The organism is Actinoplanes subglobosus (genome assembly GCF_042650585.1).
GTDB lineage: Bacteria > Actinomycetota > Actinomycetes > Mycobacteriales > Micromonosporaceae > Actinoplanes > Actinoplanes subglobosus.
The window spans coordinates 8,220-55,471 of sequence record NZ_JBHSBL010000004.1; the positions used below are offsets into that span (position 1 = coordinate 8,220).

Here is a 47,252-nt window from a genome sequence, read left to right on the forward strand (position 1 = left end):
GGCCGCCGCGTCGACGGCGTGGGCCGGTCCCCCGAGGTTTCCCCGGTCGTACGGCATGACGACCCAGCCGCCGGTGGCCGTGGTCCTGATCACCGCGCTGCGGACGCTGGGCCAGTCCGGTGCGAGCGCCGCCAGCTCACGGCGCACCAGGCCACCGAGGCGCTGTGGGAAGTCCGCGGCCGGCTCGGCCGGAAGGGACACCTCGGCGCCGAAGTGCCCGGCGACGACGGTCCACATCCCGCTGTCGCCGCTTTCCCGGAACACCCGTGCCGTCTTCTCCGGCCGGTATCGCCGGGCCGGGACGCCCGCGACCTCCGTGCAGAACGTCTCCCACGCCTGCCCGTCGTCCGCCCCGGAAGGGCCGGGCCGGCCGTACAACTCCAGGATCGCCTCGCCGAGAGCCGCGTCCGACAGGTCCTCGCCGGCATGCACGCCGGTGGTCCGGAACCCCCGCGTCACGAACATCCGCCCACGGAAGACGTGAACCTGACCCCACATGGTGACCCCCGTCCATCGAAGGACGAACCCTATGCGGCACCTGTCAGCGAAGTCCCTCCAGGGCTGTGATCGTCGCGCGGATCCGATCGCGGAGCCGATCGTCTGCCCAGGACTCGTCGCCGAGGATTCCGGCCGGGAATCGCTCGTCACGGTCGGCGAGTGCGACCAGGTCCGGGATCGCGGAGACCGCGCCGATCCCGGCCAGAACGGTGAGAGCCTTCGTGGCCGTCGATCCCCCGGCCGGCACCGCCGCGACCAGCGGACCGGCCAGCTCGTCCGCGGGCACCCCGAGCCGGTGCAGGGCCAGAGCCGCTCCACGCCGCGTATCAGGATCGGATTGAAGTAGTTTGCGCAGCTCAGGAATGAGGTCCTGGCCGGCGCCGAGTTCCGCCAGGAGTTCGGCCGCGTCACCCGCCGGGCCGGAACCGCGCCCGACGACCTCCCGCAGCGTGGGCAGGACCGCCGCGGCGTCGCCGGTGGCCCGCCAGATCACGCGGGCCGCCGCCACCCGCACCCGCCGGTCCTGCTGATCCTCTGGTGTCCCACCGAGCATCCGGGCAAGCCCCGGCACCAGTACGGCGGCGTCCGCGCCGGCGTCAGCGATCAGCCCCAGCCAGTACACGAGCCGGTGGGAATCGATCCCAGCCGCGGAAGGAACGGCGGGCAGGACGGCTGCGGCTGCGGTGAGGAGAGGGCCGGTGTCGCCGGTCAGGCGGAGGATCGCGTGACCGGACGGGACGTCGCCGGACCCGGCCCGGCCGGTGAGCGCCGGGATCGCCGGCAGCGCGGCCGGGCCGATCGCGGCGAGGGCGAGGGCGGCCGCGTCCGGATGGCTGTTCAGGAGGGCGACGATCTCGGGGAACGCGGGTGCGGCGGCCGGTCCCCACGACTCCAGGACGCCGAGCAGGCCGTCGAAGTCCTGCCGGGACGACGCGGGGAGGAACGGTGCCGCCGCGGAACCCGGGCCCGGCGCGGTGATCGCGCGCCGGATGACCGCGAGCGCGGCCGGATCGAAGGGCACCTCGATACCGCTGAGCACCTCGTGGGCCGTTCCGGCATCCCAGGCCGCGGCCAGCGCTTCCGGATATCCGGGATGGCCCAGGTGCACGAGCACCCGCAACGCGCAGCGGCTGCCGGTCCCGGCCATGCCGAGCAGGCTGCCCGCCACCGACATGCCGGCGGGAGACGCTCCCGCGGCCGGACCGCCGGCAGCGGGGGCGGTCTCCCCCGAAGGCCGACGGTCACCGGGCGAGACCGGATCGGCGGTGAGAAGAGGGGCGACGAGCGGGCCGGCGGCCAGGGCGGCGACCGCGGCGTCGGCGCGGACCTCCGGGTCCGGGTCGGTCAGCAGCGCCGCTACCAGGGGTAGCAGGGCGGGCACCGACGAGCGGGACCTCAGGAGACGGGCGTGGATCGAGTGCAGGAGACGGCTTCGGGTGGACGGGTCGGCGGACCGGGCGAGCGGGGCGCCGAGGATCGCGGCCGCCGCCGGCTCGGTCGCGGCGAAGACGACCTCCCAGGCCGAACGGTGGCCGGCCCACAATGTGTCCACCAGGGCGAGCGCCTCACCGACCGGTTCCAGGACGTCCGGTGGGAGCGGGACGCCGGAACCGGCGAGGACCGTCGCGGCGGTGGCCCGCAACTCCGGGGACGGGTCGTGCAGGGCCGCTTCCAGCAGCGGGACGGTCGCGGCCGGTTCGAGGCGGGACAGACCGGCGAGGACGGATGCCCGTACCGGAGGATGGTCTTCGGAAGCCCAGCGCTCCCGCAAGCTGTCGTAGGCGTGCGGGCCGCTGTGGGCCGCCGCGAAGGCGGCGTGCAGCCGGATCCGTGGATCGGCGTCGGCCAGCAGGGGCAGCAGCGGACCGCTGTGCACCGCGACGGCGGCCCGGACCAGCGGCTGCCCCGGGCCGCGGGTCAGGCGCGGATCGCACAGCTCGCCGAGGATCCGCAGCAGGTCGGGCCGCCGGTGGATGCCTTCGGTGACGGCGAGTTCGACCAGGAACGGGACCACCTCGGCGGTCGCCGGGTAGACGGTGCCCTGGTGCCAGAGGCTCGAACCGAACTCGAACATCGCCTCGTCCACCACATCGGGATCGGGGGACGCGAGACCGCGCAGGATGTCCGGGGCCTCGGTGCACGGCCCGTAGGCGCCGTCGAGCGCGGCCCAGTCGATGTCGTCGATGCCGTTTAACACCCGATCACGGTACGCGGTGCGAGCATGGTGGCATGACGAAGCTGACCGGCCAGGAGATCACCGAACAGACGCCGGCGGGGTGGGTCTACCTGCGGAACGCGTTGCGGACCCGGCTGCGGACCGGGGATTTCGCGACCGGGCTGGCGCTGGTGAACGCGATCGGTGGCGCCGCCGAGGCGGTCGACCACCACCCCGACCTGGACCTGCGCTACGGCTGGGTGGACGTCCGGCTGTACAGCCACGACGTGGGCCGCGTGACCGGGCGGGACCTGCGGCTCGCGGCGACGATCAGCGAACTCGCGGCGGCCGCGGGTGTCACCGCGGGCGCGGAGGGGCTGACCGTTCTGGAGCTGGCGCTGGACAGTCCGGGCTTCCCGGAACAGCTCGGTTTCTGGGAGGCGGTGCTGGGCTACCCGCGCGATGACGACGGTGACCTGCGGGACCCGTACCAGAAGGTGCCGTTGATCTGGTTTCAACGCTCCGGCGACGAGGAGCCGCGGCAACGCTGGCACCCGGACCTGTGGGTCACGCCGGCCGAGGTGGCGCCGCGGATCGAGGCGGCGCTGGCCGCCGGTGGGACGCTGGTCAGTGACGCCGGCGCCCCGAGTTACCGGGTGCTGGCCGACCCGGAGGGCAACCGGGTCTGCCTGTGCACGTGGGAGGGACGGGAATGACGAACGGGGCGGCGTGGACCGAGACCACGCCGCCCCGCCCTCATCCGATCAGGCCGCGACAGGAGCCTGAGCGGTGACCGGAGCCGCCACCCCACCGGACAGGTGCCGTAGGTAGGCCGGCAGGGTGAGGAACTCCGGGCAGGTCCGTTCCGACAGCAGGACGGTCAGCAGGGTCCGCGCCTGGCCGAAGCAGCGGGCGGCCTCCTCGTCCAGCGCGCCGGTCTCGCTGAGGACGTCGAGTTCCTCGCGCAGCATCCGGGAGACCAGGCCCGCCGAGACCGGCACGCCGTAGTCGGTCGGGGTGCCCGAGGAGATCCACTGCCAGAGCTGGGCCCGGCAGATCTCGGCGGTCGCCGCGTCCTCCATCAGGCCGCCGAGCGCCACCGCGCCCCGGCCGCCCAGCCAGGCGGCGATGTAGCGCAGGGCGACGCTGACGTTGGTGCGCAGCGCGACCTCGGTGACGGTGACGTCGGTGGCCTTGATGTCGAGCAGGTCGGCCGCGGTGACCCGCACGTCGTCCCGCTTGCGGACGATCTGGTGCGGTTCGTCGCCGAGCCACTGGTCGAACACCTCACGGCAGGTCTCGACCAGGCCAGGGTGGGCGACCCAGGAGCCGTCGAAGCCGTCGCCGACCTCGCGCCGCTTGTCCTGGCGGACCTGGTTGAGGGCCCGCTTCGCGGCGACCGGGTCCCGGCTGGGCACGACCGCGGCCATCCCGCCGATCGCGTGGGCGCCGCGCTTGTGGCACGTCTTGACCAGCAGTTCGGTGTAGGACCGCATGAACGGCGCGGTCATGGTGACCTGCGACCGCTCGGGCAGGACCACGTCCGGACGGTTCTTGATCATGCTGAACAGGTAGTCCCAGCGGCCCGCGTTCAGGCCGGCCGAGTGCTCGCGCAGCTCGTACAGGATCTCCTCCATCTCGAACGCGGCGTTGATCGTCTCGATCAGGACGGTGGCCCGGATCGTGCCGCGCGGGATGCCGAGGTATTCCTGGGCGAAGACGAACACGTCGTTCCAGAGGCGGGCCTCCAGGTGCGACTCCATCTTCGGCAGGTAGAAGTAGGGGCCGCTGCCCCGGTCGATCTGCTTCTGCCCGCTGTGGAACAGGTACATACCGAAGTCGAACAGCGACGCCGACACGGCCCGGCCGCCGATGCGCAGGTGGCACTCCGGCAGGTGCCAGCCACGCGGCCGCACCATGATCGTCGGGACGTTGGCGCCGATCTCGTAACGCTTGCCGTCCGGCGCGGTGAAGTCCAGCGTGCCGTCCAGCGCGTCACGCAGGTTGAGCTGGCCGAGGATGACGTTGTCCCAGGTGGGCGACGTCGCGTCCTCGAAGTCGGCCATCCAGACCTTGGCGCCCGAGTTGAGGGCGTTGATGGTCATCTTCCGCTCCGGCGGGCCGGTGATCTCGACCCGCCGGTCGGTGAGGTCCGCAGCGGCCGGGGCGACCTGCCAGGACAGGTCGTCCCGGATGTGCTGCGTCGAGGAGAGGAAGTCCAGGTCGGTGGTGCGGGTGGCCCGGCGGCGCCGGCGGCGCTCCAGCAGCTGAACCCGGCGGGCGCCGAACTCGCGGTCAAGCGCCACGATGAACTCGACAGCCTCAGCGGTCAGGATCTCGGAGTAACGGCCTGCGGTCGTACCGGTGATGGTGATCTCTTCGGCGCCCATGTCTTCTACCTACCTGTCGCTGTCGCTTCTCAGAACTGCTCGGCCTCGGTGGAACCCGACAGCGCCGTGGTGGAGCTGTCCGGGTTGAGAGCGGTGGAGACGGCGTCGAAGTAACCGGTGCCGACCTCGGCCTGGTGCTTGGTCGCGGTGTAGCCGTCGGCCTCGGCCGCGAACTCGGCCTCCTGGAGCTTCACGTAGGCGCTCATGCCGGTCGTGGAGTAGCCCTTGGCCAGTTCGAACATCGAGTGGTTGAGGGCGTGGAAACCGGCCAGCGTGACGAACTGGAACTTGTAACCCATCGCGCCGAGCTCCTTCTGGAAGCGGGCGATGGTGTCGTCGTCCAGGTGCTTCTTCCAGTTGAACGACGGCGAGCAGTTGTACGACAGCAGCTTGCCCGGGTGCTTGGCGTGCACGGCCTCGGCGAACTTGCGGGCGAACTCGAGGTCCGGCTTGCCGGTCTCGACCCACAGCATGTCGGCGTAGTCGGCGTAGGCGATACCGCGGGCGATCGCGGCGTCGTCGCCCGGGGTGACCCGGAAGAAGCCCTCGGAGGTCCGCTCGCCGGTCACGAACGGCTGGTCACGGGGGTCGACGTCGGTCGTCAGCAGGTCGGCCGCGAGGGCGTCGGTCCGGGCGATGACCAGGGTCGGCACGCCGGCGACGTCGGCCGCGAGACGGGCCGCGTTCAGGGTGCGGACGTGCTGCTGGGTCGGGATGAGCACCTTGCCGCCCAGGTGGCCGCACTTCTTCTCGCTGGCGAGCTGGTCCTCCCAGTGCACACCGGCGGCACCGGCGGCGATCATGCCCTTCATCAGCTCGAACGCGTTCAGCGGGCCACCGAAGCCGGCCTCGGCGTCGGCGACGATCGGGGCGAACCAGTCGCGCTCGTACCTGCCGTTCGAGGTGTCGATCTGGTCGGCGCGCAGCAGCGCGTTGTTGATCCGGCGGACGACCGCGGGAACCGAGTTCGCCGGGTAGAGCGACTGGTCCGGGTAGGTGTGACCGGAGAGGTTCGCGTCCGCCGCGACCTGCCATCCGGACAGGTAGATCGCCTTGAGGCCGGCGCGCACCATCTGGGTCGCCTGGCCACCGGTCAGCGCGCCGAGGGCGTTGATGTAGTCCTCGGTGTGCAGCAGCTCCCACAGCTTCGCGGCACCGCGCTCGGCCAGGGTGTGCCGCTCCTGCAGGGTGCCCCGCAGCTTCACGACGTCCTGTGCGGTGTAGTCACGCTTGATGCCGGCCCAGCGGGGGTTGTTGGCCCACTCCCGGGTGAGGTCCTCAGCGGTACCGCCCCGGTTCTCGAACTCAGTCATCAGAAAAATCCCTTTCCTGCCCTGTCGCGTTCTTCCTCGTGGAAGAACTTCACTCTCAGGGATCACACCAGCCCCCATGAAGACTGTTTCCGAGGAAAGAAGTGAAAAAATTCTGTTAGTGTCAAACCCGTGACCGCTTCACTTTCACCTTCTTCTCAGGCGAGCGCTGAGCCATCGGTGGACCTCGTAACGCTCGGGCAGCGTCTCCGGCACCTCCGGCGGACCCGTGGCATGACCCTCGACCAGCTCAGCGACGCGGTCGGGCGGGCGCCGTCCCAGCTCTCGCTCATCGAGAACGGCAAACGGGAGCCGAAACTGTCGGTGCTCCAGGCGATCGCGGGGGCGCTGGGCGTACCCATGCAGGATCTTCTCCGCCCGGAGGCGCCGAGCCGCCGCGCCGGCCTGGAGATCGAGCTCGCGCACTTCCAGCAGAATCCCGCCTATCAGGCGCTCGGCCTGCCGGTCGTCAAGGCGGGCCGGCGGCTGCCGGCCGACGCCCTCGAATCGCTGATCGGCATGCACCGCGAGCTCAACCGGGTGCTCACCGAACAGACCGCGACCCCCGAGGTGGCGCGGCGCGCCAACGCGCAACTGCGCGCCGACATGCGGCGCCGCGACAACTACTTCGCCGAGATCGAGGCGGCGGCGGCCAAAGTCCTTCAATCGGTACGGCACACGACCGGCCCGCTGTCACAACGAGGCATCCTCGACATCGCCGCGCAGATCGGGTTCACCCTGAACTACGTCAACGACCTGCCCGCGTCGACACGGTCGGTGACCGATCTGAAGAACCGCAGAATTTATCTCCCGCAGGTGGCCAGCGGTAAAGGCCACGACCCGCGGGCCGTCGTGCTGCAGACACTCGGCCACTTCGTCCTCGGGCACAACGACCCCTCCGACTACGGCGACTTCCTGCGGCAGCGCGTCGAGGTCAACTACTTCGCGGCGGCACTGCTGATGCCGGAGAAGTTCGCCGTCGACTTCCTCGCCGAGGCCAAAGCCGACCGGGCACTCGCCATCGACGACTTCCGGGACGCGTTCGGGGTGTCCTACGAGACGGCGGCGCACCGGTTCACCAACCTGGCCACACACCACTTCGGGATTCCGGTGCACTTCGCACGGGTCCACGAGACCGGGATCGTCTACAAGGCGTATGAGAACGACAACGTGCGCTTCCCGTCCGACGTGACCGGGGCCATCGAGGGACAGCCCGTCTGCCGCAAGTGGGCGTCGCGCACGGTCTTCGAGGCCGAGGACCCGTACTCGTCGTTCTACCAGTTCACCGACACCGGCGCGGGGACGTACTGGTGCACCGTGCACGTCGAGTCGACCCGCTCCGGGGAGTTCTCGGTCACCGTCGGTACGCCGTACGAGCACGCCCGCTGGTTCCGCGGAGGGGACGTGCCCGGGCGCACCGTGTCGACCTGCCCCGACCCGGACTGCTGCCGCCGGCCACCGGTCGCACTCGTCGACCGGTGGGCCGGCAACGCGTGGCCCAGCGCCCGGGTCCACTCCCACCTGCTGGCCGCCCTGCCGCCGGGCACCTTCCCGGGCGTCGACAACCGGGACGTCTACGACTTCCTGGAGCGCCGCGCCTGAACCCGAGCCGGCTTCACCGCCGTCCCGGCCTGCCGACATCGGGCCGGGTCTCACCGCCGTGGCCGCCTTGAGACGGCGGTGAGAACCAGCCGGGCTCTTTCAGAAGACTTGAGCGACTTGAGGCGGCTTGAGTTACTTGAGGCGGCTTGAGTTACTTGAGGCTGCTTGAGTGACTTGAGGCTGCTTGAGTGACTTGAGGCTACTTGAGGCTAGTTCAGGCCACTTCAGGCGACTTCAGGCCACCTCAGGCGACGAAGGCGGCGAGCCGGCGGCGGGCCTCGGTCTCGAACGGCTGGGTGGCCGCCGACATCCTGGTGAACAGGTCGTCGCAGGTGGAACGAGCCTCGGCGATCACCTCCGGCGGGTAGCCGTACCGGATCTGGTGCTCGGCGAACTCGTCCTCGTCGAGCACCGCCACCGAGCCGTCCCACTGCCGGATCACGTCGAGATCCAGGTCGACGGCGTGCACCACACCGTCGACGACCCGGGGCCGGTCGGTGATGTCGATGTAGACGGCGATCGACGACGCCACCGACGGGGCGTTCACCGAGGCGATCCAGCAGCCGGAGGCCGGCACCAGCATCACGAAGTCGTGCAGTTGCGGGAAGATCTCCCCGTCTCCGCGGCGCATGCTGATCCCGGCCCTCCCGGCCAGCCACAGTCCGTGCCCGTCCTCGCCGAGCGGTTCCAGGTCGCACTCCCAGTGCCGGAGCCCGCCCCACTTGGTGAACCGGACCTCACCGGTCATGCCGGCACCGCGGCGACGGCCTCGATCTCGATCAGCAGATCCGGGCGGAACAGGCCCGCGACCTGGACGAGCGAACTGGCCGGCGGCCGTGCCGTGTCCACGAACTCGTCACGAATCGACCGGATCGCGGGCAACTCGTCCGTGCCCGTCACGAAGTAGGTCAGCTTGATCACGTCACCCCAGCCGGCGCCGCCCGCGGCCAGCGCCGCCTCCACGTTGCGGAACGTCAACCGGGTCTGCTCGGCCCAGCCCTCCGGAACCTTGCCGTGCGCGTCGATCGGCACCTGCCCGGAGATGTACACGAGCCGGCTGCCCGGCGCGACGACGACGGTGTGGCTGTATCCGTTCGGGGCGGGCGGCCCCGGAAAATCGATGATCGCCATCCGTCCACCCTAGATATTCCGCACCGCACCGCCATCACATTTCCACACCGCCACACCACCGCACCGCCACACCGCCACACCACCGCACCGCCACACCGCCACACCACCGCACCGCCACACCGCCACACCGCCACACCGCCACACCACAAGAGCCCTAAATAACCCCAAATCCCACGATCACCGACCCCTCCTCCGGCGATCTTGACCGTTCAACCACCGCTTCCGGTGGCCAATCGATCAAGATCGGTGCAGGGCGAAGCGAAGCGGCGCGGCGCGAAGCGAAGCGGCGAGGCGCGGCGCGAGGCTTCGCGAGACGGCGCGGCGCGAGGCGAGGCGAGGCGCGGCGCGAGGCGAGGCGCGGCGCGGCGCGAGGCGCGGCGCGAGGCGAGGCGCGGCGCGAGGCGCGGCGCGAGGCGAGGCGAGGCGCGGCGCGAGGCGAGGCGAGGCGCGGCGCGAGGCGAGGCGCGAGGCGAGGCGAGGCGCGGCGCGAGGCGAGGCGAGGCGCGGCGCGGCGCGAGGCGGCGCGCGGCGCGAGGCGGCGCGCGGCGCGAGGCGGCGCGCGGCGCGAGGCGGCGCGCGGCGCGAGGCGGCGCGCGGCGCGAGGCGGCGCGCGGCGCGAGGCGCGGCGCGAGGCGAGGCGCGGCGCGAGGCGCGGCGGGTTCAGGGGGTGGGGGGTGGGGTGCCTCGGAGGTTGTGGATCGCCGTCAGCAGGTCGGACTGGGAGATCGGGGTGACGGCGGCCCCGCGCGCGTCCTGCATCGCCTTGGTCAGCTGGACCCGCCGCAGCGCCTCCTTGATGTCGGCACCGGTCATCCCGGTGCTGGCCACCCCCAGCGCCGCCAGGTCGAGGTCGTCGGCGAACATCCGGAAACCGGGCGTCTCGTGGGCGCCGATCAGCCCGCGGATCATCTTGCGGAGGATCTCCGCGCGGGACGTCTCGTCCGGCTTGGGGACACTGATCTTGACGTCGAAGCGACCGGACCGGATCAGCGACTCGTCGACCCGGTGCGGGAAGTTGGTGGTGGCGACGACGATGACGTTCGGGTTCTCCTCGATCAGGTCGTTCATCTCCTGCTTGAAGATGCCGGCGACCGCGTTGAGGGCCTGGCTCGCGGCGTCCCCGCCCGCCCCGGCGTAGCTGACGATCGAGTCGAACTCGTCGAACAGCATCAGGGTCGGCGTCCGGTACCGCCGGGCGTCGCGGAAGATCTGCTTGATGTTGCGTTCCGAGCCGCCCAGGTACTTGTCGAGGATCTCGGGTGTGCGGATCTCCCGGAATTCGGCGCCGATCTCGTTGGCGAGCGCACGCGACAGCATGGTCTTGCCGGTGCCGGGTGGCCCGTACATCAGCAGGCCCTGAGGGCGACGGGCCCCCCACCGTGCCATCGCCTCGGGATGCCGGAAGGAGACGGCGATCTGGCGCAGCTCGGCGACGACGTCGGCGAGGCCGCCGACCATGTCGAGGGTGACCGACTGGGTGGCGGCGGGGGTGGCGGGCAGGCGGCCGATCACGAAACGGCGGCCGGCCAGCGACTGCGGCCCGGCGATGCCGGCGACGGCCTGGAGGGTGAGGATGACGAAGGCGCGCAGATGGGCGACACCGACGGCGTCGCGCGGGACCCGCGTCTCGAGCCGGGCGACACCGCCGTCGTGGGTCACCGTCGCCTCGATGCCGGCGGCGGCGTCCGCGAGCAGTCCGGGTTCGCGGTCGTCCGGCTTCTCCAGACCCAGGGTTCGGTACGCCGCGGCCGCGGCCGATCCCACGCCGTCGACGAGTCGTGTCACCACCTGGTCGCCGGCGGCGATCCGGCGGGCCAGGAGCGGGCCGAGCGGATCGATGTCGAGCATGATGCCGCGCATCTTCTCCTTCGTCGCGGCCGGCGGGTCGAGGGTGACGATGCGGGCGGTGAAGACGTGCTCGGTGCCACCGGTGCCGTCGACGCTCAGGTCGACCCGCTGGACCGGCGACGGCCAGACGGCCCGCTGCAGCAGGTCGACCCGGTTGACGCGGGCGGCGGCCAGCAGGGTGCCGGCGTCGACCATGTCGACGGTCGCCCCGGCGTGCTCGAAGGTCTCGGTGTGCGGCCGGGTGGGGCTCGCGTCGGTCATTGTTGTCGTCTCCCGCCGGGCTCGGGTGCAGGACGTACCTCCCCAGCGTGACACGCGATCGCATGCAAGGCAGTTTGGCCGGGTGGCGGGCGGGAAATCGGCCTGGCATGAGCGACTTCCTGAACCGGGCGAAGAGTTTCGCCGACCAGCACGACGAGCAGGTGGACCAGGCGCTGGAGAAGGCCGGCGATCAGGTCGACGAGCGGACCGGCAACAAGTACTCGGAGCACATCGACCGGGGTGTGGACGAGGCACAGCGCCGCACCGGGGAGGGCGACACCGTTCCGGGCTGAGATAATCACTGGTCCGCCGCGGGTGGACCGGCAACGATTCCACGATGGATCAGACCACCACCGAGATCGTCGACTTCTACACCGGATATGACGAGGCCGGGCGCCTGGACCGGAGGGCGTCGTTCCAGCTGGAGCGGATCCGCACGCTGGAGTTGTTGACGGAGCATCTGCCGCCGGCACCGGCCTCGATCCTGGACGTCGGTGGCGGGCCGGGGGCGTATGCCCGCCCACTGCTCGCCGCCGGCCACCGGGTGCGGCTCGTCGACCTGGTGCCGGCGCACGTGGAGCAGGCCCTGGCCGGGGTGCCGCCGGTCGACGCGGTCGTCGGTGACGCCCGGTCCCTGCCGGTCCCGGACCGGGGCTATGACGCGACACTGCTGCTGGGGCCGCTCTATCACCTGCTGGACCGTGCGGACCGGCTGCTGGCGCTGCGGGAGGCGGTGCGGGTGACCCGGCCCGGCGGGGTGGTGATGGCCGCGGCGATCTCCCGGTTCGCGGGGCCGCTGGACTTCGCGGCGACCGGCCGGTTCACCTCCGACCGGCTGTACGAGGAGGCCGCGCAGATCCTCCGGGACGGGCGCAACCATCCGGGGCTGGGGTTCACGCACGCGTACTTCCATCGGGTGTCCGAACTGGCGGACGAGTTCCGGGAGGCCGGCCTGACCGGGGTGGCGGTGCATGGTGTGGAGGGTCCGGCCTGGCCGGCGGCGGAGGCCGCGGCCGGCACCCCGTCGGAGCGGGCGGTCCTGGAGGGGGCGCTGGCTCTGGCGCGTCTCTACAGCTCCGAGGCGGACGTGGTCTCGTCGAGTGCCCACCTGATGGCTGTGGCGATCACCCCTGACGGACGATGACCACGCCGTGACCGCGGTGGCAGGATGTCGGCATGCTGGTCGTGTTCGCGCACAGCACCTCCGGGCCCACGGTCGCCACGCTGCACCGCGGTGACGGGGTGGTGCTCCAGTTGCCCGGCTACGACCGGAAGTACCGGGTGCCCCACGATCTGGCACACTTCGCCACCGAGCGGACGTTCGAGATGTCGGGCGGGGTGTTCGGCTCGATCGCGGCCGGCGCCGTCTTCGCCGGCATGCGGGTGCTGAGCGGGCGGCCACGCCATGACGCGGCCGCCCGCAGCCGGCTGGTCCTGGACGGCTGCAAGCAGAGCCTGGGCCTGGCCGAGCTGATCGCCGGGATGGTGCACCACGCGGTGGAGACGGGTGTTCCGGAGCAGGCGCCCGCCCTCGTGCGCAAGGCGTGGGGCGCGCTGGAGACCGGCGAGCCGCCGTGGCCGGACGAGCGGGCCGCCGAGGCGGCGCGGGTGTTGTCGGAGCTGGCCGGCGACTTCGAGGCGGCCGGCTCGGTCCGGGTGACCTGGCCGGATCATCTGGTCGCGGCCGTTCCCCCGGCCCGCGGCATCCGGCGGGGGCGGCGCGGCCGGACCTGACGGCCGGTCACCCACCGTGAACTTGCGGAATCAAAATCGTGGATCTACGGTGTTCCTCGCAGCCGCGCGTTTCCAGACGGGGGAAAAATGCTGGCGGTCTTCCCGGGCACCGGTGTGCCCTTCTCCTGGCGTTCCAGCCACTCCCTTTGCACTCCGGCCCTGTTGTAGTGGCCGCGTAGAAAACATTTTCTCGGCTGCCATCGAATGGCACGGAAAAACGCATTCGTTCGTCCCGTCGAATGGACAGGAGAACGGTGACGCCCGCCATCGGCGGCAACGATTCGCGCTTCACCGGGGTGCGGCGCGGCTGGCGAGGTGGACATTGTGCGCGTGACGATCAGGACGCTGGCCTGTCTGGCCGCCGGGGCCCTGGTGGGTGCCGGTCTTCCGGCCGCGGCCGCGGATGGGCACTACGCGGATAGGCACTACGCCGATGGGCACTACGCCGATGGGCACTACTGGGTCGAGCAGCTCCGGCTCGACCAGGCGTGGCGGCTCAGCACCGGCGCCGGGGTGACCGTCGGTGTCCTGGACACCGGGGTGAACGCCGGGCACCCGAACCTGGCCGGGGCCGTGCTGCCCGGACGGGCCTTCCCCGATCTCGGGCAGGGCGTCCAGGACGCCTGGGGCCACGGCACCACCGTCGCGATGCTGATCGCCGGCCGGGGCGTGGACGGCGCGACGAAGGGGGTGGCGCCCGGCGCGGCCATCCTGCCGGTCACCACCAGCGGCACCAGCGACGCCGTCAGCGAGGCCCTGCACTGGCTGGTCGATCAGGGAGCCGGTGTGATCAATCTGTCGGTCGGACGGGCCCGGCCCTCGGCGCGGTCCGCCGCGGTGCTCGACGAGGCTCTCGCCTACGCCGCCCGGCACGATGTGGTGGTCGTCGCGGCGGCCGGCAACAGCGGCACGGACACCGGCGTCACCACTCCGGCCGACCGGCCCGGTGTGGTCGCGGTGAGCGCCGTGGACCGGACCGGGCGGTTCCGGCCCGACGTGAGCGTCTCCGGCCCCGAGGTGGCCCTGGCCGCACCGGGCGTCGCGATCGTCACCGCCGGCGAGGCGGGAGTGGCGGGGAACGACCTGTCCCCGGACGGCACCAGTTACTCGGCCGCCCTGGTCAGCGGGGTGATCGCGCTGGCCCGGGCCGCACATCCGGACGAGTCGGCCGCCGAGACGGTCCAGCGGGTGCTGACCACGGCACGGCCGGCCGGGGCGGAGGGCCGGGATCCCGAGTACGGCTACGGCGTCGTCGACCCGCCGGCGGCCCTGGCCGCGCCACCGGCCGTGAAGGCGGACGCCCCGGCGAGGAGGACCGCGTGGTGGCCGCACGCGCTGGGCGTACCGGCCGCGGTCCTGGTCCTCGCCGGGGCGGTCGTGGTGCTGCGACGCCGGAACCGGCCGCGCTCCGGGACGGCCCGGTGAGGGCGGTCCCGGAGCGCGGTGACGGTCAGGCGAACTCGAGCGTCTTGGTGCAGCTTCCACCGGAGCCGGTGCGGCACAGGCGGTAGAAGTGGTTGTACTTGCCGTACGCCTTGCCGGTGTACGTGCGGGTGCCGGTGCACACCTGGGCGCCGTGCCACTGCCAGGCCGCCGTACCGAGCCGGAACTGCCACCGGGCGCAGTGGCCGTCCTCCGCCGGGTCCTTGGCGTACATGTTGTAGACCATCTCACCCGGGTTGCTGCCCGAGTAGTGCACGACCTCGCCCCAGGCACCGGTCGTGGTGTAGGTCGCGGCCTGCGCCGGCAGAGCCGCCGCGGCGACCATCATCGCGGCACCGGTCGACACGACCAGGGCGCGCTTCATCCAATTCGTTGCACGTGCCATTGAATCCCCCGTTGATTCGTTGAATGCGAATTCGCCGACCCACCGGCACAATGCAGCGCCGGGGCTCGAATCGCGTCGCAACGATGTCACGGGACATCAATGGATGTCAAGATCGGTGGATTCATCGCACCGAATGGCCCCGCGGGGAAATGAACCGCGGAAAAGCGGGGCCCGCCCGTACGCCGACAGGCGGGCCGTGCTTCTACTTGACGTAGGTGACGGTCACGTTCGGGTCGGACGCGTCGCCGGTGGTGTAGACGTACTTCTTGGCCGCGCTGCTGCCGGTCTGGGCGAGCAGCCACTGCGCCGACCAGCGGGCGATCGTCTCGACACCGACCGCCTGGTCGAGGGTCTGCGCCGAGGTGTCCGGGGCGGCGCCGGCCGGGTTCTGCCCGTTGGTGACGCCGTAGTGGTTGGTGCCGGTGACCGAGATGAACGCCTTCGGCGTGCCCGCGGTCAGGTTGTAGGTGGACAGGCCCTCGTCCGGGGTCGCGACGCCGTCGGCGAGACCCTGGATGTAGCCGACCGGCACGGTGTTGAGCACCGGCAGGACGATCGAGGTACCGGACAGGATGTAGTTGCCGCCGTAGGTGACGACCGCCTCCAGCTCGCTCGGCGCGGTGTTCGCGATCGCGCAGAACGGGATGATGCAGAGCCCGGTGCTGAGGCTGAGCGCGGTCGCGGCACCGAACGAGTGGCCGGACAGCACGAGCGTGTTCTCGTCGATCCGCTTGTAGAGCGGGGACGCCGGGTCGTCGTCCTCGGCCTCGGCCCAGTCGACGGTCCAGCCGGCCTGTGCGCCCTCGGGGAAGAGGCCGCTGGTGCCGAACAGGCTGCGGGTGTGGTTGGGGACGGCCACGACGAACCCGTACGAGGCGAGCGTCGCCGCGTACGTGGAGTAGTGCGACTTGTCGACGTTGGCGCCCTGGAGGAAGAGCGCGACCGGCAGCCGGGTGCCGGTCGTCGGGTAGTACACGTCGGCGCTGTCACCGTTGATCGTCGTGGCGTAGCTCGCGACCGCCGGGGAGGCGCTCGCGGGGGCAGGGGCCACGGTCAGCGCCGTGGCCAGGGCGGCGGCCGTCGCCGCGACCGCCGTCCGTTTCCAAGAACGGAACGATGTCACATTCATGGATACGGACTATGTCGATCAATCGGTACGCCGTCAAGAGCCGGAATTTTCTGCGACGATTCCGGGGTGACTTCGGCATCCCGCTACCTCAGCGAGCGCATCGACGTTCCGGCCGGTGACGTGTACACGTTCACCAGCGACCCGGCCAACCTGCCGGCCTGGGCGCCCGGCCTGGCCACGTCGGTGACCCGGGAGGGCGACCGGTGGCTGATCGGCGACGACGGCGCCGAGCTGGTCTTCACCCCCCGCAACGAACTGGGCGTGCTGGACCACTGGGTGCGCCCGCCGGACGGCGACGAGGTCTACGCGCCGATGCGGGTCATCCCGGACGGCGACGGGGCGGAGATCATGTTCACCCTGCGGCGGCTGCCGTGGATGACCGACGACGACTTCGACCAGGACGCCGACGCGGTGCAGGCCGACCTGACCCGGCTCAAAGAGGTGCTCGAGTCCGGCCGGCGGTGATCCGTACCGAATAGAGAAAAAGAAGAACCTGCAGGCCCGGCACGGCCAGAACCACCGCCAGCATCGGGCCCCGCGGGTCCATGGCCAGGTGCAGCACCATCATCAGCCCGCTCAGGACCAGCAGGGTGGTCCACGCCGCGCGGTCGGCGGGCCGGCGCAGCAGCGAGAGACCGCACGGCACACAGACCAGCGCGAGCACACCGAGAGCCGCGAAGAGCGCGGGAGCGTGCCCGGCGTGACCGCCGGCCAGCGCCAGATGAACGGCGACGCCCGCTACTCCGGCCGCCGCGGCGAGCCGGGCGAGGGCGGCGTGATCCACATAGGCGAGTCTGCCATATAACAGTCGTCCAACGACTGCTTTCGATCATCCCCGCCACATGGAAAAGTGCAGGCTAACCCCAGGCGACGGCGGTAGGGCCGAATTCGCCCCCTGGCCTCCTGCCGTATGCCCGTCCTCCACCCGGCACTCCCATGATCCACCAGCGCGCACCGGTCCCCGGTGCCGCAGAAGGAGGAACTCCAGTGCGCACCACCCTTGCCCGCTCCGCAGTCACCACCCTGACGGCTGCCGCGATGATCGCCTTCGCCGGCGCCTGCTCGCCCCCGGAGAAGGAGTCCGAGGCCGCCACGAGCAAGGCCGGGACCGCCACCAGCGCCGCCGACCTCGGTGGCCTGGACGCCCTGATCGCCGAGGCCAAGAAGGAGGGGCAGCTCAACGTCATCGCGCTGCCGCCGGACTGGGCCAACTACGGCGAGATCATCAAGGCGTTCGGTACCAAGTACGGCATCAAGGTCAACTCTGCCCAGCCGGACGGCTCCAGCCAGGACGAGATCAACGCCGCCACCCAGCTCAAGGGCCAGGACACCGCTCCGGACGTGTTCGACCTGGGCGTCTCGGTGGCGACCGCCAACACCGCGATGTTCGCGCCGTACAAGGTGGAGAAGTTCGCCGAGATCCCGGACAGCCTCAAGGACGCGAACGGCACCTGGGTCAACGACTACGGCGGCTACATGTCGATCGGCTACGACAGCGCCAAGGTCCCGGCCCCGACCAGCGTCGCCGACCTGCTGAAGGCCGAGTACAAGGGCAAGGTCGCGCTCAACGGCGACCCGACCCAGGCCGGCGCGGCGTTCGGCGGCGTGCAGATGGCGTCGCTGGCCAACGGCGGCACCGTCGAGGACATCAGCAAGGGCGTCCAGTTCTTCGCCGACCTGAAGAAGGCCGGCAACTTCCTGCCCGTCGACCCGACCGCGGCCACCGTCGAGTCCGGCCAGACCCCGGTCGTCTTCGACTGGGACTACCTGAACGCCGCGCAGTCGAAGAAGCTGCCCACCTGGAAGGTCTTCGTGCCGTCCGGTGCGGTCCTCGGCTCGTACTACGTGCAGGCCGTGAACAAGGACGCCCCGCACCCGGCGGCCGCCCGTCTGTGGCAGGAGTTCCTCTACTCCGACGAGGGCCAGAACCTGTGGCTCAAGGGTGGCGCCCGCCCGGTCCGCGCCGACGCCATGCAGAAGGCCGGCACCATCGACGCGACCGCGTTCGCCGCGCTGCCGGCCGTCGAGGGCACCGCGGTCATCCCGACCGAGGCGCAGAGCACCAAGGCCAAGGAGTACCTGACCGCGAACTGGGCCAAGGCCATTGGCTGAGATCGCCGCGGACGCTCCGCAGCGCGTGGCCGCACGGCCACGCCTGCGGGGCACCGCCCTGCTCGGCACGGTCCCGTTCTTCGCGTTCGTGACGATCTTCCTGATCATCCCGACGCTGACCGTGGTCATCGGCGCGTTCACCGGCGACGGCGGGCGCGGCTTCACCCTGGCCAACGTCCGTGCCCTCACCGACGAATACATCATCGACGCGTTCGGCCGCAGCATCGCGCTGTCCGCGTCCAGCGCGCTGATCGGCGCGGTGCTCGGCGCGGTCCTGGCGTACGCGCTGGTCACCGCGAAACCGGACGGCCTGCTGCGCCGGCTGGTCACCGCGGCGGCCGGGGTGCTCGCCCAGTTCGGCGGCGTCACGCTGGCCTTCGCCTTCCTGGCCACCATCGGCCTGTCCGGGTTCGTGACACTGTGGCTCCAGGAGCACGGCCTCGATCCGTACGCCAACGGCGTCTGGCTGTTCGAGCTGCCCGGGCTCACGCTCGTCTACACGTACTTCCAGATCCCGCTCATGGTGATCGTCTTCCTGCCCGCGCTGGACGGCATCCGCCCGCAGTGGCGGGAGGCGCACGTCAGCCTCGGCGGCAACACCTGGCAGTACTGGACCCGGGTGGCCGGCCCCCTGCTCGCCCCCGCGTTCCTCGGCTCGACCCTGCTGCTGTTCGCCAACGCCTTCTCCGCGTACGCGACCGCCGCCGCCCTGGTCAGCCAGGGCAGCCCGATCGTCCCGCTGCAGATCCGCGGCGCCCTGACCAGCGAGGTCGTGCTAGGCCAGGCCAACCTGGGCAAGGCGATGGCGCTCGGCATGGTCGTCGTGGTGGCCGTGGTGATGACCCTCTACTCGCTGCTCCAGAAGAGGACCGCCAAATGGCTCGGGTGATCTTCCGGTGGACGGTCCTGTCCGTGATGGGGGTGTTCTTCCTGCTCCCGCTGGTCGCCATGGTCGAGTTCAGCACCCGGGACGCGAAGACGTGGCCGCTGCTGCTGGACTGGCCGCGCCTGAGCGCCGAGTACCCGGCACTGGCCGAGGGCATCGTCGCCTCACTGCTGCAGGCGGCGCTCACCTCGCTGCTGATGCTGGCGCTGCTGGTGCCGACGGCGGTCTGGGTGCGGCTGCGGCTGCCCCGGTTGCGGCGGCTGGTCGAGTTCCTCTGCCTGCTGCCGCTGACCATCCCGGCGATCGTGCTGGTGGTCGGCCTGGCCCCGGTCTACGCCTGGGTCAACTACTTCCTCGGCGGCTCGTCGCTGACGCTGGTGTTCGCCTACACGATCCTGGTGCTGCCGTACGCGTACCGCGCGATCGACGCCGGCCTGTCCGCCATCGACGTGCAGACCCTGGCCGAGGCGGCCCGCAGTCTCGGCGCCGGCTGGACCACCGTGATCCTGCGGGTGGTGCTGCCGAACATCCGCTCGGCGGTGCTGTCGGCCGCGTTCCTGACGGTGGCCCTGGTGCTCGGCGAGTTCACCATCGCGTCGCTGCTGCACCGCACCAACCTGCAGGTCGCCATCGAGTACCTGGGCAAGAGCAGCGCCGGTGTGTCGGTGGCGGTGTCGCTGGCCGCCCTGCTGCTCGCGTTCGTGCTCCTGCTCGTCCTGTCCCTGGCGGGCAACTCCCGGAAAGGAAAGACCTCATGAGCGGCGTCGCCGTACAACTCGACGGGCTGCGCCGCACGTTCGGCAGCGTGCACGCCCTCGACGACCTGGACCTGTCGATCGAGCCGGGCGAGCTGATCGCGCTGCTCGGGCCGTCCGGCTGCGGCAAGACCACCGCGCTGCGGATCCTGGCCGGGCTGGAGGAGGCCACCGCGGGCCGGGTCCTGGTCGGCGGCAGGGACGTCACGCGGCTGCCGGCCAACCGTCGGGACATGGGCATGGTGTTCCAGGCGTACAGCCTCTTCCCGCACCTGAACGCCCTGCAGAACGTCGAGTTCGGCCTGCGCCTGCGCAAGGGTCGTGCCCCGAGGGAGCGGGCCGGCGAGATGCTGGACCTGGTCGGTCTCGGCGGCTTCGGCAACCGGTATCCGCACCAGCTCTCCGGCGGCCAGCAGCAGCGCGTCGCCCTGGCTCGCGCTCTCGCGATCGAGCCGCAGGTGCTGCTGCTCGACGAGCCGCTGTCGGCGCTGGACGCGAAGGTGCGGGTGCAGCTGCGTGACGAGATCCGCCGGATCCAGACCGAGGTCGGCACCACCACGCTGTTCGTCACCCACGACCAGGAGGAGGCCCTGGCGGTCGCCGACCGGGTGGGCGTGATGCGGGCCGGGAAGCTGGAGCAGCTGGCCACACCGTCGGAGGTCTACCTGCGGCCGGCGACCGCGTTCGTGGCCGACTTCGTCGGCACCAGCAACCGCCTGCCGGGAACGGTGACCGGCGATGTCGTCGAGGTGCTCGGCGACCGGCTGCCGCTGGTGACCCCGCACGCCGGCGGGGCGGTCACCGCGCTGATCCGGCCCGAGGCGGTCGAGGTGGCTCCCGACCCGGAGTCCGCCGCGAAGGTGTTGACCAGCAGCTTCCTCGGCCCGACGAGCCGGGTCACGGTGTCCGTCGGGGACCACCTGGTGATCGCCCAGGTGCCGAGCGGCCGGCTGCCGGAGCTGACCCCGGGCACCGCCGTCCGGGTCACGATCCAGCCGGTGGCGGTCGCCCTGGAATAGACGTCGGTTAACGCAGGCGTTACAGTCGGAGATCCTGGGAGCGCTCCCAGGACGGGTTCCCCCACCCATCCCCGAGGTGATGCTTTCGTGAAACGCCGTACAGCAATCGCCCTGACCACGGTATTCACCGTGGCCGCGGCATCGACCGCCGCCTTCTTCGCGCTCCCCGCCAGCGCGGAGACGGCGGCGTTCGCCGTCCAGAGCTCGTGGAACAACGGTTACCAGGCCCAGGTGACCGTCAACAACAACACGTCGTCGCAGATCAATACGTGGAAGGTCGAGCTGACCTTCCCGGCCGGCACGACGGTGACGCAGTCGTGGAACGCGACGCAGGCCGCCGGCGGGAACACCTACACGTTCACGCCGGCCGGCTGGAACGCGACGATCGCGGCCGGGGCCTCCACCAGCTTCGGCTTCATCGCCAGCGGCACCGGCCAGCCGACCAGCTGCCGCGTCAACGGCCAGGCGTGCACCGGGACCACCACCCCGCCGTCGCCCAGCCCGTCGTCCGCCTCGCCGTCGCCGTCCACCTCCACCCCGCCTGCCACGGGGACGCCGGTGCAGGTCAACGGGCAGCTCAAGGTCTGCGGGACCAAGCTGTGCAACGAGTACGGCCAGGCGGTCCAGCTCAAGGGCATGAGCACGCACGGCATCCAGTGGTTCCCGAACTGCTACACCGACGCCTCGCTGGACGTGCTCGCCAACGAGTGGAGCGCCGACCTGTTCCGCATCTCGATGTATGTGCAGGAGCAGGGCTACGAGACCGACCCGGCCGGCTTCACCACCCGGGTCAACAACCTCGTCGAGGAGGCCACCGAGCGCGGCATGTACGCGCTGATCGACTTCCACATCCTGACCCCGGGTGACCCGGCCTACAACCTGGAGCGGGCCAAGACCTTCTTCGCCCAGGTGTCGGCGCGGCACGCGAACAAGAAGAACGTCATCTACGAGATCGCCAACGAGCCGAACGGCGTGAGCTGGGCGCAGATCAAGAACTACGCCGACCAGGTCATCCCGGTGATCCGGGCGAACGACCCGGACGGCGTCGTGATCGTGGGCACCCGCGGCTGGTCGTCGCTGGGCGTCTCGGAGGGCTCGAACTCCTCGGAGATCGTGAACAACCCGGTCAGCGCGTCCAACGTGATGTACGCCTTCCACTACTACGCGGCGTCGCACAAGGACAACTACCGCGCCGAGGTGGAGCGGGCCGCGGCCTCGCTGCCGCTGTTCGTGACCGAGTTCGGCACGGTGACGTACACCGGCGACGGCGCGGTCGACACGGCCAGCAGCAACGCGTGGTTCGACCTGCTCGACCGGCTCAGGATCGGGTATGCCAACTGGACGTACTCGGACGCGAGCGAGGGCAGCGCGGCGTTCAAGCCGGGCACCTGCAACGCCGGCACCTTCGCCGGCACCGGTTCGCTCACCGAGTCCGGCGCGCTGCTCCGCAACCGCATCCGCGCCTGACCCGCGAGACTCCGCCGGGCCCGCCTCCCTTCCACCGGGCGGGCCCGGCGGCCTTTTATAAACAGGTCACTTATATAAGTCGCTTCTGATAGGGTTCCCTCGTGCATGCGTTCGATGTGCTCGGCGATCCGGTCCGGCGCCGGATCCTCGAGATGCTCGCCGAGGGCGAGCAGACCTCCGGGGCCGTCACCGCCGTCATCCGGGCGGAGTTCGGGATCACCCAGCCGGCCGTGTCGCAGCACCTGCGGGTGCTGCGCGACAACGGCTTCGCCACGGTGCGGCCGGACGGCGCCCGGCGCCTCTACGCCGTCGACCACACCGCACTGCGGCAGGTCGACGAGTGGCTGGCGCCGTTCCGGAGGTTCTGGACGCCGCACCTGTCCGCGATGGCCACCGAGGTGGCCCGCGGCAAACGCCTTCGGCGACTCGGCGAGGGCGTCGGGACCACCGATGCGAGGAGCGCGCGATGATCGAGGTCAAAGAGCAGATCAGTGAGGTACGGCGGACGATCGGCACCCGCGTGCTGGAGGCCGGTGAGGCCCGCGTGATGACGATCAGCCAGGCCTACGACACCGACCAGGACGACCTGTGGGACGTCGTGACGAACCCGGAGCGGATCCCCCGGTGGTTCCTGCCGGTCTCCGGTGAGCTGCGCCTCGGCGGGCGATACCAGTTCCAGGGCAACGCCGGCGGCACGATCACCCGATGCGACCGGCCGCACGCCGTCGGCGCGACCTGGGAGTTCGGCGAGCAGGTCAGCTGGGTCGAGGTGCGGCTCACGCCGGAGGGCGACGGGCGCACCCGGTTCGAGCTGGAGCACGTGGCGCACGTCGACGACGAGCACTGGGAGCAGTACGGGCCGGGAGCCGTCGGGCTGGGCTGGGAGGGCGCGTTCTGGGGTTTGGCCAACCACCTGGCGACCCCCGAGGCGACGATCACCCCGGAGGCCGCGATGGAGTGGGCGATGTCTCCGGACGGCATCACGTTCATGCGGCTCAGCGCCGAGGCGTGGACCGAGGCGGACATCGCCTTCGGCACCGACCCCGAGCAGGCCCGCCGTCAGGCCGCGAACACCTTGAAGGCCTACACCGGGCAGGAGTGAGCCGGCCCCTCAGAGACGGGCCGCCAGGGCGGGGCCGCGCAGCCGGCCGCGGACGGTCTCGGCGCGGTCCCGGGCCGGGCCGATCCGGTCACGCACGGTCAGCCAGGTGCGGACGGCGCGGATCCGGGGCGTGCGGTGGCAGTCGGTGGCCAGCTGGTATCCGAAACGGGTCAGCCGGTCACCGAAGACCGCCTCGCACCGGGCGACCTCCTCCCCGGTGAGGCGCTGCTGCCAGCTGCTGACCCGGGCCGTCGTGACGTCCGCCCGGGTCAGCGCGTGCCACGTCTTGTACTCGGGCACCGCGACCGGGGCCAGCTCGGACGGGCGGGCCATCGCCGGGTCGTACTCCTCGCCGAGGAACTCGCAGATCCGCCGCAGACGCGGTTCCGGATCGGCCACCAGGTCCTCGTAACGCACCTGGTGGAAGGTGTCACCGGGCAGGGTCCGGGCGGCCCGCAGCGCGTTGTCGGCCGAGCGGGCCCAGACGTCGATCAGCTCCCCGAGGTCACCGGAGCTCCATGGTGTCTCCTTGAGCGACGCCACGCAGTCCCGGCCGTCCCGCATGATCGTGATGATCTGCGCGTCCGGGAAGAGCCGCCGGATCGTCGGCAGATGCCGCAGGTAGAGCGGCCGCTTGTCGCCCCAGCGTGGCTTGCCGAAGCGGGCGGCGTACATCCGGAAGACCGTCCCGAACGCCGAACCGAGCGTCGGCGGCGCCGACGTGATCGCCTCGACCACCGCCTCCGCCTCCAGGCCGAGATCGCCGAAATGCGCGGTGCGGGTGATCCACTCGCCGAGGGCCCGCCGCCGCGCGGGGTCGCCGAGGTCGCCGAACTCGCGCCGGCGCGCATAGCCGGGCAGCAGGAACCGGCTCTCCGGGGGCAGCGCGATCCGCGGGTGGGCGTGCAGCATGAGCTGGAGCATGGTCGTGCCCGAACGCGGGCAGCCGACGACGAAGATCGGGCGATCAGACATGCCCTAGACCGTAAAATACGTGTTGTCCGTTTTGCAAAATAAGAGGCTTGTATGACCGGTGAGGAACTGCTTCAGTACTGTCTCGCCAAGCCCGGGGCCTGGCCGGACGAGCCATGGGAGGGTGACACCGTGGCGAAGGTGGGCGCGAAGATCTTCGCGTTCCTGGGCGGCGGCGGCACGGTCGGCGTCAAGTGCGGCAAAGGTCGCGACCTGGCCGACGAGTGGCTGGACCGCTACCCCGCCGACGCCACGGCCAGCTCCTACATCGGCCGCCACGGCTGGAACACGCTGCGCCTCGGCGGCGCCATCCCGGACGACGAGATCCTCGAGGCGGTCGACGCCTCCTACGACGCCGTCGTCGCCACCCTGCCGAAGAAGAACCGTCCCGTTCCTGAATAAAGCAGGGTTGCACCACTGTGGATCATCGACCCACAGTGCCGTCACCAATTCCCGGAAAGCCCCTTCTCCCGCTTTCCTCGCGCGGAATTACCCTGCCGATATGGCACGCCCGGGCAGCACGGTGTACCGGACGACACGGTCCCGGCCGCGCACTTGACATGACCGTCACAGGCGGCAAAAATGCATCTCGATATTTAGATCCAGCGAAGCGGGGGCTTTGGTCATGGATGCTATGTCGTCGACAGCGCTGTGTTGCGAGCTCACCAGCGCCCGGCACATCCTCACCGATTTCAATATCGGCTGATAACCGGACTGCCCTGAAACCCTGCCCTCCACAATAAGTCCGGGGTCGGGTCCAGGGTCACTTCTTGCTGCCCGGAAATCCATTCGTCGCGGGCAAGAACGGCTATCAGAAACCGTATCGCGGGAACGACCAAGGAGAAGAACATATTGATCAGGAAAACAGCACGCGCGGCAGCGGCGGCGGCCATCGCCACGGGAGTCGTGCTCGGGGTGTCGGCTACTCCCGCCTTCGCCGCCTGCGGCAACAAGTGCGACGGCGAGAACCCGCAGACCTACAGCTACCTCGACGTCAGCGTCGGCGGGCCCGGCGCTGTCGTGAAGTGCTCCACCGACGCCCGGACACCGGCGAACTCGGGCTCCAAGGTCTACAAGAAGTACGCCACCAATCTTCCGGAGTCGGCGATCTACGTCGAGCTGCGCTACAGCCCTCAGTGCCGGACGGCCTGGGCCAGGACGAACGCGGACGGATGGGGGATCACCGTGTACAGCTACAACGCCAACGGTTCGTTCCGGACCTCCGCGTGGGAGGTGACGAACAGCAGCGTCAAGTACACCGCCATGGTCAACGACGCGGGTCTCAAGGCCAAGGCCTGCATCTCGATTCCGGTCAGCGACTCCGAGGTGTGCACGTCCCTCTACTGAGAACCCTTCCGGGAGCCGGCCGAGACGCCACGGAGTGTCAGGCCGGCTTCTCAGAACAACCCACCGAAACGGCTCGCCCGCATTCGGGCGGCCAGGAAAAGGAATGCCTTGATCAGGAACGCAGTACGCGCCGGAATCGCAGCGATCGCCGCCACCGGCGCAGTCCTCGCATTGTCGGCCACGCCCGCCTTCGCGGCCTGCGGAAACAAATGTGACGGAGAGAACCCCTTCTCCTACACCTACCTCGAGGGCGGTGGCGTCGGCGCTCCCGTCAACTGCAAGAACAGCGCCGTCACTCCCGAGAACACGGACACCAAGACGTACCTCAAGTACGCCAACCGCTCCATCTACATCGAGCTGCGCTACAGCACCGTCTGCCGGACGGCCTGGGCCAGGACGAACGCGGTCGGCTGGACCATCAACACGTACAGCTACAAGGCCGACGGCTCGTTCCGGACCTCCACCGAGCAGCACACCAACAGCACCGTCAAGTACTCGGCCATGGTCAACGACGCGGGCCTGACGGCCAAGGCGTGCATCTGGGTGCCGGTCAGCGACACGCAGGTCTGCACCTCCAAGTACTGAGGCACCCGGCCCTCCCTCTCCGGCGGCGGAGGAGGCGGAGGCGGAGGGCCGGCCCCGGACCGGCCTTGACAGGGCCGGAACTTACCGGAAAGATCAATATCGATATAGATCCAGCGAAGCGGGGGCTTTAGTCGTGGATACCATGTCGTCGGCAATACCGTGTTGCGATCGCAGCAACGCGAGGCACAATTCCGGTATTCACTGAGAGCCGGTTGCACCCTCAACATTCTCAGCAGGATCAAGCCTGCCAGGAATCCGCATTTCGTAAGCGCCCGAACCGCGCGGCAGTCCACCGCGCGGTAATCGCGGCGTGGGTCTGCAACCGGTTTCGCCCGATGGCCGTTCTGTGTTTCCGGGTAGTGATTCAGCCGTATCGTTCTCCGGCCCGGCCGTCGCATTCTGCCCATCGAGCGAACCATTGACTACGGGGAGCACATGGCCATCAGAAACAGACGTCTCCGGGCTGCGCTCGGAATGACGGCCGCGGTGATAGTCGCGGTGCCTTTGATCTCGGCGACGGAGGCGTCCGCCGAACCGGTCACACCACCGGCCCAGGCCGCCACGCCGCCGCCGGCCGACGATCCGGCCGCGGTCGAGCCGGGTCAGCGTGACGCGTTGCTCGGCAAGGGCTGGCAGCAGTCCCGGGACCGGCTGTGGACCACCAGCAGCGACATGACCGGTTTCCACATCCTCGTCGCCGAGGCGTCCACCGGCTATCAGTGGCGGACCGCGGCCTCGCTGAGCGAGCCCGGGATCGAGACCGACGCCTGGATCGGCAACGCCTGCGTCACCGAGTCCGGCAAGCGGGCCGTCGTCGTGTACGCGCCACGGACCTACACCAACAAGGAGACGCTGGGCGGCCGGGGCGGTTTCACCGCGGTCGTGGACCTGGACTCCGGCGTGGTCGACCGGCTCGCGCTGCGGACCAGCCTGGCCTACTTCAACCCGGGCTGCGGCGCCGGGGAGAAGGCGTCGCTGACCCAGGAGGGCGACCTGGACCTGGGTAGAACCCGCATCCACGTGCTGGACGCGGCCACCGGCCGTACCGAGACGCCGGTGGAGATCCCGGGACAGCTGACCTCGCCGGTCCCGACCAGGGACGGCCTGGTCGGCGCGGACGACAACGCGCTCGTCGAGATCGACAGGAAGGGCAAGCGCCGGCTGATCGCCGAGTCCGCCGGGGTGCCCTTCAACGTGGGCACCGACGCGAGCGGAGCCGTGGTGTTCATGGAGCACGTCGGTTCGACCGCCCGGGCCCGGCGCAGCGTCATCACCGGCGAGTCCGGCAAGCGGCGGGTGGCGACCCGCACCCTGGCCAGCGGCGGCCTCGACGACTTCGGTCTGCGGCGCGCGGCATCCGGAAAGATCTTCATCACCGGTGAGCCCAAGACGGTGGAGACGCTGCCCGCCACCACCGCCAGGCTCGACGCGCCGGTCGACGCCACCGTCTCCACACGCGGCGAGGCCGCCGTGACCTCGGTGGAACGCGTCGGCAACCCCGATCCGCGCGTCACCCCGGCCGACCCGCTCAGCGCACCCGAGGTCAGCATCGAGGCGCTCAGCCTCAAGACCCGGAAGCCGCTGAAGTTCACCGTCGACCCGGACGACGCGATCACTCCGCGCAGCGCCGACACCAGCGATCCCGGCGGTTACTGCTCGGTGCCGCGCAACGACCCGCGGGTGCAGGTCTACCAGCCCAAACCCAAGCAGGTGGAGTGGGCGGTCAACATGGCCGTCAAGAACAAGCTGACCGTCAACCGGCCGGCGGGCTGGAACAACAACGGTCTCAGCCAGTCCTACACTCCGCAGGGACTCTTCCCGCCGTACACCCTGACCGGAACCGGCGGCGCGGTGCCGGCCCAGATCATGCTCGGCATCCTCGGCCAGGAGTCGAATCTGTGGCAGGCCAGCGCCCACGTCATGCCGGGAGAGTTCGGCAACCCCCTGATCGGCAACTACTACGGCATCGACGAGGAGGGCAAGTCCAGCGACTGGCGGATCGACTGGTCGAAGGCCGACTGCGGCTACGGCGTCTCACAGATGACCGACGGCATGCGGAAGTCGGCGCACTCCCGCGACGGTGAGATCGCTCTGGACCCGGTCCGGCAGCGCGCGATCGGCACCGACTACGCCGCGGCCATCGCCGCCGGCATGCAGGTGATCCAGATCAAGTGGAACCAGTTGCAGTCGTACGGCGTGACGGTGAACAACAACGATCCGTCGAAGATCGAGAACTGGTTCTTCGCCACCTGGGCCTACAACTCCGGCTTCAACGCGCCGGGCCGCGAGGGCACCAACGGCGCCTGGGGCCTGGGCTGGGGCAACAACCCGGCGAACCCGCGTTACCCGGCGGGCCGGGGCAAGTTCGGCTCGAGCCCGCACCACTTCGCCACGCCGCAGCGCTACCCGTACCCGGAGAAGGTCCTCGGTTTCGCCGCCAACCCGCCGTCCATCTTCGAGGACCCGGCCACCGAGGTCCCGTTCTTCCGTCCCGCCTGGTGGAGCGGGGACGAGGGCAACGAGGAGCAGGCTGGCAGTGCCAAGTACAACCGGCACAACGCGATCCCCGAGCAGTCCCAGTTCTGCGGCGCCGCCAACGACTGCCAGTGGGGACGGCTCTTCACCCCCGACTACGGCGGCGACGGCACCCCCGGCTGGAACGTCATCGGCGAGCCGGCCGGCCCCTGTGCGCACCGCACGGTCAGCGGCAAGTACGACCTCAAGTGCTGGTGGCACAGCCCTGCCGCGTGGAAGGGGAACTGCCCGCAGCAGTGCGGCAACGAGTTCATCCGCTACGACTGGCCGGCGTACGCCGCCGAGCCGGAGAACGGTAAGAGCTATCCGCCGGCCTGCGGCAAGGCCGGGCTTCCGGCCGGGCTGCGCATCATCGACGACGTCCCCAACAGCGTCCCGTCGGTCCGTGTCCCCAGCTGCGCCGGCGACAACAACCACGGCACCTTCGACCTGTCCTTCAACGGCGGCTCGGACGGCGAGACGTCCAAGATCGACTTCCATCAGATCGGTGGCGGATTCGGCGCCCACTACTGGTTCTCGCACACCCGCAGCGCGGACCCCCAGCTGCACATCACCGGCAAGTGGTCGTGGAACCAGCCGATCAACGGCTGGGCCCGGGTCTTCGTGCACATCCCGGACCACAAGACGCACACCCGCCAGGCCCGGTACCGGATCGACCTCGGCAACGGGAAGTTCCGGGAACGGGTGATCCCGACCCGGATCCGGGAGAACAAGTGGGTCTCCCTGGGAGCCTTCCCCTTCGCCGGCAAACCGGGCGTCACCCTGCGCAACGTCACCATCGACGGCAAGGGGCTCGACGCGGTCGCCTGGGACGCCGCCGCCGTCCTCCCCCTGTCCGGCAAGCCCAAGGAGATCATCGCCGCTCTCGGCGACTCGTACTCCTCCGGCGAAGGCGCCTCGCAGCTCAACGGAGCCGACTACGACCGGGAGACCGACCTCTTCGGCAACAACAAGGATCTGCGCAACGCCTGCCACCGGTCGCGTTTCGCCTGGTCGCGGCAGATGGCGCTGAAGGACTCAGCGGTCAGCGTCTACGGCCGGACGGAGGCGATGGACTCGGACATCGACTACCGCCTGGTGGCCTGCTCCGGGGCACGGACACACAACATCCTGCCGTACGGCCAGCAGAACGCCCTCGGCAGGACGTCGGAGGGGCAGTACGGCGAGGTGCCACAACTCGAGTCGGGATTCGTCGACGAGGACACCACACTGGTGACCCTCTCCATCGGCGGCAACGACTCCCGGTTCGCCGACGTCATCAAGTTCTGTGTGATGGCCAGCACCAAATGCCAGAACAACACGATGGACGGTGACTCCGAGAAGCTGGAGGTCGCGCTGCCCAAGCACATCACCGGTCCGGTGAGCATCTCCCTCCGGCAGACCATCACCCAGATCTGGCTGAAGGCGCCGAACGCCCAGATCGTGCTCGTCGGGTACCCGACCCTCATCGAGGGGAGCTGCGTCTTCGGCATCGACTCGGCCGAGGTCCCCTGGCTGAAGGACATAGCGCAACTGCTCGCACAGCAGATGCAGGCCGCCGTCGACGAACGCGCGTCGGTCACCATCCCGGTGCACTTCGCCAACCCGGAACTGGAGTTCCGCGGCAAGGGGGTCTGTGCCGAGCCCGAGCTGATCCACGGGATCGTCACCCAGCTCACCCCCGGTGACGATCCGGTCTTCAAGTACTCCGACACCCACGGCATCGTCTCGGCACAGGGCTTCCACCCGAAGATCAGCGGCGCCTCGGCGTACGCCCGGGTCGTCGAGCGCACCCTCCGCTCGATCAACAAGTAGCTCGATCAACAAGTAGGGAGAACGGACCGCCTTCGACAGACGGGAGCAGGGGCGCGATGATCCTCGCGTCCCTGCTCCCGTCCGCGGCCCGTTCGATCCCGCCGGAAAGGCAGCGAAAGTGTCCACAGCACGGATGAGGCGATTCATGCCGGTCATCGCGCTCGCCGCCGGCCTCCTCGCCACGGGTTGCGCCGGCCTCGACCCGAAAGAGAAGGCCAGACAGCGAGCCGTCGAGGACGTCCGGGAGCTGGCCGCGGCAGCGCGGAGCGAATTCGACTCGGACCTGCGCTGGTTCGCCGGGAAGGACCAGAGCCCCGCCGACATGTCCGCGGAGATACGCCGCGGGTTCGAGGGGAGCCCGAATCGATCGGTACTCGACGTGACGGTCGGCCCGGACGGCGCCGCCCGCCTGGAGCTCGTGCTCTTCGGTCGCGGCGAGGCGGGCGGTGGATTGTCGTACGACAGCGCCGCCGTACGCCTGTGTGTCGCGATCGCCGGCCGCGTCGACGCCGGCGCCACCGCTGAGACGAGCGACCTGCCGTGCCCGGACGACGCTCCCGGCCCGGGACCCGGCATCGGCACCGTCGTCGAGACGGTGCAACTCGATGACTGACCGGGTCAGATCAGCTTCTTGGAGTTCCTGATCGCCTCGGTCAGCGATGCGATCAGGGGGGCCGCGCCGGCCCAGGAGTAGATCGGGACCGACTGCCACGGGAAGACCTGACCGGCCTTGACCGCGAGCAGCGCGTTCCAGCCCGGGTTCGACGCCAGGTCACCGGGCGAGAGCCGATCCCCCGGCCGCGCATCGAGGAAGATGATGTCGGCGTGGTACTTCCCGGCGTCCGCCCAGCTCAACGGCTCGTGGGAGGCCGTGCCCTTGAGCTTCGGCTTGACCACGTCCACACCGAGCTGCTTGAAATACATCAGATCGGAGCTGACCACGGCGCTGAAGATCTGGAAGGCGCCGGTGGTGGCGGAGGCGAACAGCACCTTGATGCCGTCGGCGGCCTTCGCGGCCTCGGACAGCTCGGCCGCCGCCTTCTCGAAACGGGTCTTGGCCTCGGCCACCCTCGCCGCATACAGGTCGGCGCCCAGCGACTTGGCGAGTTCGGCGTACCGCTCGATGGGCTCGTTCAGCGGGACGCGACCGGCGTTGACGGTGGCGATCGGTGCGAGCTCGGCGATCCGGGCTCGGCTCGCGGCCGGCACATACCAGTACCCGCCCGGATCGAACTGGTGCGTGATCAGCAGGTCGGGAGCGAGCGCCGCGTACTTCTCGACGGAGAACTCGCCCGATTTCCCGCCGACGACCTCGACCCTGCCGAGGTCGAGGCCACCGGCCTGGTACTCGGCGGTGCCGTCGGCCGTCCTGGTCTCGCCGAAGACGCCGACGATCCGGTCCTGGATGCCGAGGTCGGCCAGGGCGGCCGCGGCACCGGTGAAGGCGACGATCCGGCCGGGAACCTGGTCGGCCACGAGCCGCTCGGGCTGGTCGTCGGTGAAGGCCCATCCGCCGGCGGCGACAGCCGGTGACGGCCCGGGCCCGTCCTCGCCGCCACCGCACGCGGCGAGCAACGCGCCCAGACCGGCAGCACCGCCGGCGGCCAGCAGGCCACGACGGGACAGGGAAGGCTGTGCATGCGTCATCGTCAAGTCTCTCTGGGCTCCGGCCGCGTCCGACGGTCAAGCTAACCTAACGAGCCGGCGAGCTCTCCGGCGGCAGCCCCGCGCCGACTCATCCGAAGACCTCCGCCACCACGTGCTCGGCGATCGCCAGGGACGACGTCGCCGCGGGCGAGGGGGCGTTCCGGACGGCCGTGACCGAGCCCAGGCGGTGGATCCGGAAGTCGTCGACGAGGCTGCCGTCCCGGTCCAGCGCCTGGGCGCGCACACCGGCGCCGGCCCGGACCACGTCGGCGGCGCCGATCTCCGGGACGTACCGCATCGCCTCGGCCATGTAACGGCTCTTCGACAGCGAGCCGCGGACCTCCTTGATCCCGGTCCGCCAGTGTTTCCGGGCCATGTGCCAGGTGCCCGGCCAGGCCGCGATGCCGGCCAGATCCGGGATGGAGAAGCGGGTCCGGGTGTAGCCCTCACGGGCGGTGGCGAGCACCGCGTTCGGGCCGACCTCGACGATCCCGGTGACCCGGCGGGTGAAGTGCACCCCCAGGAACGGGTAGCGCGGGTCCGGAACCGGGTAGATCATGCCCCGGACCAGGTCCGCCTTCTCGTCGCTGACGCGCATGTACTCGCCGCGGAACGGGATGATCCGCGGCTCGGCGGTGTCACCGGCCAGCCCCGCGACCCTGTCGGAGTGGATGCCGGCGCAGACGATCACCTGGTCGACGGTGACGCTGTGCTCGCCCGACTCGATCCGGATCGACCCGACGTTGCGTTTGATGGCGGTCACCGGGAAGTTCAGCCGCACCTCTCCGCCGGCCTTGCGGATGTCCTCGGCGAACGCCCTGGTGACGCCCGGGAAATCGGTGATCGCCGTCTCCGGCGAATGCAGCGCGGCGAGGCCTGCGGCGTGCGGTTCGATATCGCGGATCCCGGCCCGGTCAACCCTTTTCAGGCCTGGTACGCCGTTCTCCCGCGCCCTCTTCTCCAGCTCGTCCAGGCGCCCCAGCTCGTCCTCCCGCACCGCGACGACGAGCTTGCCGCATTCGTCGTAGGCGATGCCACGGTCCGCACAGTACTCGCGCAGCAGCAGCCGCCCCCGGGTGCAGAGTTCCGCTTTGAGGCTGCCGGGCGTGTAGTAGATGCCGGCGTGCACGACGCCCGAGTTGTGGCCGGTCTGGTGCTGCCCGACCTCGGATTCCTTCTCGACGACCACGACCCGGGTGCCCGGCCGTCGCAGGCTGATCTCCCGGCCGATGGCCAGGCCGACGATGCCGGCTCCGATGATCCCGATGATCTCGTCCGCCACAGGTGTTGCCTCTCTGGTACTGCCATCTCGGCTACCGAGGTGGATGGCGAAAGTCTTGACCCTGGTATAGAACCGCATCGCCTCCGGCCCCTGCTCCTCGAAGGGGGCCCGGAGTGCCGGAACCCACCGAACGGCTGGTGCACATCCCACCCGGACGTCGTCGTGCCGACGGCGATCCGGCCCCGGGGGTGACGGTTGCGGGGTGGCCGATGTCGTCGTCAGCCCAAAGCCGGCCCTCGTAGTCGTCAGCCCACCAGCCGGCCCTCGTCGTCAGCCGAACAGCCGGCCCTCGTCGTCAGCCGAACAGCCGGCCCTCCAGGAGCAGGCGCGCGGTGGTCACCGCCGACGAGCCGGGCACCACGTCGAGGAAGCCGGTCGGGTGCTCCAGGCGCATCACGTCACGCGGCACCACGGCCCGGTCGGCGACCCGCAGCAGCCGGGCCGCCACACTGCCGGGCACGGTGGCCGCCGCGCCGACACCGACCGCGGCCCGGAAACCGATCGCGGGCTGCACCCTCTGCGGCAGGAAGGTCCGGGTGGCCAGGCTGCCGCCGCCGGCCGGCGGGGCGAGCAGGCACATCGTCGGCACGGCACCGATCAGCTCGCCGGCCAGCAGGCGCAGGCGGCCGACCCGGTGGCGCAGGCCCTCGTCGTACTCCAGCCGCGCCGGGGTCTCGTGGCCGGTGACGCCGAGCGCTGCCGCCTCGACCAGGGCCACCGGGACGCCGTTGTCGATCAGGGTGACCGGGACGCCGCCGAGGTCGTCGGCAGGCCGGCCGGTGGGCAGGACCGCGGCGTCGCCGAACTCGACGAGCAACCGCGACGCGGTGCCCGGCACGCCGCTGACCGCCGTCGCCCCGGCGTAGGCCGGCCGGCCGCCCGGGGTGGGGACGTGCACGGTGGCGTGGGTGCCGGTGGCGGGCACCCGGACCCGGACCGCGGTGACGCCGTCGCCGGCGGCGACCAGCCCGCGCTCGATCGCGAAGGGTCCGGCACCGGCCAGGATGTCGCCGCACGGCCGCGACTCGGTGACCGCCGCGCCGTCGCACGCGAGAAATCGCACGTCGACGTCGGCCGAGGAGCCGGCACACCGGTCGACCACGGCGACCCGGTCGGCCAGCGGGAACGGCCGGCCGATCAGCCGCGGCAGCAGCAGGTCGCGCTCGATCGGGTCGGCCGGCAGGTCGGAGGCCACGAAGTAGGCACCCTTGAACCGGCCGCCGCGTAACACCTGGACCGGGATCCCGTGCGCCATGAGGCCCTCCCATGGATTTGTCGACAATCATGTCGCCGCCAGACCGGACAGCCGGGCAGTGCAAACGATAGGCTCACCGCACGCGCTCGGGCAATTGTTGACAATTCTGTTTGATCAACCGAGGCTGAGCAGCGGAAAGGAGGACCCATGCCGCCCGAGTCCACCGGCCGACGTCCGGCCCGCGCCGCGAGCACGGCGGATCAGGTCCGCGACGCCCTCCGCGAGGCGATCCTGCGCGGGGAGTACCTGCCGGGCGAGCGGCTCGTCGAGGCGCAGCTCTGTGCCCGGCTGGCGTCCAGCCGGTTCAACGTGCGGGCCGCCCTGCAGGACCTGTCCGGCGAGGGTCTGATCGAGGTGCAGCGCAACCGCGGCGCCCAGGTCCGCAAGGTGTCGGCCGCCGAGGCCGTGGAGATCACCGAGGTGCGGATGGTGGTCGAGGGCCTGATCGCGGCCCGCGCCGCCGAGCGGGTCGACCCGGAGCGGGCGACCGAGCTCGACGAGATCGGCGTGCTGATGCGCCGAGCCGTCGAGGCCGGGGAGCACCGCCGTTACAGCGATCTCAACCAGCGGCTGCACGCGCTGGTCCGGCAGATCGCCGGGCACGGCACCGCCGACCGGATCGTCGAGACGCTGCGCGGCCAGATCGTCCGCCACCAGTACATGTTGTCGCTGGTCCCGGGCCGGCCCGAGCGGTCCCTGCCGCAGCACGAGCGGATCATCGCGGCCATCCGCGACCGTGACCCCGAGGCGGCCGAGGACGCCATGCGCGAGCACATCTCCAGCGTCATCGAGGCGCTGCGCGCGATGGATTACCCGGGGACCTGATCGCCGGGCAGGCGCACGGTGACGACGGTGCCGGTCGGCCGGTTGGGGCCGGCGGTGACCGCCCCGCCGTGCTGGGAGGCGGTCTGCGCGACGATCGCCAGGCCGAGGCCGGAGCCGGGCATCGAGCGGGCCGCCGTCGCCCGGTAGAAGCGGTCGAAGACGTGCGGCAGGTCCTCGGCGGCGATCCCCGGCCCGTTGTCGGCCACGGTCAGCACCCCACCGGCCAGGCGGGTGGTGACCGTGCCGCCGGGCGGACTCCACTTGGCCGCGTTGTCCAGCACGTTCACCACCATCCGCTCCAGCTCGCCGGGTCGGCCCAGCACGGTCACCGGCGCCAGATCGGTGTCGAACGTCAGCCCGGGCGCGCGGATCCGGACCCGGTTGATCGCGGCCGTCACCACCTCCGCGTACTCCACCTGCTCGATGGTCTCCCGGCTGCCCTCCTCACGGGACAGCTCGACCAGCTCGGTGGTGAGCGTGGCCAGCTCGCGGACCTGGGCGTCCAGGTCGTCGAGCAGCTTGACCCGCTCCTCGGCCGGCAACCGGTGCGCCAGGTCGGGCTGCCGCTCCACCGCGATGAGCAGCTCCACGTTCGTCCGGATGCTGGTCAGCGGGGTCCGCAACTCGTGGCCGGCGTCCTCGACCAGGGCCCGTTGCGCCTGTTTGGACGCGTCGATGGCGGTCAGCATCGCGTTGACCGAGCGGCCCAGGCGGGCGATCTCGTCGTTGCCGGACACCTCGATCGGGCGGGTCAGGTCCATCGACACGGCCACGTCCTCGACCGCGCCGGTCAGCCGGTCGACCGGGGCGAGACCGGCTCGCGCCACCGTCCGCCCGAGGACGGCCGCACCGGCTATCCCGGCCGCGCAGCCGAGCGCCAGCAGCGCGGCGAAGGCCGCCAGCACCCGCTCGTCGGGGCTCGGGTCGAGACCGACCTGGACCGCTCCCCCGCCGTCGATCGGGACGGTGAGCATCAGGTACTCGCCGGGGCCGATGGTGACCTGCTCCCGGGTCCCCGGCTGGCCGGCGGTGGCGATCGCGACGGCCGTCGCGGTGACCGGTAGCCGGACGGCGCTGCCGCCGACGACCGCCCCGGACGGGTCGAGGACCTGCCAGCAGGGGCCGATCTCCTTGTCGTCCGGGTCCGGACGGGCACCCTGCGACTTCAGCCACTGCCAGGGATTCTCGGCGATGGTCCGGGCGTCGGCCAGCAGCTCCGCGGAGATCTTGTTCTGCTGGATCGCGCGCACGCTCACCCACGCGCCGCCCGACACGAGCAGCACCGCGGCCGCCACCGCGCCGGTGACCAGCAGCGACAGCCGGTCGTGCAGGGGCCTGGACCGCCACCACGCTCTCACAGCGGCTCCTCCCGCAAGACGAATCCGACACCGCGGACGGTGTGCAGCAACCGTGCCTCACCCTCGGCCTCCAGCTTGCGCCGAAGATAGCCGAGATAGACGTGCAGGCTGTTCGACCCCTCGCCGAAGTCGTAGCCCCAGACCTGCTCGAACAGCGCCGTCCGGGTCAGCACCTGCCGCGGGTGGCGCAGGAACGCCTCGAGGATGCCGAACTCGGTCCGGGTCAGTTTCAGCGCACGGTCACCCCGCCACACCTCGCGGGTGGACGGATTCATCCGTACCTCCGCGAAGGTCAGAAGGTCCTGATCGGTCTCGTCGGAGACGATCGTGACGAGCGCGGAACGACGCAGCAGCGCCCGGATCCGGGCCAGCAGCTCCTGCAGGGCGAACGGTTTCACCAGGTAGTCGTCGGCGCCCGCGTCGAGCCCGGCGACCCGGTCACCGACACTGTCCCGGGCGGTCAGCATCAGCACCGGCACCACCACGCCGCCGGCCCGCAGCTGCCGGCACGTCTCCAGCCCGTCCATCCGGGGCATGCTCACATCGAGGACGACCGCGTCCGGCTCGCCGGCCCGCACCACGTCGAGGGCGGCCAGACCGTCCCCCGCGGTGTCCACCTGGTAGCCCTGGAACCGCAGCGTGCGCGCCAGCGAGTCACGCACGGCCGCGTCGTCCTCCACCACCAGGATCCGCATGGTGCCCATTAAATCCCGGCGGCGTCGATCGCCGACTGCAAGGACTCCCGGTAGCCGCCGGTGGTGTACGTCGCGCCGGACACCGAGTCGATCTCCGCGCTCTGCGCCGCCAGGGTCGCCTCGACCAGCTCGGGGATCGCCCGGGCGCTGATCTCGTCGTGCCGCTGGCTGCCGGTCGGGTACACCGGAACGCTGACCGAGGTGATCCGCCCGTCCGCGACGGTGATCACCACCTGGACGTCACCCTCCCGCGTCGGCACGGTGTCGCCGGAGAAGCTCTGGCCCTCCCCCGCCGGGGTCGCCGCGACGGTGACCGTAGCGGCGGATTCGCCGGTGCTGGTGCGGTAGCTGAAGAGCAGCACGAGCGCTGCCATCGTGGAGACCATCCACAGGCTGTTACGTCGCATCGGAAGTTTCCCCTTACCAGGCGAAGAGCTCGGTGTGGACGCGGTCGGCACGGACACCGGCGGCGATCGCCGCGGCCCTCGCCGTGCCCGCCCACTCCTCCGGGCCGCAGATGTAGACGCGGGAGGCCGCGATCCGGGGCGCCACCTGCCGCAGCGCCTCGGCGTCGCCGGTGCCCGACAGGCTGCCCGGCAGCCAGGACGTGCCGCGGGCGCGGGGGCCGGTCAGGTGCACCACCCGCACCCCGCGCCGGGCCGCGAACCACTCCAGCTCGGCGCGGAAGGCCAGATCGGCGTCGGTACGGGCGCGGTAGACGAGAGTCGCCTCGCCGTCGCGGTAGGGCAGCTCGCCGAGCAGCGACAGCAGCGGGGTGATGCCGATGCCGCAGGCCATCAGCACGATCGGCTCACCCTGGTAGGACTCGCCGGTCAGCCTGCCGTAGGGGCCCTCGGCCAGCACCCGGGTGCCGGGCTTCAGGTTCGCGACGCGGGAGCTGCCGTCACCGGCGGCCTTCACGGTGATCCGCAGCTCGTCACCGTGCGGGGTCGCCGACAGCGAGAACGGGTTGGCCCGGGTCCAGCCGGGACCGTCGAGGAACCGCCACTGGAAGAACTGCCCGGCCCGCGCCGGCATCTCGGCGAGCCGCTCACCGGTCAGATACACCGAGGTCAGGCCGGGACCCTCGGCGACCACGCGGCTCACCGTCAGACGGTGCCTGCGGTTACGGATCAAGGGCAGACCGATGCGGTACGCGACGACGGCCCCCGCCGCGGCGAGGTAGAGCGTCCACCAGTAGGCACGGGCCCAGGCCGTGCCGGTGAAGTCGGCACCGGTCCAGATCTGGTGCGGCAGGGCCAGGCCCACACCGAGGTACGCGTACAGGTGCAGCAGGTGCCACGACTCGTAGCGCAGCCGGCGGCGGGCCGCGCGTACCGAGGTGACCACGACCATCACCAGCGCGAGGGTGCCGGCCGCGGCGAGCAGCATGCCCGGATAGGTCAGGACCAGCTCCCACAGCGTGGTGAGGAGGTTCGCGCCGGCGGCGTACCCGACGGTGATCGTGACGATGTGCAGCACCATCAGCCAGAACGAGGTGAACCCGGTCCACCGGTGCCAGCGGGCCAGCCGGTCCTGGCCGAACGCCCGTTCCACCATCGGGATCCGCGCCATCAGCAGCACATGGAGCAGCAACAGGTCGGAGGCGTAGAGGCCGGTGAGCCGCCCGATCGCGGTGGCCGCGTCGCCGCCGGTCAGATCGGACAGGCCGCCGTTGCCCACCCAGAGGGCGGTGACGATCAGCAGGCTCAGCCCGGCGGCGGCCGCTCCGGCACCGGGCCACCAGGCGGGGGTGACGGGCAGCCGTCGCCGGACAGGTGTGGGCGTCGTGGTCACTGTCATGAGCGCCAACCCTGACGCGATCTTCTAAGACGCCCGGGGGCGGTTTCTAAGGGTTGGCTAAGAGCGGACGGGGGGGGGGGGGGGGCCCCGTCGTCACTCACTCAGTGCCTCAGGACGGGTAGTCCTCACGGCAGGCGGCCGCCGCGGGGTTCCGGTCGGCGGTCGGGACGAACGCCATGGCGTCGAACGCGACACTGTCGTTGCCGGTGAACTCGGGGACACCGACGTTGCTGATCTGCACCTGGGAGCCCCGGCCCAGCTCGTAGTTGCCGAGGTAGACCCACTTGCCCTTGCCGAGGACTCCGGGGATGTCGCTCTGCGTCTCGGCCTCGAAGTCGACGTGGCACTCCTTCGTCTGACCCAGGATGGGACCGTTGTAGATCTGGTAGTCACCGAAGCCGTCCGCGCCGTGGTTCGGCAGGTGGGCGACGATGCTGTACCGGCTCCGGGTGCCCGGTACCAGGTCGAGGTCCGGGATCCAGGTACCGACGATCTTGTGCTTGGTGCGGTCCGACCGGTACAGGTACGTGAACCACGAGTGGCCCTTGTAACCGGCGCCGACCTGGTGCAGGTCGATCTCCGCGTACGGCGCCGTGGAGATGTCACCGGCCGGGTTGCCGAGCCGGAGGGTGAACTTGCCGTTCTGCGGCTCGATGGTGTCGTCGTCGCAGCCCAGGTTGTGCCGCGTCGTGTCGTTGAGGCTGTAGACCATCGACACCTTCTTGGTCGCGTCCCGGGCCGGGTCGCTCCAGAAGCCGAAGGTGTCGCACTCCATCGGGTAGATCCGGTCGATGGCCGGCTCGGAGCTGCCCAGCGAGTACGCGAGGTTCTCCTTGGTGCACTCCTCGAGCAGGCAGTTGGCGATGTCGCCCTTGTCCTGCAGGAGGCCCTTCGGCCAGCTCGACGCCCCGTGGCCGTAGTACCAGCAGGACTTGTTGACCGCCGGGCAGCCGTTCTGCGCCTCGGAGCAGTTGTTGACCTCCGGCTTGCAGAAGGCGAACCGGTCCGGCACCGGCATGATCTTCTTGGCCGCGGGGCCCCAGGTCCGGCCGTTGGCGCCGAAGCTGGGCTTCGAGTAGGCCTCGGTCCAGATGACCAGGCCCTTCTTCTGCGGGCTCTCGATCCAGCCCATGATGCGCTCGGGGTAGGACCAGTGGCTCGGGGTCTCGGCGTCGGCCATGGTGGCGCGCAGGAACGCGCCCCGGTCGGCCGGGTACTCGCTGTTGGCCGGGTTGTTCAGCCAGCCGACGCCCCAGTAGCCGCCCTGCAGGTCGGTGTTGCGCCGGTCGTACGGGTAGTAGCCGCTGTTGTAGGCCCAGAGCGCGGTGAACCAGTTCTCGGCGTACGAGGGGTCGTTGTTGTTCATCAACACCTGGTACTCGTACGGCTCGTTCTGGATCTGGTTCCACTTCTCGATGAGGATGTTCAGGCTGGCGGCGATGTTGGCGGCGTAGTCCAGCGAGATGGCACGCGCCTGCGTGTCACTCCACTGACCACCGGCCATGCCGTCGGTGACCTGGCCGATGCCGTAACCGCAGTCGGCGTCGTCGAAGTTGATGTAGTCGAGGTTGCCCTTGTTGCCGTAGTAGCTGCCGATCAGCGGGTTGCCGGTGTCACCGGGAACCACGTGCCACGACGCCTGCGACATGTTCGTCTCCTGGGCGACCACGCCCAGCAGCACGTTGGCCGGCACGGTGCCGCCGCCGACCAGGTTCTTCTTCTCGAACAGCACCTGCGGCTTGTAGGCCGGCAGGCCGCCCTTGAGGTAGTCGGACGGGCGCTGCACCATCAGGCGGCCGTGGACCGCCTGGTCGATGGCCCACTCGACCTGGTTCGGGCTGGGCTGCAACGGCTGCATCTTCGGGTCGTTGCGCGGCACGATGCACTTGGGCTCGGTGACGCTGCGTGCGGCCAGGGCCGCCGAGACCCGCGCGGTGTCGCCCTTGTCCGGCGAGGAGTTGATGTCGGCGTCCAGCACCGGCGCCTCGGTGCTCGCCAGCTCCTGGGTGACGCGTGCACCGCTGGTGGTGGCGCGCAGCTTGACGGTGATCTTGCCGGCGTCCTCGGGCTGCGCGAACTGGAGCGGGCTCTGCACCGCGACGGCGGCCTGCTTGCTGTAGACCTCCTCAGCGAGCAGGTGGCCCTTGACCGAGACCGTGTCGACGCGCTCGTCGGTGGCGACGGTCTTCAGCTCGGCCGCGGCGACGGCCGACGTGGTCGTGCCGACCAGCGCGTTCTCGCCGCCGGCCTGACCGAACAGCTGCAGCTTCCCGACCGGCCCGCGGGCCGTCTCCCGCAGCTTGCCGCCGCTGAAACGCTCCGCGACGGTCTCCTTGCCGAGCACCGAGACGATGTCGACGCCGGAGCGGCCGGTCGCCCGGACTCCGAAGGCCTGTCCCTTGATCTTGGCGACCTTGGTGGTACGGCCGTCGGCCGCGATCTTCACCAGGTTGCCGCCGGCGACGCCGTAGTCGCCGTCCGGCGCGGGGGCCGGCGTGGTGAGCTGGCCCTTGACCTTGCGGGTCTTGATCACCTTCGCGGCCGCGGCGTCGATGGTGAGGACCTCGGTGTCGGTGCCGAAGTCGTCACCGATCGAACGGTTGATCAGGACCCGGTCGTCGGGCCCGCACGCCGGGTTGTAGTAGGAGAGCGACACCCCGGTCGCGACATGGGTGGACTTGCCGGTGGTGGTGTCGACCACGGCGGCGAAGCCACCGGCGCGCATCAGCTCCGGCTTGTTCGCCGCCTTCTTCGGGGCGAACACCGCGACGGCGTAGCGGCCGGTGCCGGTGACACAGACCTCGCCCATCCACGGGCCGATCTCGAGCGAGCTCGACTTCAGCGTGGCCAGGGTCGACCAGGCGAAGGCGTCCTTCTCCCGGGCGATGTAGAGGTGGTAGCCCTCGGTGTCACCGGCGCCGGTGACGATGACGTCGCTGGACTTGCGCCAGGACGCGCCCAGCGTGGCGTCCGGCTGCGGCATCGCGCCGCGGTCGGCGGCCGGGCCGGCCGGTGCCGCCGGGGTCGGTGAGGGTGCGGACAGGGCCTCACCGGGCACGGCGAGACCGGCGGCGACGGTCACCGCGGTACTCACCGCCAGGAGGCGTGACTTGGCGAAACGAGAATGCACTTTTCCCCCGTGCGAAATGACTGTGCTTTGACGAGAAGGCGCCACTGATCAGCGCCAGGGCGTACAGAAGGCGTTCGGCATGCCGGTGACGGCGCACATCCGGACCGACCGCTGCCACCCGAGCAGGGTCGTGACGTGGTTCATCTTGCCGCTGACGGCGGCGTTCGCCCGCTGTTGGTTCACTCCGCCGTACTCGGGCGAGAACTCCAGGTACAGCGTGCCGGAGTAGGCGTCGGCCAGCGAGGTGAAGTCGCCCCACATCGCGTGGCAGGTCACGCTGTAGAACAGGTCGCCACGACCGGTCACCGTGCCGGCCGAGTCGGTCACCTGCATGCCCGTGATGGCGTAGGCGTTGGCCTTGCAGTCGGTGTCCGCGACCTTGAGCCCGTCACAGCCGAAGTTGACGCAGTGGACGGCGGCGGCCGCCGGAGAGGCCGGCAGCACCAGGGCGCTGACCCCCATCAGGATGGTGGACAGGATGACGAGTGCTCGTCGTAGAAGCATATAGATCCCCGTGGTTAGAAATTCGCGCGCCATCCTCCCGCACATGATCGACGGAAGTCAAAATATTCGTCATCGATGGTTTTGATACGCTTCGCTGCCTGCCCAAACACGAACAAGCTGCTGAGGAACACATGTCAACAACGGGGGAAGACACGTCCGAGCGTTCGCACAGACGGCGGACGACGACAGTGATCATCGTCGCGCTGGCCGTCCTGGCCCTCGCCGGCCTCGCGGTGAGACAGCTCACCGGCGCGGACCGCGATGCCGAGCGCGGCGCGGCTGCGGAGGCGACGACACGATCGGTCACGGCAGAGGGCGCTGACGCTCCCGTGGGCCCGGACGGCTCCCCCGCCCCCGGTGGCGGCGTCATGGAGCCCGGGACCAGCGACACCGATCCGGCCCGCATCGTCTACACCATGCCGCCGCTGGGGCCGATTCCGGGCACCGGGATCGAGGCGGTGGTCAGCGCCTGGGAGAAGCGCTGGAAGGTGACACTGAAGTCGAGCCCCGAGACGCGCGAGCGGTCCACGATCGTCGACTATCCCCTGGGCGGCGGCCGGCTCCACCTCGCCCTCCGCACCACCGCGAGTGGCGCCGAAACGGAATCCGTGGTGTGCATCCTCGATCACGGCACGAAGAAGGTCGACCGGAAGGTCCAGGACGGCATCGTGAACGACTGCCTCTTCGCGGCGCTGGAGCCGTCGGAGCGCGCCGAGGCCACCACCTGGCTGAACGCCCAGGACTACCAGGGCAAGGTCGACTTCCAGACCCAGCGGAAGTCGATGACGCGCTTCGACCTGACTCTCAAGGCCATGCCGGGTATCGCGACCGTCAGCCTGGAGGGCCGCCCCTGATCGACCGGACGCGGCGCGGGCGATGGTGACCCGCGCCACGTCCGCGGGTCTCAGACCTGCGGCACAGAGGCTCCACAGGATGCGGACAGGGTGTTCCGGCGAAATGGAAACACCTGATGAACGCAACCTGAAGGAAGCCTCCTGTGACCATGTTGCTCGCCGTAGCCGCGGACCTCGTCGCGATCGCCGTCCTGACGTTCGGTGTCTACTTCCCACGCCACCGCAGGCGGGATCTGGTCACCGCGTTCCTGGGCGTGAACATCGGCGTCCTCGCGGTCTCCATCGTCCTGGGCAACACGGCCGTCGGCGCCGGGCTCGGACTCGGGCTCTTCGGCGTCCTGTCGATCATCCGGCTCCGCTCCGACGAGATCAGCCAGCACGAGATCGCGTACTACTTCGCCGCTCTCGCCCTCGGCCTGATCGCCGGTCTCGGCGACGTGATGGACGCCGTGCACCTCGGCCTGATGGCCCTGGTCGTGGCCGCGCTCTTCGTCGGCGACCACCCGGCCCTGTTCCGCCGGCACCGTAACCAGCTGATCCGGCTCGACGTCGCCTACAGCGACGAGGCCGCCCTGCGCACCCATCTGGAGCAGGTGCTCGGCGGCCAGGTCACGACCGTCGTGGTCAAGCAGATCGACATGGTCAACGACAGCACGCTCGTCGAGGTCCGGTACATCGCCGGAGCGGGAGGCGGTGCCACCGCCGGTCGCGCCCACACCCAGCTGGGCCCGCGGATGGAGCGGGTGAACGCGCGATGACCGTCACCACCGAGGTTCCGCTCTTCCACCGGTTCGCCCCGATCAGCCTGGACGAGCTGGTCGGCGAGGCCGCCCTGCTGACCCGCCTGGACCGCAAGTACGTGCTGCCCGCCGACGCCCTGCCGGCCCTGCTGGACCGGATGCCGTACGAGGTGCGCGCTCTCCAGATCGACCACCAGCGCACCTTCGGCTACCGCTCGATCTACTTCGACACCGCCGCGATGGACAGCTTCCACGCCGCCGCACACCAGCGGCGCCGGCGCTTCAAGGTGCGGGTCCGCACCTACCTGGACAGCGGGCTGAACTTCGTCGAGGTGAAGACACGCGGCGCCCGCGGGGTCACCGTCAAGGAGCGCATCCCGTACGCCGGTGACGGCGCCGACCTGGGCGCGGACGGGCGGGCGTACGCGGCCGCGGTGCTCGCCGAGGCCGGCCTCCACCCCGGTGTGGCGGATCTGCGCGCGGTGATGGCGACCTACTACCGCCGCAACACGCTCTACGTCCCGTCCACCGGCAGCCGGGTCACCATCGACACCGGCCTGGCCTGGCAGCTCCAGGACGGCTCGACCGTCCACATGCCGCACTCGGTGATCGTCGAGACCAAGTCCGGCCGGGCCGCCTCCGACGTCGACCGGCTGCTCTGGTCGCTCGGTCACCGGCCCGCCTCCATCTCCAAGTACGCGACCGGGCTCGCCGCCCTGCGCCCCGACCTCCCCGCCAACCGCTGGCAGCCCGTTCTGCGGCGGCACTTCTCCACCACTCCGGCCTCCTCCACCGCTCCGGCCTCCTCCACCGTGAAAGGGAACTGATGAGACTCCGCAAGAAGGTCCTCGCCGCCGTCAGCTCTCTGGTCCTGGCCACCGCCGTACTGGCCGGCTGCTCGTCGGGCGACACCGCCACCCAGGCGACCCAGGTCGCCGCCACCAGCACTGTCGACGCCTCGACCGTCGACGGCACCCAGGACGCCGCCGCCGTCCTCGCGGCGAACAAGGAGGTCCATACCGCCGGCAGCGACGAGGCCGGGACCACCGGCACGATCACGCTGACCGGCGACTCGGCCACCTCGACGGCCGAGGGCGTCACCGTCGACGGGAGCACGGTCACCATCACCGCGGCCGGTACCTACACGGTCAGCGGAAAGCTGGCCGGTCAGATCGTGGTGACCGCGCCGGACGCCACCGTCACGCTGATCCTCGACGGTGCCGAGATCACCAGCTCGACCAGTGCCGCGATCGCCGCCACCGAGGTGAAGGAGCTGGTCGTCCAGCTCGCCGACGGCAGCACCAACACGCTGGCCGACACCTCGTCCTACGCCGAGGACGCGGATGTCAACGCCGCCCTGTTCAGCGCCGGCGACCTGACCGTTACCGGCGACGGGAAGCTGACCGTCACCGGCAACGGCAACGACGGCATCGCCAGCAAGGACGGCCTGCTCGTGGACTCCGGCACGATCACCGTGACGGCGAAGGACGACGGGCTGCGCGGCAAGGACTACGTCGCCGTCACCGGCGGGACGATCACGGTCACCGCGGGCGGCGACGGCGTCAAGGCCGACAACGACGAGGACGCCGACTCCGGGTACGTGTCGGTCTCCGGCGGGACCGTCACGGTGACCAGCGAGGGCGACGGCGTGGACGCGGCCACCGACATCGTGGTCACCAAGGGCACCCTGAGCATCACGGCCGGCGGCGGGCACAGCGTCAAGCCGTCCGACGACACGTCCGCGAAGGGCCTCAAGTCCGGGGTCATCACGGTTCTCGAGGGCGGCACGGCCACCGTCGACTCGTCCGACGACGCGGTGCACAGCGACGGCGCGGTGCACTTCAACGGCGCGAAGGTGACGGTGGCCAGCGGGGACGACGGTGTGCACGCCGAGGGGCAGCAGATCATCGACGGCGGTTCGCTCGAGGTGACCGCGGCGGTCGAGGGGCTGGAGGCGGCCGACTTCGTCCTCAACGACGGCACGGTGCACGTGGTCTCCAGCGACGACGGCATCAACGGCGCCGGTGGCACGACCACCACCGACACCGCCGACCAGGGTGGGCAGCAGGGTGGCGGCGGCTTCCCGGGCGGCGGTGGCGGCCCCGGCGGCGGTGGTGAGACCGTCGGCGACTTCTCGGTCGTCGTCAACGGCGGCAGCCTGGTCATCGACTCTGAGGGCGACGGTCTGGACTCCAACGGGACGGCGTCGATCACCGGCGGCACGGTCGTGGTGAACGGGCCGGAGGGCAACGGCAACGGCGCTCTGGACGTCAACGGGACGTTCACCATCAGCGGCGGCACCCTGCTCGCGGCCGGCAGCTCCGGCATGGTGGTCACCCCCGCCACCGACTCGGCGCAGGGCTGGATCTCGGCGACGCTGGACAGCGCGATCGCGGCCGGCACCACCGTGCAGATCACCGACAGCGACGGCGCCGTGGTCGCCACGTACGTGACCAGCAAGAGCGTGCAGAACATCACCTTCTCCTCGTCGAAGATCACCAGCGGGGAGTCGTACACCATCCACACCGGAGGGACCGCCACCGGCGCGAGTACCGGCGGGCTGGCCGCGTCCGGGTCGCTCGGCTCGGCCACCCAGGTCGCCACGGTGACCGCCGGGCAGGCACCGGCCGGCGGCGGCATGGGCCGTCGCGGCGGCGGCCGCTGACCACCACCCCACCCCCCGCGGCGGCGCCCGGGAC

General features: G+C 70.5%; 44 protein-coding genes. 24 read left to right on the top strand and 20 right to left on the bottom strand.

Annotated features, from left to right (window positions below; all coding sequences use genetic code 11):
* Both ACFO0C_RS03330 and ACFO0C_RS03335 read right to left on the bottom strand, forming a co-directional pair.
* The coding region (locus ACFO0C_RS03330) for a hypothetical protein (protein WP_378064990.1) at positions 1-465 on the bottom strand (465 nt) is incomplete at its 3' end.
* A 76-nt stretch (positions 466-541) separates the two neighbouring features.
* Positions 542-2,695, bottom strand: a complete 2,154-nt coding sequence (locus tag ACFO0C_RS03335) for a HEAT repeat domain-containing protein (RefSeq protein ID WP_378064991.1) — start codon at positions 2,693-2,695, stop codon at positions 542-544.
* Positions 2,696-2,727: 32 nt separating this feature from the next.
* Between ACFO0C_RS03335 and ACFO0C_RS03340 the strand changes: the two genes are divergently transcribed.
* Positions 2,728-3,369, top strand: a complete 642-nt coding sequence (locus ACFO0C_RS03340; protein ID WP_378064992.1) for a 4a-hydroxytetrahydrobiopterin dehydratase — start codon at positions 2,728-2,730, stop codon at positions 3,367-3,369.
* Positions 3,370-3,417: 48 nt separating this feature from the next.
* On the opposite strand, the gene aceB is transcribed toward ACFO0C_RS03340, so the two are convergent.
* Together aceB and aceA are read right to left on the bottom strand one after the other, a co-directional pair.
* On the bottom strand, positions 3,418-5,043 hold the full coding sequence (gene aceB, locus ACFO0C_RS03345) for a malate synthase A (protein ID WP_378064993.1): 1,626 nt from the start codon (positions 5,041-5,043) through the stop codon (positions 3,418-3,420).
* Between the two features lie 29 nt (positions 5,044-5,072).
* A complete protein-coding gene (gene aceA / locus ACFO0C_RS03350) occupies positions 5,073-6,356 on the bottom strand; it encodes an isocitrate lyase (RefSeq protein ID WP_378064994.1) in 1,284 nt (427 codons plus the stop codon).
* A 177-nt stretch (positions 6,357-6,533) separates the two neighbouring features.
* Between aceA and ACFO0C_RS03355 the strand changes: the two genes are divergently transcribed.
* On the top strand, positions 6,534-7,955 hold the full coding sequence (locus tag ACFO0C_RS03355; protein ID WP_378064995.1) for a helix-turn-helix domain-containing protein: 1,422 nt from the start codon (positions 6,534-6,536) through the stop codon (positions 7,953-7,955).
* 244 nt (positions 7,956-8,199) lie between these two features.
* Here the strand turns inward: ACFO0C_RS03355 and ACFO0C_RS03360 are convergent, their stop codons facing one another.
* From ACFO0C_RS03360 to ACFO0C_RS03370, 3 genes are all read right to left on the bottom strand, one after another.
* Positions 8,200-8,703 carry a DUF402 domain-containing protein gene (locus ACFO0C_RS03360; protein ID WP_378064996.1) on the bottom strand — a complete coding sequence of 168 codons (504 nt, stop codon included), beginning with the start codon at positions 8,701-8,703 and terminating at the stop codon, positions 8,200-8,202.
* Positions 8,700-9,086 (bottom strand): RidA family protein, encoded by a 387-nt coding sequence (locus ACFO0C_RS03365; RefSeq protein ID WP_378064997.1) that lies wholly within the window; start codon positions 9,084-9,086, stop codon positions 8,700-8,702. The genes ACFO0C_RS03360 and ACFO0C_RS03365 overlap by 4 nt, the downstream gene beginning before the upstream one ends.
* 660 nt (positions 9,087-9,746) lie before the next feature.
* Positions 9,747-11,195, bottom strand: a complete 1,449-nt coding sequence (locus ACFO0C_RS03370; RefSeq protein ID WP_378064998.1) for an ATP-binding protein — start codon at positions 11,193-11,195, stop codon at positions 9,747-9,749.
* Between the two features lie 107 nt (positions 11,196-11,302).
* Between ACFO0C_RS03370 and ACFO0C_RS03375 the strand changes: the two genes are divergently transcribed.
* From ACFO0C_RS03375 to ACFO0C_RS03390, 4 genes are all read left to right on the top strand, one after another.
* On the top strand, positions 11,303-11,488 hold the full coding sequence (locus ACFO0C_RS03375; RefSeq protein ID WP_378064999.1) for an antitoxin: 186 nt from the start codon (positions 11,303-11,305) through the stop codon (positions 11,486-11,488).
* A 44-nt stretch (positions 11,489-11,532) separates the two neighbouring features.
* Entirely contained in the window at positions 11,533-12,339 is an 807-nt protein-coding gene (locus tag ACFO0C_RS03380) for a class I SAM-dependent methyltransferase (RefSeq protein ID WP_378065000.1), read from the top strand.
* A 32-nt stretch (positions 12,340-12,371) separates the two neighbouring features.
* Complete coding sequence (locus ACFO0C_RS03385; RefSeq protein WP_378065001.1) at positions 12,372-12,929, top strand: hypothetical protein; 558 nt, start codon at positions 12,372-12,374, stop codon at positions 12,927-12,929.
* Positions 12,930-13,259: 330 nt separating this feature from the next.
* Positions 13,260-14,354, top strand: a complete 1,095-nt coding sequence (locus ACFO0C_RS03390; RefSeq protein WP_378065002.1) for a S8 family serine peptidase — start codon at positions 13,260-13,262, stop codon at positions 14,352-14,354.
* Between the two features lie 25 nt (positions 14,355-14,379).
* Here the strand turns inward: ACFO0C_RS03390 and ACFO0C_RS03395 are convergent, their stop codons facing one another.
* Together ACFO0C_RS03395 and ACFO0C_RS03400 are read right to left on the bottom strand one after the other, a co-directional pair.
* Positions 14,380-14,736, bottom strand: coding sequence for a hypothetical protein (locus ACFO0C_RS03395; protein ID WP_378065003.1), 357 nt, complete (start codon positions 14,734-14,736; stop codon positions 14,380-14,382).
* Between the two features lie 223 nt (positions 14,737-14,959).
* Positions 14,960-15,886, bottom strand: coding sequence for an alpha/beta hydrolase family protein (locus tag ACFO0C_RS03400; RefSeq protein ID WP_378065004.1), 927 nt, complete (start codon positions 15,884-15,886; stop codon positions 14,960-14,962).
* A gap of 66 nt (positions 15,887-15,952) precedes the next feature.
* Between ACFO0C_RS03400 and ACFO0C_RS03405 the strand changes: the two genes are divergently transcribed.
* Positions 15,953-16,351, top strand: coding sequence for an SRPBCC family protein (locus ACFO0C_RS03405; RefSeq protein ID WP_378065005.1), 399 nt, complete (start codon positions 15,953-15,955; stop codon positions 16,349-16,351).
* On the opposite strand, the gene ACFO0C_RS03410 is transcribed toward ACFO0C_RS03405, so the two are convergent.
* Entirely contained in the window at positions 16,320-16,670 is a 351-nt protein-coding gene (locus ACFO0C_RS03410; protein ID WP_378065006.1) for a hypothetical protein, read from the bottom strand. The genes ACFO0C_RS03405 and ACFO0C_RS03410 overlap by 32 nt on opposite strands.
* 203 nt (positions 16,671-16,873) lie before the next feature.
* Here ACFO0C_RS03410 and ACFO0C_RS03415 point away from each other — a divergent pair, with 203 nt between their 5' ends.
* The 7 genes from ACFO0C_RS03415 (at position 16,874) to ACFO0C_RS03445 (ending at position 23,227) form a co-directional block, all read left to right on the top strand.
* The gene (locus ACFO0C_RS03415; RefSeq protein WP_378065007.1) at positions 16,874-17,998 is read left to right on the top strand and encodes an ABC transporter substrate-binding protein; all 1,125 of its coding nucleotides are present in this window, start codon (positions 16,874-16,876) and stop codon (positions 17,996-17,998) included.
* Positions 17,999-18,023: 25 nt separating this feature from the next.
* On the top strand, positions 18,024-18,887 hold the full coding sequence (locus tag ACFO0C_RS03420) for an ABC transporter permease (protein WP_378065008.1): 864 nt from the start codon (positions 18,024-18,026) through the stop codon (positions 18,885-18,887).
* Positions 18,875-19,642, top strand: a complete 768-nt coding sequence (locus tag ACFO0C_RS03425; protein WP_378065009.1) for an ABC transporter permease — start codon at positions 18,875-18,877, stop codon at positions 19,640-19,642. The genes ACFO0C_RS03420 and ACFO0C_RS03425 overlap by 13 nt, the downstream gene beginning before the upstream one ends.
* Positions 19,639-20,658: an ABC transporter ATP-binding protein gene (locus ACFO0C_RS03430; protein WP_378065010.1), complete on the top strand. Its 1,020-nt coding sequence runs from the start codon at positions 19,639-19,641 to the stop codon at positions 20,656-20,658. Before ACFO0C_RS03425 ends, ACFO0C_RS03430 begins: the two co-directional genes overlap by 4 nt.
* A 105-nt stretch (positions 20,659-20,763) precedes the next feature.
* Positions 20,764-22,125 carry a cellulase family glycosylhydrolase gene (locus ACFO0C_RS03435; RefSeq protein WP_378065040.1) on the top strand — a complete coding sequence of 454 codons (1,362 nt, stop codon included), beginning with the start codon at positions 20,764-20,766 and terminating at the stop codon, positions 22,123-22,125.
* Between the two features lie 101 nt (positions 22,126-22,226).
* Positions 22,227-22,595 carry an ArsR/SmtB family transcription factor gene (locus ACFO0C_RS03440; RefSeq protein WP_378065011.1) on the top strand — a complete coding sequence of 123 codons (369 nt, stop codon included), beginning with the start codon at positions 22,227-22,229 and terminating at the stop codon, positions 22,593-22,595.
* Entirely contained in the window at positions 22,592-23,227 is a 636-nt protein-coding gene (locus ACFO0C_RS03445; protein ID WP_378065012.1) for an SRPBCC family protein, read from the top strand. Before ACFO0C_RS03440 ends, ACFO0C_RS03445 begins: the two co-directional genes overlap by 4 nt.
* Before the next feature lie 9 nt (positions 23,228-23,236).
* On the opposite strand, the gene ACFO0C_RS03450 is transcribed toward ACFO0C_RS03445, so the two are convergent.
* A complete protein-coding gene (locus ACFO0C_RS03450) occupies positions 23,237-24,202 on the bottom strand; it encodes a sulfotransferase family protein (RefSeq protein ID WP_378065013.1) in 966 nt (321 codons plus the stop codon).
* Between the two features lie 51 nt (positions 24,203-24,253).
* On the opposite strand from ACFO0C_RS03450, the gene ACFO0C_RS03455 reads away from it, so the two are divergent.
* The 5 genes from ACFO0C_RS03455 (at position 24,254) to ACFO0C_RS03475 (ending at position 31,073) form a co-directional block, all read left to right on the top strand.
* Positions 24,254-24,601 (top strand): MmcQ/YjbR family DNA-binding protein, encoded by a 348-nt coding sequence (locus tag ACFO0C_RS03455; protein WP_378065014.1) that lies wholly within the window; start codon positions 24,254-24,256, stop codon positions 24,599-24,601.
* 450 nt (positions 24,602-25,051) lie between these two features.
* On the top strand, positions 25,052-25,546 hold the full coding sequence (locus ACFO0C_RS03460; protein ID WP_378065015.1) for a DUF2690 domain-containing protein: 495 nt from the start codon (positions 25,052-25,054) through the stop codon (positions 25,544-25,546).
* Positions 25,547-25,654: 108 nt separating this feature from the next.
* Entirely contained in the window at positions 25,655-26,131 is a 477-nt protein-coding gene (locus ACFO0C_RS03465) for a DUF2690 domain-containing protein (RefSeq protein WP_378065016.1), read from the top strand.
* Positions 26,132-26,629: 498 nt separating this feature from the next.
* Complete coding sequence (locus tag ACFO0C_RS03470) at positions 26,630-30,460, top strand: GDSL-type esterase/lipase family protein (protein ID WP_378065017.1); 3,831 nt, start codon at positions 26,630-26,632, stop codon at positions 30,458-30,460.
* Between the two features lie 145 nt (positions 30,461-30,605).
* Entirely contained in the window at positions 30,606-31,073 is a 468-nt protein-coding gene (locus tag ACFO0C_RS03475) for a hypothetical protein (protein WP_378065018.1), read from the top strand.
* Between the two features lie 5 nt (positions 31,074-31,078).
* Here ACFO0C_RS03475 and ACFO0C_RS03480 read toward each other — a convergent pair whose 3' ends face one another.
* The 3 genes from ACFO0C_RS03480 to ACFO0C_RS03490 form a co-directional block, all read right to left on the bottom strand.
* Positions 31,079-32,107 (bottom strand): ABC transporter substrate-binding protein, encoded by a 1,029-nt coding sequence (locus ACFO0C_RS03480; RefSeq protein ID WP_378065019.1) that lies wholly within the window; start codon positions 32,105-32,107, stop codon positions 31,079-31,081.
* 88 nt (positions 32,108-32,195) lie between these two features.
* The gene (lhgO, locus tag ACFO0C_RS03485; protein ID WP_378065020.1) at positions 32,196-33,389 is read right to left on the bottom strand and encodes an L-2-hydroxyglutarate oxidase; all 1,194 of its coding nucleotides are present in this window, start codon (positions 33,387-33,389) and stop codon (positions 32,196-32,198) included.
* 295 nt (positions 33,390-33,684) lie between these two features.
* Positions 33,685-34,644, bottom strand: coding sequence for a PrpF domain-containing protein (locus ACFO0C_RS03490; protein WP_378065021.1), 960 nt, complete (start codon positions 34,642-34,644; stop codon positions 33,685-33,687).
* A 147-nt stretch (positions 34,645-34,791) separates the two neighbouring features.
* Between ACFO0C_RS03490 and ACFO0C_RS03495 the strand changes: the two genes are divergently transcribed.
* Positions 34,792-35,469, top strand: a complete 678-nt coding sequence (locus ACFO0C_RS03495) for a GntR family transcriptional regulator (RefSeq protein WP_378065022.1) — start codon at positions 34,792-34,794, stop codon at positions 35,467-35,469.
* On the opposite strand, the gene ACFO0C_RS03500 is transcribed toward ACFO0C_RS03495, so the two are convergent.
* The 6 genes from ACFO0C_RS03500 to ACFO0C_RS03525 form a co-directional block, all read right to left on the bottom strand.
* Positions 35,454-36,827, bottom strand: a complete 1,374-nt coding sequence (locus ACFO0C_RS03500) for a HAMP domain-containing sensor histidine kinase (RefSeq protein WP_378065023.1) — start codon at positions 36,825-36,827, stop codon at positions 35,454-35,456. The genes ACFO0C_RS03495 and ACFO0C_RS03500 overlap by 16 nt on opposite strands.
* Entirely contained in the window at positions 36,824-37,522 is a 699-nt protein-coding gene (locus ACFO0C_RS03505) for a response regulator transcription factor (protein ID WP_378065024.1), read from the bottom strand. Before ACFO0C_RS03505 ends, ACFO0C_RS03500 begins: the two co-directional genes overlap by 4 nt.
* Before the next feature lie 8 nt (positions 37,523-37,530).
* Positions 37,531-37,929 carry an FMN-binding protein gene (locus ACFO0C_RS03510; RefSeq protein ID WP_378065025.1) on the bottom strand — a complete coding sequence of 133 codons (399 nt, stop codon included), beginning with the start codon at positions 37,927-37,929 and terminating at the stop codon, positions 37,531-37,533.
* A gap of 13 nt (positions 37,930-37,942) precedes the next feature.
* On the bottom strand, positions 37,943-39,325 hold the full coding sequence (locus ACFO0C_RS03515; RefSeq protein WP_378065026.1) for a ferredoxin reductase family protein: 1,383 nt from the start codon (positions 39,323-39,325) through the stop codon (positions 37,943-37,945).
* Positions 39,326-39,434: 109 nt separating this feature from the next.
* On the bottom strand, positions 39,435-42,455 hold the full coding sequence (locus ACFO0C_RS03520; protein ID WP_378065027.1) for a hypothetical protein: 3,021 nt from the start codon (positions 42,453-42,455) through the stop codon (positions 39,435-39,437).
* A 48-nt stretch (positions 42,456-42,503) separates the two neighbouring features.
* Complete coding sequence (locus tag ACFO0C_RS03525; protein ID WP_378065028.1) at positions 42,504-42,959, bottom strand: hypothetical protein; 456 nt, start codon at positions 42,957-42,959, stop codon at positions 42,504-42,506.
* 188 nt (positions 42,960-43,147) lie between these two features.
* Between ACFO0C_RS03525 and ACFO0C_RS03530 the strand changes: the two genes are divergently transcribed.
* The 4 genes from ACFO0C_RS03530 (at position 43,148) to ACFO0C_RS03545 (ending at position 47,218) form a co-directional block, all read left to right on the top strand.
* The gene (locus tag ACFO0C_RS03530; protein ID WP_378065029.1) at positions 43,148-43,813 is read left to right on the top strand and encodes a hypothetical protein; all 666 of its coding nucleotides are present in this window, start codon (positions 43,148-43,150) and stop codon (positions 43,811-43,813) included.
* A gap of 149 nt (positions 43,814-43,962) precedes the next feature.
* Positions 43,963-44,571, top strand: a complete 609-nt coding sequence (locus tag ACFO0C_RS03535; RefSeq protein ID WP_378065041.1) for a DUF4956 domain-containing protein — start codon at positions 43,963-43,965, stop codon at positions 44,569-44,571.
* Entirely contained in the window at positions 44,568-45,380 is an 813-nt protein-coding gene (locus ACFO0C_RS03540; protein WP_378065030.1) for a polyphosphate polymerase domain-containing protein, read from the top strand. Before ACFO0C_RS03535 ends, ACFO0C_RS03540 begins: the two co-directional genes overlap by 4 nt.
* Positions 45,380-47,218: a carbohydrate-binding domain-containing protein gene (locus tag ACFO0C_RS03545; protein WP_378065031.1), complete on the top strand. Its 1,839-nt coding sequence runs from the start codon at positions 45,380-45,382 to the stop codon at positions 47,216-47,218. The genes ACFO0C_RS03540 and ACFO0C_RS03545 overlap by 1 nt, the downstream gene beginning before the upstream one ends.
* Positions 47,219-47,252 lie beyond the last annotated feature (34 nt).

Bases quoted from the DNA above. Each gene is read 5' to 3' on its own strand.
- aceA (WP_378064994.1), bottom strand. From the start codon at position 6,356: ATGACTGAGTTCGAGAACCGGGGCGGTACCGCTGAGGACCTCACCCGG.
- ACFO0C_RS03475 (WP_378065018.1), top strand. From the start codon at position 30,606: ATGCCGGTCATCGCGCTCGCCGCCGGCCTCCTCGCCACGGGTTGCGCC.
- ACFO0C_RS03430 (WP_378065010.1), top strand. From the start codon at position 19,639: ATGAGCGGCGTCGCCGTACAACTCGACGGGCTGCGCCGCACGTTCGGC.
- ACFO0C_RS03450 (WP_378065013.1), bottom strand. From the start codon at position 24,202: ATGTCTGATCGCCCGATCTTCGTCGTCGGCTGCCCGCGTTCGGGCACG.
- ACFO0C_RS03540 (WP_378065030.1), top strand. From the start codon at position 44,568: ATGACCGTCACCACCGAGGTTCCGCTCTTCCACCGGTTCGCCCCGATC.
- ACFO0C_RS03510 (WP_378065025.1), bottom strand. From the start codon at position 37,929: ATGCGACGTAACAGCCTGTGGATGGTCTCCACGATGGCAGCGCTCGTG.
- ACFO0C_RS03400 (WP_378065004.1), bottom strand. From the start codon at position 15,886: ATGAATGTGACATCGTTCCGTTCTTGGAAACGGACGGCGGTCGCGGCG.
- ACFO0C_RS03360 (WP_378064996.1), bottom strand. From the start codon at position 8,703: ATGACCGGTGAGGTCCGGTTCACCAAGTGGGGCGGGCTCCGGCACTGG.
- ACFO0C_RS03445 (WP_378065012.1), top strand. From the start codon at position 22,592: ATGATCGAGGTCAAAGAGCAGATCAGTGAGGTACGGCGGACGATCGGC.
- ACFO0C_RS03455 (WP_378065014.1), top strand. From the start codon at position 24,254: ATGACCGGTGAGGAACTGCTTCAGTACTGTCTCGCCAAGCCCGGGGCC.
- ACFO0C_RS03490 (WP_378065021.1), bottom strand. From the start codon at position 34,644: ATGGCGCACGGGATCCCGGTCCAGGTGTTACGCGGCGGCCGGTTCAAG.
- ACFO0C_RS03385 (WP_378065001.1), top strand. From the start codon at position 12,372: ATGCTGGTCGTGTTCGCGCACAGCACCTCCGGGCCCACGGTCGCCACG.
- ACFO0C_RS03375 (WP_378064999.1), top strand. From the start codon at position 11,303: ATGAGCGACTTCCTGAACCGGGCGAAGAGTTTCGCCGACCAGCACGAC.
- ACFO0C_RS03525 (WP_378065028.1), bottom strand. From the start codon at position 42,959: ATGCTTCTACGACGAGCACTCGTCATCCTGTCCACCATCCTGATGGGG.
- ACFO0C_RS03535 (WP_378065041.1), top strand. From the start codon at position 43,963: ATGTTGCTCGCCGTAGCCGCGGACCTCGTCGCGATCGCCGTCCTGACG.
- ACFO0C_RS03515 (WP_378065026.1), bottom strand. From the start codon at position 39,325: ATGACAGTGACCACGACGCCCACACCTGTCCGGCGACGGCTGCCCGTC.
- ACFO0C_RS03370 (WP_378064998.1), bottom strand. From the start codon at position 11,195: ATGACCGACGCGAGCCCCACCCGGCCGCACACCGAGACCTTCGAGCAC.
- ACFO0C_RS03395 (WP_378065003.1), bottom strand. From the start codon at position 14,736: ATGAAGCGCGCCCTGGTCGTGTCGACCGGTGCCGCGATGATGGTCGCC.
- ACFO0C_RS03425 (WP_378065009.1), top strand. From the start codon at position 18,875: ATGGCTCGGGTGATCTTCCGGTGGACGGTCCTGTCCGTGATGGGGGTG.
- ACFO0C_RS03365 (WP_378064997.1), bottom strand. From the start codon at position 9,086: ATGGCGATCATCGATTTTCCGGGGCCGCCCGCCCCGAACGGATACAGC.
- ACFO0C_RS03495 (WP_378065022.1), top strand. From the start codon at position 34,792: ATGCCGCCCGAGTCCACCGGCCGACGTCCGGCCCGCGCCGCGAGCACG.
- ACFO0C_RS03340 (WP_378064992.1), top strand. From the start codon at position 2,728: ATGACGAAGCTGACCGGCCAGGAGATCACCGAACAGACGCCGGCGGGG.
- ACFO0C_RS03545 (WP_378065031.1), top strand. From the start codon at position 45,380: ATGAGACTCCGCAAGAAGGTCCTCGCCGCCGTCAGCTCTCTGGTCCTG.
- ACFO0C_RS03380 (WP_378065000.1), top strand. From the start codon at position 11,533: ATGGATCAGACCACCACCGAGATCGTCGACTTCTACACCGGATATGAC.
- ACFO0C_RS03505 (WP_378065024.1), bottom strand. From the start codon at position 37,522: ATGCGGATCCTGGTGGTGGAGGACGACGCGGCCGTGCGTGACTCGCTG.
- ACFO0C_RS03480 (WP_378065019.1), bottom strand. From the start codon at position 32,107: ATGACGCATGCACAGCCTTCCCTGTCCCGTCGTGGCCTGCTGGCCGCC.
- aceB (WP_378064993.1), bottom strand. From the start codon at position 5,043: ATGGGCGCCGAAGAGATCACCATCACCGGTACGACCGCAGGCCGTTAC.